At 54.5% G+C, this 56,679-nt stretch carries 55 protein-coding genes and 3 tRNA genes (2 of these 58 cut by a window edge); 17 read left to right on the top strand and 41 right to left on the bottom strand.

From position 1 onward, the window contains the following. The 6 genes from CWR52_RS09315 to CWR52_RS09290 form a co-directional block, all read left to right on the top strand. Nucleotides 1–45: the 3' end of an antibiotic biosynthesis monooxygenase family protein gene (locus CWR52_RS09315; RefSeq protein WP_023618387.1), read on the top strand. 279 nt of this gene lie to the left of the window's left edge; only the last 45 of its 324 coding nucleotides appear in the window; the start codon falls outside the window, past its left edge; its stop codon occupies nt 43–45. After that, nucleotides 38–415: an amino acid-binding protein gene (locus tag CWR52_RS09310; RefSeq protein ID WP_104949483.1), complete on the top strand. Its 378-nt coding sequence runs from the start codon at nt 38–40 to the stop codon at nt 413–415. The genes CWR52_RS09315 and CWR52_RS09310 overlap by 8 nt, the downstream gene beginning before the upstream one ends. Continuing rightward, complete coding sequence (locus tag CWR52_RS09305; RefSeq protein ID WP_104949482.1) at nt 408–1,103, top strand: ArsR/SmtB family transcription factor; 696 nt, start codon at nt 408–410, stop codon at nt 1,101–1,103. Before CWR52_RS09310 ends, CWR52_RS09305 begins: the two co-directional genes overlap by 8 nt. A gap of 585 nt (nt 1,104–1,688) precedes the next feature. Continuing rightward, nucleotides 1,689–2,159 (top strand): MarR family winged helix-turn-helix transcriptional regulator, encoded by a 471-nt coding sequence (locus CWR52_RS09300; protein ID WP_090419208.1) that lies wholly within the window; start codon nt 1,689–1,691, stop codon nt 2,157–2,159. Continuing rightward, nucleotides 2,156–3,223, top strand: a complete 1,068-nt coding sequence (locus CWR52_RS09295) for an HlyD family secretion protein (protein WP_104949480.1) — start codon at nt 2,156–2,158, stop codon at nt 3,221–3,223. The genes CWR52_RS09300 and CWR52_RS09295 overlap by 4 nt, the downstream gene beginning before the upstream one ends. Beyond that, on the top strand, nt 3,213–4,289 hold the full coding sequence (locus CWR52_RS09290) for a DUF2955 domain-containing protein (protein WP_048028649.1): 1,077 nt from the start codon (nt 3,213–3,215) through the stop codon (nt 4,287–4,289). Before CWR52_RS09295 ends, CWR52_RS09290 begins: the two co-directional genes overlap by 11 nt. On the opposite strand, the gene CWR52_RS09285 is transcribed toward CWR52_RS09290, so the two are convergent. Further along, nucleotides 4,286–5,557, bottom strand: coding sequence for a DUF445 domain-containing protein (locus CWR52_RS09285; RefSeq protein WP_104949479.1), 1,272 nt, complete (start codon nt 5,555–5,557; stop codon nt 4,286–4,288). The genes CWR52_RS09290 and CWR52_RS09285 overlap by 4 nt on opposite strands. Nucleotides 5,558–5,799: 242 nt before the next feature. Between CWR52_RS09285 and CWR52_RS09280 the strand changes: the two genes are divergently transcribed. The 3 genes from CWR52_RS09280 to tssD are packed head-to-tail and all read left to right on the top strand — an operon-like array spanning nt 5,800 to nt 7,166. Continuing rightward, nucleotides 5,800–6,162: a tlde1 domain-containing protein gene (locus CWR52_RS09280; protein WP_104949478.1), complete on the top strand. Its 363-nt coding sequence runs from the start codon at nt 5,800–5,802 to the stop codon at nt 6,160–6,162. Further along, nucleotides 6,162–6,674, top strand: a complete 513-nt coding sequence (locus tag CWR52_RS09275; RefSeq protein WP_104949477.1) for a hypothetical protein — start codon at nt 6,162–6,164, stop codon at nt 6,672–6,674. The genes CWR52_RS09280 and CWR52_RS09275 overlap by 1 nt, the downstream gene beginning before the upstream one ends. Further along, nucleotides 6,675–7,166: a type VI secretion system tube protein TssD gene (tssD, locus tag CWR52_RS09270; RefSeq protein WP_047072552.1), complete on the top strand. Its 492-nt coding sequence runs from the start codon at nt 6,675–6,677 to the stop codon at nt 7,164–7,166. 59 nt (nt 7,167–7,225) lie between these two features. On the opposite strand, the gene CWR52_RS09265 is transcribed toward tssD, so the two are convergent. From CWR52_RS09265 to CWR52_RS09235, 7 genes are all read right to left on the bottom strand, one after another. Next, nucleotides 7,226–8,158: a hypothetical protein gene (locus CWR52_RS09265; protein WP_104949476.1), complete on the bottom strand. Its 933-nt coding sequence runs from the start codon at nt 8,156–8,158 to the stop codon at nt 7,226–7,228. A 63-nt stretch (nt 8,159–8,221) separates the two neighbouring features. After that, nucleotides 8,222–11,485: a type I restriction endonuclease subunit R gene (locus tag CWR52_RS09260; protein WP_104949475.1), complete on the bottom strand. Its 3,264-nt coding sequence runs from the start codon at nt 11,483–11,485 to the stop codon at nt 8,222–8,224. A gap of 96 nt (nt 11,486–11,581) precedes the next feature. Beyond that, nucleotides 11,582–12,988 (bottom strand): restriction endonuclease subunit S, encoded by a 1,407-nt coding sequence (locus CWR52_RS09255; protein WP_104949474.1) that lies wholly within the window; start codon nt 12,986–12,988, stop codon nt 11,582–11,584. Then, on the bottom strand, nt 12,978–14,600 hold the full coding sequence (locus CWR52_RS09250; RefSeq protein WP_104949473.1) for a type I restriction-modification system subunit M: 1,623 nt from the start codon (nt 14,598–14,600) through the stop codon (nt 12,978–12,980). Before CWR52_RS09250 ends, CWR52_RS09255 begins: the two co-directional genes overlap by 11 nt. A 49-nt stretch (nt 14,601–14,649) precedes the next feature. Next, nucleotides 14,650–15,831, bottom strand: a complete 1,182-nt coding sequence (locus CWR52_RS09245) for a restriction endonuclease (protein WP_104949472.1) — start codon at nt 15,829–15,831, stop codon at nt 14,650–14,652. Between the two features lie 101 nt (nt 15,832–15,932). Then, a complete protein-coding gene (locus CWR52_RS09240; RefSeq protein WP_104949471.1) occupies nt 15,933–16,580 on the bottom strand; it encodes a LysE family translocator in 648 nt (215 codons plus the stop codon). 47 nt (nt 16,581–16,627) lie between these two features. Then, the gene (locus tag CWR52_RS09235) at nt 16,628–17,371 is read right to left on the bottom strand and encodes a helix-turn-helix domain-containing protein (protein ID WP_104949470.1); all 744 of its coding nucleotides are present in this window, start codon (nt 17,369–17,371) and stop codon (nt 16,628–16,630) included. A gap of 151 nt (nt 17,372–17,522) precedes the next feature. Here CWR52_RS09235 and CWR52_RS09230 point away from each other — a divergent pair, with 151 nt between their 5' ends. Continuing rightward, nucleotides 17,523–18,893, top strand: a complete 1,371-nt coding sequence (locus tag CWR52_RS09230) for an NAD-dependent succinate-semialdehyde dehydrogenase (protein WP_104949469.1) — start codon at nt 17,523–17,525, stop codon at nt 18,891–18,893. 55 nt (nt 18,894–18,948) lie between these two features. On the opposite strand, the gene CWR52_RS09225 is transcribed toward CWR52_RS09230, so the two are convergent. Next, entirely contained in the window at nt 18,949–19,494 is a 546-nt protein-coding gene (locus tag CWR52_RS09225; RefSeq protein WP_104949468.1) for a YfaZ family outer membrane protein, read from the bottom strand. A 412-nt stretch (nt 19,495–19,906) separates the two neighbouring features. Between CWR52_RS09225 and CWR52_RS09220 the strand changes: the two genes are divergently transcribed. After that, complete coding sequence (locus tag CWR52_RS09220) at nt 19,907–21,265, top strand: esterase-like activity of phytase family protein (protein WP_129546953.1); 1,359 nt, start codon at nt 19,907–19,909, stop codon at nt 21,263–21,265. Between the two features lie 77 nt (nt 21,266–21,342). Here CWR52_RS09220 and CWR52_RS09215 read toward each other — a convergent pair whose 3' ends face one another. The 15 genes from CWR52_RS09215 to hpaG form a co-directional block, all read right to left on the bottom strand. Then, nucleotides 21,343–23,190 (bottom strand): 3'-5' exonuclease, encoded by a 1,848-nt coding sequence (locus CWR52_RS09215; protein WP_104949466.1) that lies wholly within the window; start codon nt 23,188–23,190, stop codon nt 21,343–21,345. Between the two features lie 185 nt (nt 23,191–23,375). Further along, the gene (yjiA, locus tag CWR52_RS09210; protein ID WP_104949465.1) at nt 23,376–24,329 is read right to left on the bottom strand and encodes a GTPase; all 954 of its coding nucleotides are present in this window, start codon (nt 24,327–24,329) and stop codon (nt 23,376–23,378) included. A 10-nt stretch (nt 24,330–24,339) separates the two neighbouring features. Beyond that, on the bottom strand, nt 24,340–24,543 hold the full coding sequence (locus tag CWR52_RS09205; RefSeq protein WP_003856610.1) for a YbdD/YjiX family protein: 204 nt from the start codon (nt 24,541–24,543) through the stop codon (nt 24,340–24,342). 65 nt (nt 24,544–24,608) lie between these two features. Beyond that, nucleotides 24,609–26,762 (bottom strand): carbon starvation CstA family protein, encoded by a 2,154-nt coding sequence (locus tag CWR52_RS09200; protein WP_104949464.1) that lies wholly within the window; start codon nt 26,760–26,762, stop codon nt 24,609–24,611. 191 nt (nt 26,763–26,953) lie between these two features. After that, nucleotides 26,954–27,871, bottom strand: a complete 918-nt coding sequence (locus CWR52_RS09195; protein WP_104949463.1) for a helix-turn-helix transcriptional regulator — start codon at nt 27,869–27,871, stop codon at nt 26,954–26,956. Nucleotides 27,872–28,048: 177 nt separating this feature from the next. Then, on the bottom strand, nt 28,049–28,558 hold the full coding sequence (locus CWR52_RS09190) for a 4-hydroxyphenylacetate 3-monooxygenase reductase subunit (RefSeq protein ID WP_104949462.1): 510 nt from the start codon (nt 28,556–28,558) through the stop codon (nt 28,049–28,051). A 17-nt stretch (nt 28,559–28,575) separates the two neighbouring features. Continuing rightward, complete coding sequence (hpaB, locus tag CWR52_RS09185) at nt 28,576–30,138, bottom strand: 4-hydroxyphenylacetate 3-monooxygenase, oxygenase component (protein ID WP_045335599.1); 1,563 nt, start codon at nt 30,136–30,138, stop codon at nt 28,576–28,578. Between the two features lie 177 nt (nt 30,139–30,315). Next, on the bottom strand, nt 30,316–31,248 hold the full coding sequence (gene hpaA / locus CWR52_RS09180) for a 4-hydroxyphenylacetate catabolism regulatory protein HpaA (protein ID WP_104949461.1): 933 nt from the start codon (nt 31,246–31,248) through the stop codon (nt 30,316–30,318). Continuing rightward, entirely contained in the window at nt 31,220–32,572 is a 1,353-nt protein-coding gene (gene hpaX / locus CWR52_RS09175; protein WP_104949460.1) for a 4-hydroxyphenylacetate permease, read from the bottom strand. The genes hpaA and hpaX overlap by 29 nt, the downstream gene beginning before the upstream one ends. Before the next feature lie 21 nt (nt 32,573–32,593). Then, nucleotides 32,594–33,391 (bottom strand): 4-hydroxy-2-oxoheptanedioate aldolase, encoded by a 798-nt coding sequence (gene hpaI / locus CWR52_RS09170; RefSeq protein ID WP_104949459.1) that lies wholly within the window; start codon nt 33,389–33,391, stop codon nt 32,594–32,596. Nucleotides 33,392–33,400: 9 nt separating this feature from the next. Further along, nucleotides 33,401–34,204, bottom strand: coding sequence for a 2-oxo-hept-4-ene-1,7-dioate hydratase (hpaH, locus tag CWR52_RS09165; protein WP_104949458.1), 804 nt, complete (start codon nt 34,202–34,204; stop codon nt 33,401–33,403). A 100-nt stretch (nt 34,205–34,304) separates the two neighbouring features. After that, a complete protein-coding gene (locus tag CWR52_RS09160; protein WP_104949457.1) occupies nt 34,305–34,685 on the bottom strand; it encodes a 5-carboxymethyl-2-hydroxymuconate Delta-isomerase in 381 nt (126 codons plus the stop codon). Between the two features lie 9 nt (nt 34,686–34,694). Then, nucleotides 34,695–35,546, bottom strand: a complete 852-nt coding sequence (hpaD, locus tag CWR52_RS09155; protein ID WP_104949456.1) for a 3,4-dihydroxyphenylacetate 2,3-dioxygenase — start codon at nt 35,544–35,546, stop codon at nt 34,695–34,697. Between the two features lie 2 nt (nt 35,547–35,548). Then, nucleotides 35,549–37,015: a 5-carboxymethyl-2-hydroxymuconate semialdehyde dehydrogenase gene (gene hpaE / locus CWR52_RS09150; protein ID WP_104949455.1), complete on the bottom strand. Its 1,467-nt coding sequence runs from the start codon at nt 37,013–37,015 to the stop codon at nt 35,549–35,551. Next, nucleotides 37,012–38,289 carry a 4-hydroxyphenylacetate degradation bifunctional isomerase/decarboxylase gene (hpaG, locus tag CWR52_RS09145; protein ID WP_104949454.1) on the bottom strand — a complete coding sequence of 426 codons (1,278 nt, stop codon included), beginning with the start codon at nt 38,287–38,289 and terminating at the stop codon, nt 37,012–37,014. The genes hpaE and hpaG overlap by 4 nt, the downstream gene beginning before the upstream one ends. A 270-nt stretch (nt 38,290–38,559) precedes the next feature. Here hpaG and hpaR point away from each other — a divergent pair, with 270 nt between their 5' ends. Both hpaR and tsr read left to right on the top strand, forming a co-directional pair. Continuing rightward, entirely contained in the window at nt 38,560–39,000 is a 441-nt protein-coding gene (hpaR, locus tag CWR52_RS09140) for a homoprotocatechuate degradation operon regulator HpaR (protein ID WP_104949453.1), read from the top strand. 83 nt (nt 39,001–39,083) lie between these two features. Next, on the top strand, nt 39,084–40,748 hold the full coding sequence (gene tsr, locus CWR52_RS09135) for a methyl-accepting chemotaxis protein (RefSeq protein ID WP_104949452.1): 1,665 nt from the start codon (nt 39,084–39,086) through the stop codon (nt 40,746–40,748). 230 nt (nt 40,749–40,978) lie between these two features. Here the strand turns inward: tsr and CWR52_RS09130 are convergent, their stop codons facing one another. The 10 genes from CWR52_RS09130 to CWR52_RS09085 all read right to left on the bottom strand — a co-directional run bounded on the left by CWR52_RS09130 (nt 40,979) and on the right by CWR52_RS09085 (nt 48,988). Further along, nucleotides 40,979–41,494, bottom strand: coding sequence for a GNAT family N-acetyltransferase (locus CWR52_RS09130; RefSeq protein WP_104949451.1), 516 nt, complete (start codon nt 41,492–41,494; stop codon nt 40,979–40,981). Continuing rightward, the gene (gene opgB, locus CWR52_RS09125) at nt 41,494–43,785 is read right to left on the bottom strand and encodes a phosphatidylglycerol--membrane-oligosaccharide glycerophosphotransferase (RefSeq protein WP_114149328.1); all 2,292 of its coding nucleotides are present in this window, start codon (nt 43,783–43,785) and stop codon (nt 41,494–41,496) included. Before opgB ends, CWR52_RS09130 begins: the two co-directional genes overlap by 1 nt. Before the next feature lie 270 nt (nt 43,786–44,055). After that, nucleotides 44,056–44,535 carry a DUF2501 domain-containing protein gene (locus CWR52_RS09120; RefSeq protein WP_104949449.1) on the bottom strand — a complete coding sequence of 160 codons (480 nt, stop codon included), beginning with the start codon at nt 44,533–44,535 and terminating at the stop codon, nt 44,056–44,058. An 83-nt stretch (nt 44,536–44,618) separates the two neighbouring features. Further along, nucleotides 44,619–45,356, bottom strand: coding sequence for a DNA replication protein DnaC (dnaC, locus tag CWR52_RS09115; protein ID WP_104949448.1), 738 nt, complete (start codon nt 45,354–45,356; stop codon nt 44,619–44,621). 1 nt (nt 45,357) lies between these two features. Continuing rightward, nucleotides 45,358–45,897, bottom strand: coding sequence for a primosomal protein DnaT (gene dnaT / locus CWR52_RS09110; protein WP_104949447.1), 540 nt, complete (start codon nt 45,895–45,897; stop codon nt 45,358–45,360). A gap of 135 nt (nt 45,898–46,032) precedes the next feature. Further along, entirely contained in the window at nt 46,033–46,461 is a 429-nt protein-coding gene (locus CWR52_RS09105; protein WP_023310299.1) for an organic hydroperoxide resistance protein, read from the bottom strand. An 83-nt stretch (nt 46,462–46,544) separates the two neighbouring features. Then, the gene (locus tag CWR52_RS09100) at nt 46,545–46,997 is read right to left on the bottom strand and encodes a MarR family winged helix-turn-helix transcriptional regulator (RefSeq protein WP_104950904.1); all 453 of its coding nucleotides are present in this window, start codon (nt 46,995–46,997) and stop codon (nt 46,545–46,547) included. A 41-nt stretch (nt 46,998–47,038) separates the two neighbouring features. Further along, the gene (locus tag CWR52_RS09095) at nt 47,039–47,680 is read right to left on the bottom strand and encodes a TetR family transcriptional regulator (protein ID WP_008502090.1); all 642 of its coding nucleotides are present in this window, start codon (nt 47,678–47,680) and stop codon (nt 47,039–47,041) included. 67 nt (nt 47,681–47,747) lie between these two features. Beyond that, on the bottom strand, nt 47,748–48,221 hold the full coding sequence (locus CWR52_RS09090; protein ID WP_045907727.1) for a threonine/serine exporter: 474 nt from the start codon (nt 48,219–48,221) through the stop codon (nt 47,748–47,750). Then, nucleotides 48,212–48,988 carry a threonine/serine ThrE exporter family protein gene (locus tag CWR52_RS09085; protein WP_048028601.1) on the bottom strand — a complete coding sequence of 259 codons (777 nt, stop codon included), beginning with the start codon at nt 48,986–48,988 and terminating at the stop codon, nt 48,212–48,214. The genes CWR52_RS09090 and CWR52_RS09085 overlap by 10 nt, the downstream gene beginning before the upstream one ends. Nucleotides 48,989–49,396: 408 nt before the next feature. On the opposite strand from CWR52_RS09085, the gene CWR52_RS09080 reads away from it, so the two are divergent. Together CWR52_RS09080 and bglJ are read left to right on the top strand one after the other, a co-directional pair. Continuing rightward, nucleotides 49,397–50,134 carry a helix-turn-helix transcriptional regulator gene (locus tag CWR52_RS09080; protein ID WP_104949446.1) on the top strand — a complete coding sequence of 246 codons (738 nt, stop codon included), beginning with the start codon at nt 49,397–49,399 and terminating at the stop codon, nt 50,132–50,134. After that, nucleotides 50,131–50,766, top strand: a complete 636-nt coding sequence (gene bglJ, locus CWR52_RS09075) for a DNA-binding transcriptional activator BglJ (RefSeq protein ID WP_104949445.1) — start codon at nt 50,131–50,133, stop codon at nt 50,764–50,766. Before CWR52_RS09080 ends, bglJ begins: the two co-directional genes overlap by 4 nt. A 38-nt stretch (nt 50,767–50,804) precedes the next feature. Here bglJ and CWR52_RS09070 read toward each other — a convergent pair whose 3' ends face one another. Beyond that, entirely contained in the window at nt 50,805–51,263 is a 459-nt protein-coding gene (locus CWR52_RS09070; RefSeq protein ID WP_008502085.1) for a YbaK/EbsC family protein, read from the bottom strand. A gap of 328 nt (nt 51,264–51,591) precedes the next feature. On the opposite strand from CWR52_RS09070, the gene CWR52_RS09065 reads away from it, so the two are divergent. Next, a complete protein-coding gene (locus tag CWR52_RS09065; protein ID WP_045907731.1) occupies nt 51,592–52,938 on the top strand; it encodes a PTS sugar transporter subunit IIC in 1,347 nt (448 codons plus the stop codon). An 83-nt stretch (nt 52,939–53,021) separates the two neighbouring features. On the opposite strand, the gene fhuF is transcribed toward CWR52_RS09065, so the two are convergent. Next, a complete protein-coding gene (gene fhuF / locus CWR52_RS09060; RefSeq protein WP_104949444.1) occupies nt 53,022–53,810 on the bottom strand; it encodes a siderophore-iron reductase FhuF in 789 nt (262 codons plus the stop codon). 95 nt (nt 53,811–53,905) lie between these two features. Continuing rightward, nucleotides 53,906–54,970: a GGDEF domain-containing protein gene (locus CWR52_RS09055; protein ID WP_104949443.1), complete on the bottom strand. Its 1,065-nt coding sequence runs from the start codon at nt 54,968–54,970 to the stop codon at nt 53,906–53,908. Nucleotides 54,971–55,224: 254 nt separating this feature from the next. Between CWR52_RS09055 and CWR52_RS09050 the strand changes: the two genes are divergently transcribed. Further along, on the top strand, nt 55,225–55,455 hold the full coding sequence (locus CWR52_RS09050; protein WP_104950903.1) for a DUF1435 domain-containing protein: 231 nt from the start codon (nt 55,225–55,227) through the stop codon (nt 55,453–55,455). Between the two features lie 38 nt (nt 55,456–55,493). Here the strand turns inward: CWR52_RS09050 and CWR52_RS09045 are convergent. The 4 genes from CWR52_RS09045 to rsmC all read right to left on the bottom strand — a co-directional run. Next, nucleotides 55,494–55,579, bottom strand: a tRNA-Leu gene (locus tag CWR52_RS09045). A 42-nt stretch (nt 55,580–55,621) separates the two neighbouring features. Then, nucleotides 55,622–55,708 (bottom strand) — tRNA-Leu (locus CWR52_RS09040). Between the two features lie 28 nt (nt 55,709–55,736). Next, nucleotides 55,737–55,823: transfer RNA gene (locus tag CWR52_RS09035), tRNA-Leu, on the bottom strand. Nucleotides 55,824–55,997: 174 nt separating this feature from the next. Beyond that, a protein-coding gene (gene rsmC, locus CWR52_RS09030) for a 16S rRNA (guanine(1207)-N(2))-methyltransferase RsmC (protein WP_104949442.1) crosses the window boundary here: on the bottom strand, nt 55,998–56,679 show its 3' portion. The gene runs 347 nt beyond the window's last position; the window shows 682 of its 1,029 coding nt (coding positions 348–1,029); its start codon lies off the right edge, out of view; the stop codon is at nt 55,998–56,000.

Here is a 56,679-nt window from a genome sequence, read left to right as displayed (position 1 = left end):
GTGCGGGAATATACCTCTGAAACCGGAGGGCATGCCGATGTATGACGTTCATGTCATTTTTCGCGATATCCCGGGTGAACTGGCGCGCTTTGGACAGCTGCTGGGCCGCAGCGGCGTGGGGCTGGAGGGCGGTGGCGTATTTGGTACACATGCCCATTTCCTGGTGGAAGACGGGGAAAAAGCGCGACGCGTGCTGCTCGACGCCGGGTTTACCGTGCAGGCGGTGCGACAGCCGGTGATCAGAAAGCTTAAGCAGGAACGCCCTGGCGAGCTGGGCGAGATCGCAGCGGCGCTGGCGGCACGCGGTGTGTCTATCCTGACTCAGTACAGCGACCATGCGAATCACCTTATTCTGCTGACGGATGATGATAAGCTGGCCGCAGAGATCACCGAACCCTGGGCGGCCCATGCTTAAGACGAGTTTACCCCCTGATAACAGCGCGATGCTGGAAAAGGCGATTGCCGCGGTGGCGGCAGCAATGGCCGATCCGTCGCGCGTGAAGATGCTCTGTGCGCTAATGGACGGACGGGCGTGGACGGCCACCGAACTGAGCGCGGCGGCAGATGTCGCACCGTCGACCGCCAGCGGGCATCTCGCCCGACTGCTTGAAGGGCAACTGATAACCTGCCTGTCGCAAGGGCGGCATCGCTATTATCGCCTTGCCGGGCACGACGTGGCGGCGCTGGTGGAGCAGATGATGGGGCTTTCGTGGAGCCGCATTACCCCGCCGGAAACCACCGCACCGCAAGCCATGCGTGAAGCCCGGACCTGCTACGACCATCTCGCAGGCGCGGTGGCGGTGCAGATCTATGATTTCATGCAGACGGAAGGCTGGCTGGAGGCTGACGGTTCAGCGTTGACACTCTATGGCCGGGAGCAGTTCCTGACGCTCGGCATTTCGTTAAGCGCGCATCCGCGCCGGAAGGCCTGCTGCGCCTGCCTGGACTGGAGCGAGCGGCGGTTTCACCTCGGAGGCGAAGCTGGCGCGGCGCTGCTTATTCATCTGGAAAGCAAAGGGTGGATCCAGCGGGTGGCGGGGTACAGGGAGGTGGTTGTGACGACATCGGGAAAAAGTGCCGTCAGGAGACATTTTAGCCGCTAAACTTCACTGCGGGCTGGGGCCCTCACCCCGACCCTCTCCCACAGGGCTGAGGGATCCCCAGTAATTTTTTTCCTGAAGCGATGAACATTGCTTCAGAGAAATGAATAACTTACAGCGATGTCCAGGTCCGGCTGTAAATCGCTGAGGCGTTTCCTGTAGGCCGGGGCGAGGCGCATGGATGCGCCGAGAGGGCGGGCTTTACAGGGACGTTACCTCCGCCCGTCCCCGAAAAGCCGGAAGGAATAAGCCGAAGGCACCGCGAAGCGGCGATTTACCGCCGGGAGCCCGGGTCGCCAGGGCGGTGGCGATTGAGCCGCCCTGGCACGTTCACCGGCCATGTCCTTACAGAGTAGCAAGGAACATAAAGTGAACGGAATGACCACCAGAGCCGTATGTTCCCCCTCACCCCAGCCCTCTCCCTCAAGGGAGAGGGGGTCGTCCGTGCTGGTATTATTTTGTGGGGATCCCTCAGCCCACAGGGAGAGGGAGAACACCCTTTTCGCAATTCCTGCGCTTTCGCCTCTCGTTTCTTGATAGTTACCCTGATAACTATTATCTTGACCGTGTGTGACGAGAGGTTTCCCCATGAGTGAAGAAGAACTGTTCTGCCGCAGACCGATGGGCATGCGGATGGCGATGATTGTGCGCCAGTGGCGTGCCGTCATCGACGAGGCCATTCTCGATACCGGGCTAACCCAGTCGAGCTGGACGGTGATGATGCAGCTTCATCAGCTCGGGGATAACGTCTCAATGAGTGAGCTGGCGGAGGTGCAGGGCATTGAACTGCCGCCGCTGATGCGCACCCTGACACAGCTGGAAAAGCAGGGATACCTGCTGCGCGCCGTATCGCCTTATGACAAGCGCATCCGGCTTCTGACGCTGACGTCTGAGGGAAAAGCCCTGTTACAAAGGCTCACTCAGGTGATTGAGACGTATCAGGCGCGCGTATCGCAAAACATCGCGCCGGAACATCTCGACATTTTCAGCGCCACGTTGAATCAAATCGCCTGCAATTTGCGGACAATCCGCGAAGAAGATAACAAGACCGAAAAATAATGACCCCTGAACAAAAGTTTGCCCGCTGGGTAAGGGTGAGTATTGCCTCTTTCCTGCTGATGTTTGTCTACTTTATCGTCGCGGATATCTGGATCCCGCTGACGCCGGACTCCACCGTGATGCGCGTGGTGACGCCGGTGTCTCCGCGCGTCTCCGGCTACGTGGCGGCGGTGCATGTGCACAACAACAGCCTGGTGAAGAGAGGCGATCTGCTGTTTGAGCTCGATGACACGCCGTTTCGCAATAAGGTGGAAGCGGCGCAAATCGCGCTCGAGCAGGCACGCCTGTCCAACGAACAGCTGGATGCGCAGATCGCCGCCGCGCAGGCCAGTCTGAAAACCGCCGTGCTGACCGCACGTAACGACAAAGTGACCTTTGACCGCTACCAGAAGCTGAGCACGCTGCAGAACGTCTCGCAGGCGGATCTGGATAAAGTCCGCACCACCTGGCAGAGCAGCGAACAGTCCGTCAGTTCCATTCAGGCCAACATCCAGAACCTGCGTATCCAGCGCGGCGAGCGGGACGAGCACCGCAACGTGACGCTGCAAAAATACCGTAACGCGCTGGATGAAGCAGAGCTGAATCTCGGCTGGACGAAGGTCTACGCCCAGGCGGACGGTACGATCAGTAACCTGCAGTTGAGCCCCGGCTTCTATGCTTCATCCGGTTCCGCCGCGCTGGCGCTGGTGAACAACCAGACCGATATCGTGGCCGATTTCCGTGAGAAGAGCCTGCGCCATACCCATCAGGGCACTGATGCGGCCGTGGTGTTTGACGCCTTCCCGGGACACGTTTTCCGCGCCCACGTCACCAGCAGCGACGCGGGGATCCTGGCAGGTCAGGAGGCCGTTAACGGCCAGCTCTCCGAGCCGGAAACCTCTAACCGCTGGGTGCGCGACGCTCAGCGCATGCGCATTCACGTGACGTTGGACGAGGCGCTGCCGAAGCATCTGCCGACCGGCGCCCGCGCGACCGTGCAGCTCTACAACAGCGAAGGGCCGTTTGCGCGCTTCTTCTCCGGGATGCAGATCCACCTGGTAAGCCTGCTTCACTATGTCTATTAGTACCCTGGCGCGGGTCTTTACCCCGCACGGCAACATCGTCTACACGGCAAACGACTTTCGCCAGACCCTGCGCATCGTCTTTGCCGGGATGATTGCGCTCAGCATCTCCAGTTTCTACAACACCAGCTACGGCGTCTTTTTCGTGGTCTATCCGATCATGCTGCTCTCGCTGGTGCCGGTGTTTAACCGCCACGTGGCGAAGCAGTTTATCTTCAGCGCATCGCTCAACTGCGTTGAAATGGTGATTATCATCGGCTATCTGTCGCAATGGCCGATCATCATGACGCTGGTGGTGTTTGCCCTGTACGTGATGCGCTTTCGCTTTATGAGTAAAGGCCCGCTGTTTCTGTTCGGTTCGATGGGCGTGGTGTGCCAGAGCGTGATGCTCAACTTTATGAGCTACCCCACCACCAACTGGCACACGCTGCTGTTTTCCAACATCGAAGCGAGCGTAATGGCGGTGTGCCTGAGTGCGCTGATGAACTATCTTCTGCCGGACGTGGAGCCCCGCAAGCCGCCCCCGCTGATTGAGAAAGACGACGCCCGTGTGCGCCACGAGTCGCTGCTCTCCGGCACCGTCGCGACGCTGATATTCGTCGTTTTTCAGATCAGCGACTTAAGCGATTCGCTTTCGGCGCTGATGGCAGGGATTTTGATCCTGTTCCCGATGCACTATCGCGGCGCGGTGATGAGCTCCATCTGGCGCGTGGTCGGCGTGGTGCTGGGCTGTCTCTATATTCTGGTGGTGCAGCTGATCCTCTACGATCACAGCAGCCATATGCTGCTGATGATGCCGCTGATCGGCCTTGGGCTGGCGTTTGGTGCGCGACTCCACGTGATGGAGAAGGTGGGGGCGGGCGTGGGCTTCTCCAGCATTACCACCATCGGGATAATGTTCGGGCAGAACATGCACCCGGACACTGACCTGGTGTTCAGCGATCTCTACCGCATCACCTCCGTGACCTTTTCGCTGGTCGCAACGCTGACGATGGTCTTTCTGGTGCACCTGATTCTGAACCGTTTCGAGGCGACGCGCTACGTCATCGCGCCGCCCAAAGCGGATTAATGTCCCAGCACGGCAGGCAGCTGCGAGAGTAAAAACAGGATCAGGCCAATCGTCCCGCCCACCAGCGTACCGTTGACGCGGATGAACTGCAGGTCTTTGCCGATGTTCAGCTCAATCTGGCGGGACATGTCTTTGGCGTCCCAGCTTTTGACCGTGTCGCTGATGTGGCGCGTCAGGAACGCGGCAAAATCCGGCGCGAGGCGGTGCGCGGCCTGCTCCAGATGCTCGTTCAGCGAGGCCTGCAGGTTCGCGTCGTTCGTCAGCGTTTCACCGAACCACAGCCCGGCGTTGGCGATGCGCTGCTTCACGCGCGAGTCCTCACTCTGCATATCCGCCTTCAGCCACTGGCGCAGGTCAGCCCACATCTCGCCCAGATAGCGATTAAACGCCTCATCGTTTTTCAGGTAATGCTTGATGTTGTCGGCTTTGGCGGCCATCTCCGGATCGTTTTTCAGGTTGTCGATAAGCTTCAGCGTGGCGCGGTCAAACGCCTGGCGGATCTGGTGCGTGCGGTCATGGCTGATATCGTCCAGCAGCGTGTTCACCGCGTTTGACACCATCTCCGCGCTTTGATCGCCCAGCCACTCGGTGGGCAGCACCATCGCCTTGCGGGGATGCTCGGTTTTGAGCCAGTGGACGATCTGGTCGGCGATAAAGTCCCGCGTGCTTTCCCGCTGAATCAGGGTAATCAGTCGGTTGATGATGGTGTCCAGCAGCACCTGATGGCGGTTGTTTTTGGTCATGCTCTCCAGCATCGCGGCGCTGGTTTCAGTGAAGTCGACCTTGTCGATGGCCTTATGCACAGCGCGTTTGAGCAGGCGCTGAATGCGCCCGTCGTCGGTGAGTTCGAGAAAACCGCTCATCACCTGCATCAGATGCAGCCCGACGCGCTGGGCGTTGTCGGGCTTGCTGAACCAGGCGCCAATCATCTGTGCGGGCTCATAGCGGCGGATCAACGCCACCAGCGACTGGGTATCCAGAAATTTTTCCTGCACGAACTGGCCGAGATTGTCGCCGATCCGGTCTTTATTTCGCGGGATGATCGCCGTATGGCGGGAGATAAAGGGAATCGGCACCCGGCGGAACAGCGCGACGACCGCAAACCAGTCCGCCAGCGCGCCGACCATTGCCGCCTCGGCAATGGCCTTGACGCCGCGCACCCAGAAGGTCTGCGGCAGGAACAGGGTGGTGATAAAGGCCGCGGCGGCAACCAGCAGCAGCGACAGCGCCAGCAGCTTGGCGCGTTTGAGTTCAGCTATTTTTTCCATGGGTTAAGGATAGAGGCAAGTGAACCAAAAGTGCAAAACTGGTGTAAGGGGAGAGACGCATTTTCTGCCTGACACTTGGCTTTTATATAAAAATTATATAAATCAAAATTATCTATTATTAATTTTTCTATATTTTTTGTGCTTATTTATTTTCGGGCGTAATGTTTTGTGACCGTCGTAGTCATTTTAACGCTCCTGTTAGCCATAAGATAAAGGACTATTTATGAAAGGAGACGGTATCGATGACATGGGAGTATAAAGTTTCGACGGGGGTATTGAGCCATAATGGTGTGTTTTTCGCTAGTTGCTACAGCGGTGCGGGTGAATCGAAAGATAAGCCAGAGTGTGAAAGTCAACGAAACAGAGGCCCCATTCCCAGAGGTATTTATTTTATTGCCGGGTGGAATAATCATAAAAGTGCTGAGGCCATTATTCTTGAGCCTATAGCGGGGACCAATACCTTTGGTAGAGAGCATTTTCAAATTCATGGTGATAAAAAAGGCCAGCCGCCAGGTTCTGCATCAGCAGGTTGCATCATTATGAACGGTCAGGACAAACGTCATATGATTTATGATTCGGGTGATACAATTCTGGTGGTGCGATAATGAAGTACATTATTGCGCTATTCTTCTTGTGTTTACCGATGGGTTTGTTTGCCAAAAACCACACTCCTGAACAGCTCTTGCAGATGATAAACGGCAAAGGCGCCATGTCTGTTGTAGCGGAGCTGGATTCAAATGATACGGGTGAGTCGGAATGGTGGAATCATGTCATACCAGAGATAAGTAAAGGAGCTCAGGCATGGTTAGCCGTGGCGAGTGCCCTTGAACCCGGAGTGGACGCCAGTACGGCTGAAGATTTAAAGGCGGCGCTTTCTGAAGCCATCCCACATAACCCTGAAGGTGTCTTAGCAATCTTAAAAGACGATAAACCGTTACTCACTGTTGAACAAATTTGCGCGTTTGCGAATTTCCCCGAAACCGAGGCAGAGAGTAATAAACTTGTTGTGGATTCTATCAGGGAGATGTTCAAAATAAAAAGCCCGCAGGGTAAAAGATGTCTCGCCGTTATGATCTCAACTGTTGAACACTCTGTTCCATTCGATAAGGATATGTAAATGGCCATTCCGGGATATATGTCATTAACTGACGATGCGGGTAATAGCATAAAAGGCAGCGTGAAAGTTAAAGACCGTGAAAACCAGATTGAGGTTTTAGGGCTCTATCATAACGTAAGCTATAATTCTGACCTGCATAATGGCAGAGCATTGAGCAAACGCCAGCATCGTCCCTTTCTGATTGAGAAGGAAATTGATGCCTCCAGCGTTTTTCTCTATAAAGCACTCAGCACGGGCGGTACGTTCAGGAAAGCGACTATCGACCTGTACAGAATCAATGATGCCGGTCAGGAAGAGATCTATTTCACAATAACGCTGGAAGCGGTGAAGGTCGTCACGGTGTTTTCATTAATGCATGACGTGAAAGAGACTTACCATGAAAAACAGGGTCATCTTGAGCTTGTTTTGCTTCGTTATGAAAAGATTACCTGGCATTACCGTGACGGTAACGTTATTCACTCGGATGACTGGGATTATCGGTTAGGGGCCTGATTAACTGGCAACGGGAGATTCATTATTTCCCGTTGCCAGAGTGCAATATCTACTGTATTTCAATCTGTTAACCGTGTAATTTGTTTTTTGTTAAATATAATAAAGTTTAAATTCTTATAAATTTTCCCTTCACCCCAGGGGTTTGTTGTTGGGCGTACTTTACCGACAACAATAATCTCGTCTTTTGGTTCGAGGTTTTCAAAAAAGGTAGCATCGTTACAAGTTAAACCAGGTGCGAAAAACTCTTTGCTTTTATCCTCATGCTCCAGTGTGCATACCTCTCCTTTGAGGGAGAAGAAATTATTCCTTTCATTATTAATGTATTCTCGCGCTTTTTTAACCGTTATAAGAATTGCGACAGGATGAGTGATTTTTGCGGCCTTTTTAAAAAGAGTGGGATAACGGTCTTCATCATAGAAAAAGTCATTCCAGCTAATTTTCTTGCCGTTATAATCTATCTTTACCAGGTCAGATAGTGTTTTCTTATCGCTGCTTTCCTCTATTTTTGCTCTGATTTTAGCAATGCCTGCAGCCGTGTTAAAGTAATCAGCGAGACGCTTTTCTGTTTTCTTATATCTAATTCGTTTGCGTGCTTTCTCTTCCGGATCGGCTTCTTCCTCTGGTGTAAAACTGACTTTTCTTAGTTCGGCACTGGCTTCAATAAGGACGTTCATTCGGAATATAAATGCTGAATCCTGCGCTTCGAGGAGAAGTTTTCCGTCTTCAACATTTTGTGAATGAGCGACAAGAGAAGTGATTGCTGATTTGACGCTGTTTTTACAATTGAAACTATGTTCCTCATTCTTCTGTAAACGTAAAAACGCTGAAATATTCTTGCCGTTACGCTTGTGCGGCTTAACCCAACTGATTTTAGCGGGGCAGAACTCACATATCAGCCTGTCTCTTTCACTCTCTTTAATATCTGCTACAGGAATATGAGAGTGTATATTGCGCGCATCACGCGCGTAAAACATTTTTAATCCTTCGGCCATGATATGCTCCTCATAATCCTTGTTGCACCGGAAGAACAGTCTTTGCCAAAATCAGTTGATATATTAAATTTTTATCGAGCCCATATTTTGTTTGAAATTTTCTGCCTGCATCAATACGCCCAGATAGACCTCGTCGTTTGCTACAGGAGGGAACTTATGTTTATGCAGTAAAAGAATTAACTCAACTTTAAGTTTGGCTTTAATATCATCACGTTTACTCCAGTCTGGATACTTTGACGTGTTATCAACTACTGCTTTCATCTCTTTTGCCAGCGCCAGCATCTTGTCGTCTTCATAGGTAAACTGATACTTGTCACGCATATGTGCCAGGATGTCATAAAACGCTTTCTCTTCGATATCAATTCCCAAATCTGCATAAGTGCCCATTTCGGTTTTAATATCATAGATAATGTCGGTCATTTCCTGACTGAAATGATCAAACTCTTCACCGTTCAGTACGTCGTCTTCCCGGCGCTCGTTATATCTGTCCATGATGGACTGGAAGCGGCGAGTGAAGTTGATTCCCTGAAGCTGGTTAATCTTTTTAAAGTCGCTGATGGCTTTCTCCAGCAGTTTCTGCAGAAGCTGGATCTTTGTTGCGGGCAGCTTGATCTTATTAATACGCGCCAGATAATCCTCGTCGAAAATATCGATCGATTCCGCTTTCTTATCGCCCAGGAAAAATAGCTCTTCCACGCCATCTGCCTTTAATGCGTCAGAAATCATCTCTCGCACACGGGCGTTCATCTGGGTAACGTCAGGAGCATCACCCTTGGTCAGCTTAAAGACGATGGAACGCACGGCAAGATAGAAATGGATACGATCTCGCTCTGACTGCGATAGCGCCTCGCTGCCGCAGCAGACATCGTATGCCGCCTTCAGGCGCTTCACTAGCCCCATAAATCGACGTTCAATTTTCTGGGTACGCAAGACAAATTCTGCCGCCAGATTCAAACATGCCAGCTGAGCCTGAGGCTCTCCTGTGAAGTAAGCGCGGCTGTCGAAATCGTGGAAAACTTGCGACAGAAGGTCGAGATGATTCTTTACCTCAATGACCGACTGCTGAATGTCTTCAAAGTTGGTGGCGTCAATTCGGGAATACATCGCCAGTGCCTGGTTCATCTGGCGCTTGATGCCGATATAGTCCACCACCAGACCTTTACTTTTCCCTTCCAGCTTGCGGTTAACACGGGAGATGGTCTGAATCAGGTTATGTTTTTGCAGAGGCTTATCGATGTAAATGGTGTCCAGTTCCGGCACGTCGAAACCTGTCAGCCACATATCGACCACAATAGCGATTTTGAAATTCGACTTTGCGTTTTTGAACTGTTTATCGAGCTGTTTACGGTACTCTTTACCGCCCAGCAGGTCGTACAGTTTGGCGTCATCGTCTTTACCTCGCGTCATCACCATCTTGACCATTTCGGACGGTGGCAGCTCTTTCTGCTCCTGCTCGGTAAGCTCAACCCCTTCAGGGGCCTGTTTAACCTCAAACCACGCCGGTCGACAGTCCTTCAACTGACGATATAAATCCCAGGCAATTTCCCGGCTGGCGCAGACAAACATGGCCTTACCTTTCACCGTTGAGCCTTCAGCGACGCGTTTTTCATAGTGTTTAGCAAAGTCTTCCGCCAGCGACTTCAGGCGATCCTCATCTCCGAGGATTGCGTTCATGGTGGCGCTGGCTTTTTTGCTTTCGTCGATCTGCCACTCATTAGTGCCCGCGTTAGCGCACTCTTCGTAATATTTCTCTACCTCTTCCAGCTTGCTGGCATCCAGGATCACTTTTGCTGCGCGACCTTCATAGACGATGCGTACCGTAATCTCATCCTGAACGGATTCGGTCATGGTGTAGCTGTCCACTACCGCGCCGAAGACATCCAGCGTGGCGTCTACAGGCGTTCCGGTGAAACCGACATAGGTGGCCGCTGGCAGCGAGTCGTGCAGATATTTGGCGAACCCCCAGGTCTTGCGTACCTTGCCGCTCTCTTTATCGACGATCACTTTCTGATCCAGGTTGACCTGGCTGCGGTGCGCTTCGTCAGAGATACAAATGACGTTGTTTCGCTCGGAGAGCAATTCGGTGTCTTCAGTAAATTTATGGATGGTGGTCAGGAATACGCCGCCGCTATTACGACCGGCAAGCTTTTCCCGCAGATCGTCGCGGCTGGTGACGGGCTCCACGGTATCGTCACCGATATAATTTTTGGCATTACTCATCTGCGTGGAGAGCTGATCGTCCAGATCGGTACGGTCAGTGATCAGCACGATGGTCGGGCTGGCAAACTCGACACTTTTCATCAGCAGGCGGGTTAAGAACTGCATGGTGTAGCTCTTACCGCAGCCCGTGGCGCCAAAGTAGGTGCCGCCTTTACCGTTACCGTAAGGTTTACGCGCTCGCTCAATGCTGTAGTAGAGCTTGCGCGCGGCATAGTACTGCGGATAGCGGCAGCAGATTTTCACTTCGTGTTTGGCTTTATCCGGGAAGCAGATAAAGTTTTTAATCACGTCCAGCAGGCGTACCGGATGAAATAGCCCCTGAATCATTGAGTGCAGGGAAGGGATACCGTCCTGCTCTCGGTTTTCGTTACCGGTGACTTTGCGCCAGGAGTAGAAATACTCATACGGCGCGAACAGATTGCCCATGCGGTTATTGACGCCGTCGCTGATAATACACAGCGCGTTATAGACAAACAGCTGAGGAATATCGCGACGATAGCGGATACAGAGCTGTTTATACGCGTCGCCAATATTGGCTTCCTGCTCTCGCACCGCGCTTTTAAATTCAAACACCACTAACGGTAGGCCGTTGATATACAGGATGGCATCCGGAATGCGCGGCTGGTTTTCTTTGCCGGTGATGGTCAGCTGATTAACGATCTTAATGTGGTTCAACGGCTGGATAAGATAGCTTGCTGGCGTTTCAGCAGCCTGTTGCAGTTGTACCTCTTCGCTATCGAATAGCTCACGCAGCGCGGCGGGCAGGTGCCGGGTATCGAGCAGTTCGATATAGAGATCTTTTTGCTGACGATCGTCGCGTTTAAACAGGAAGCCATTGGCCAGCCAGGTACAAAAGGTCTTATTACTTTCGTAGAGATCGGAGGCGGGCAGGGTAGTGAACTGTTTGATCAGCCGCTGGATTTCGTCTTCAGTTATACAGTCGGCCTGATAGCGGGATGCGAGATAGTGGCGAAGATCGTCTTCAATAATCACCTGATCGAGGCTGGAACGCGGCATATTGTCGCCTGTCAGGTGCTGGTAACCCTGCTCCTGTAACAATTCAATTATTGCCTGTTCTAACTTCGCTTCACTGAATGAAAGATGCATATCCCGCTCCGGCCCTGGCTGGTTTTCTGGTAAGGGTTCCTGTAATAAGAGAAAACCTTACCAGAAAGCCCCTGATTTTACAGGGGCAAAAATGCATTATGCGGCTTCGGTTTGCTTGATTATGTCTGGGAGATCCTCCAGGGATAGCTCGCCGGAAATTAGTTTGGGGAGCAGGGTGTCGCGGAGGTTTGTTAATGCAGTTATTTGCCGTGTATTGCTTACTACTTTTTCAAAATGTTGGTGAGCTAATCGTGTAAATTCAGCTATTATATTTTTAGATGGGATAACTAAATTAATAGTTTTAAAGGCGCTTTTGCTAATTTCTGCAAATGTCGTTCCTCCAGCCATTCCCTTGATATCATCCATAATATTTTCAAGCCAGTAGATAATATATTCTGGCGATAAATTTTTAGATGAAGGAATGGCTATATATCCCTGGTTTATAGCCATAGGTGTTTTAGCCAGGGCTAAATATCCTATTGGTGCTCGTGATGACATCAAAACTGTATCAGTTGGTAATAAACCAGAGGAAATTTTTATCAAACCTAACTCTGTTATTTTTTTGCTGGTATCCAATAATACCTTACTATCATTACCTGCTAGGTCTTTAGGTGATGTCCAATGAATAGTGCCGTTTTCCCAAAAATCTGCATTTGAAGTGCTTGGCGTTGAACCACCTTTCACAACTAATTCATCGCCAGCAGTGGATATTTTCCAACCTTTCGGTACGCAACCCAACTCGGTTTCTTCAAATTCAGCCGGAAACAATGCACGAATATCCGCCGGAAGTGGTTTGAAATCTACACTCTTGCGTACTTTTTGACGCAGTTCAGCGCGAGATTGCAGTGCTTCCGGGATTGGATTTCCCTCATCCAGCGCGTTATCAATCACTGGGTCGAAATCTACAAACCAAGATTTAAAAATAGATTGAGATATTTTCTCAAATATTTTATTAATGTTCTTATTGATAGTTATTTTTTTATCAAGACAAGCAAGATAACTAGCAATTAATCTTTGCACCTCAAACGGTGGTTTGTTGAAAGTGAAAGACAATATTTTGCTTGGTGATGTATGCTTAACGGTTGTTCCCGTAATACCAGATAAAACATGATTTCGATACTCTGCCCCACAGAGCAAGTAGAAAAGGAAATCTTTATAAATATGGTTATTTTTGAATTCAATTAACCCTATGCGTTGATTATGAAGGAATTTTTTTCCTTGTAAAGATGGAATGAGTGCAGGATATCCTAATGTATCCGCATCTTTACTTAGATCAGTCATCGTGACTATTAGGTTCCCTTCCTTCAAAAGATATTCTTTTTGAATGGGGCCAAGATAATATTTCAATCTTTCGATTTTGAAACCGCCGCCAATACAAAAATTTCCTGGAGTGACCAAGATGTTTTCTGTTTCTGAACTATGGAAGTACTCACCTTTAAAAGCATAACCATGTTTGATAGTGATATATTCCGATAATGTAACAACAGGCCACTTATTCCCCATAACCCAGCACCTCCAGATTCTGACGAATCGCCTTATCCAGTTCTTCCGCCTGCTTCATCTGTGCAAACAACGTCTTCGTCAGCTCGCTCATTTTAGTTTCAAACGCCACGCCGTCATCTTCCTGCTCAGCAGCACCGACATAGCGGCCCGGGGTCAACACATAGTCGTTAGCCTTGATCTCTTCAATAGTCGCGACCTTGCAGAACCCGGCCTGATCGTCGTATTGCGCCAGCCTGCTGTCGCCGCGCTTAACGCGCTCGGCCAGCTCTTCTGGCGTACTGCGCCAGGCGTGGTAAGTATCTGCGATGGTAGCGATATCTTCTGCCGTAAGCTCTTTGGTGGTGCGGTTCATCATGGTGCCGAGGTTACGCGCATCGATAAACAGGGTTTCGCCCTGACGGTTACGATAGCCTTTGGCCGGATCGGCCGCCTTCGATTTGGTCATAAACCACAGGCAGACCGGGATCTGGGTGGTGTAGAACAGTTGGCCGGGCAGGGCGATCATGCAGTCGATCAGATCGTTTTCGATCATCTGCGCGCGAATCTCGCCTTCGCCGCTGGTATTGGAACTCATCGAGCCGTTTGCCAGTACAAAACCAGCGGTGCCGTTAGCCGACAGCTTGGAGAGCATATGCAAAATCCAGCCGTAGTTGGCGTTACCGGTTGGTGGTGTGCGGTAGCCAGCAAAGCGCGGATCGTTGGTCAGCTCGGCGTCGTTGCGCCAGTCTTTCAGGTTAAACGGCGGGTTTGCCAGAATGTAGTCGGCTTTTAAATCCGGGTGTTGGTCGCTGAAGAAGGTGTCCGCCGGGCGCTCGCCAAGGTTGGCGGAAAGACCGCGAATCGCGAGGTTCATCTTCGCCAGCTTATAGGTGGTGGCTGTCAGTTCCTGACCGTACAGGGCGATATCGCGGCTTTTACCCTGGTGGCTTTCGACGAACTTCACCGACTGGACAAACATCCCCGCCGAGCCGCAGCATGGGTCATAAATTTTGCCCTGGAACGGTTCGAGCATTTCGGTCAGCAGCGTAACCAAGCATTTTGGCGTATAGAACTCACCGCCGCCTTTGCCTTCGGTGGCGGCAAACTTGCCAAGGAAGTATTCGTACACGCGGCCGACCAGATCTTCTTTCGACAGCGCTTCAACGTCGGTTTCGTGTGCCAGCGTTTCGATGTTGTCGATAGTGTCGATCAGCGATGCAAGCTTCTTGGTCTCCAGATCCTGACGGCTGAAGTAGTTATCCGGCAGCGCGCCTTTCAGCGTCGGGTTGTTCTTCTCAATGGTGGAGAGGGCGGTATCAATCAGAACGGCGATGTTGCCTTGCTTGGCATTATTTTTGATAAATGACCAGCGGGCCTCTTCCGGCAAATAAAAGATGTTGTCCTGCTGATAGAACACTTCCATATCAACAAACATTTTTTGCTCTTCATCGGCGAGCATTTTCTTACGATGAGACTCAAATTTATCGCTAATAAATTTCAGGAATACGAGGCTCAGCACCACGTGCTTGTACTCGGAGGATTCAACGCTACCGCGAAGCTGGTTCGCGGTATCCCATAATGTGTCTTCAAAGCCTTTCTTTGCTTTGGCTTTTTTTGTTGTTGCTTTGGCCATGATGAACTCAATCAGGAAAAATTTGGCGTCTATTGTAGCGATTAAGACGTTAAATTTCGCCTTTTAATCCCTCTTCCAGCTCATCAAAAAGCTGTAAATCTACGTCCAGCAGCTCGACCGCGTTGCTGCGTCGAATGCCAACATTATTCTCAATCAGCAGTTCAAGCAGTCGGTCACCATCTATCAAGGTAATAGGAGCCGCACCGGGATGCAGCGCCGCTTTTTCACAGTTCCCGGCAAAACGACCCGTGGTGATGAGCGTGCCCCGGATCGCGCTGTGATAAGGCAACGCACCGCGTAACTGGTCGATAACAGGACGGGTAATATTGCTCTGCATACGCTTAACCTGCACCACTTCCGTGATGGTGGTAATGCCCACCTGTACTCTGCCGACAACGTCGACGCCCTTATCGCCCGACGCTTTGGTCACTTCCACCTGTTCATAACCCATCGCCTCCAGAAGTTGACCAATCAGATGCTCAAATTTGTAGGGATTCATGGTGCTGATTTGTTCGCGTAGCTGTTCTTTTTGCTGCTGGTTGTAGCGCTTAACCGCATCCAGAAGTTCTTTTCGTGGATCGGCTTTGCGGGCCGGTAAGGCATTTGCCAGCCATGCCCGGCCTTTATCGGTGATGTAGTAACTCATCCCTTCGCGGGCGACCATATCGCGATCGATCAGGTTATAGAGTCGCGAGTAGAGGGTGCTTTTAATAGAACTGGTAGAAGCGAATTTTGAATGCTGGTGTAAAAAAGCCTGCCATTCCGGGAGTAAGTCAGCACGACGGGACATTTCACGTCCCGCCAGCAGTTCAAGAAGTTGCAGTAACCCTTCTTTATCGTCCAGCGCGCGGAGCGTGGCGTCATCATTATTCAGAAATTGCTGCCCGCGCTGGGTGGGGACCCAGATATCTTTCGGCGTCGTTTCCATCAGTTCGAAAACAGAGGAGTTAAGAAACAAATAGCTACCGTAGCTATGGCGGGGATTTAGGATGTGGTTATCCTGATTCCATATCCGCAGGGCGATTTCAGCGTCTTCGCCTTTCAGGCGTTCGTTGATCCACATATCAGGTTCGGACCAGTCGACCGGGTTTTGCGGCGTGCCGGTTTGTTCCTGAATCGCACTGATCATGTTACGTACCGAATTCACTGAATAGCCGGAGACGGCTTTCATCATTGCCTGAGCCTGCGCATAGGTTGGAAAAAGTGGCGTAATGACTTTGTAATTTTTCACGTTGTTCCCTTAACGATTGCTATGGCATTAGCTTGCCACGTCAGGGAATAAATACTAATAGCTAAGTCACTTATTTTGTAAGGTAATAAAGGCGTTGCTTTCTATAGGGGCAATACACTATTTTCCAGCACCCGCCACAGCACCCACCCGCCAAACCCCATCAGCACCACCCCCGCCGTGCGCTCTATCAGCCACAGCGCAAGGCTGAGCTTCTGTTGCACCGACGATAGCCCCATCAGCGACACCAGCGCCAGATCCCATACCAGCACCACCATCACCATCCAGACGCCGCAGGTTGCCTGCTGAAGCAGCGTCACGTCCGGTCCCAGCAGCGCCGTCATCAGCGCCAGATAGAACAACGCGTTCTTCGGATTAAGCAGCGCAGAGCCGAGCCCCAGCAGGATCTGCTTGCGCAGCGAGGGGCAGCGCTGATGGGGTTCATTCAGCGCCAGTACCTGCGGTTGGTTGCGCACCAGATGCGAGCCGATCCACAGCAGGTACAGCGCCCCGCAAAGCTCTATCAGCGTAAACAGCCACGTAAACTGGCGCAGCGCGCTCCAGCCGATAATCACCAGAACAATATAAAGCGCGTTACCCGCGGCGATGCCGACGCACAATCCGGCGCTGCCGCGCAGTCGGTAGCGCGCCGCGTAGCCCACCAGCAGGAAAAAGTCCGGACCCGGACTTAACAGGGCGACAAAATGCGCCAGCGCCAGGGCGACAAAAGCAGAAGGGAAGAACAGTTCCATAGCGACCTCAGCTAACAATCTGAGGTCAGACTACGGTGATGAAAAACCTATTTATTGTCTGATATTGATCGGCCCGTCGCGTACTGGCGCGGCGTGGCGGCGGTATAGCTGACGAAAGTCTTATGAAAATGGCTCTGGTCGGCAAAGCCGCTCTGGTAGCCGACGTCGGCGATGTCGTCTCCGGCACGTAGCCGCGCTTTGGCGAACTCCACGCGGGAGATGTTGAGGAAGCTGCCCGGCGTCAGGCCGGTGTCCTGCCGGAAGGTGCGGATCAGCGTCTCCTTGCGCAGCGAGAATCGCTGGGCAAGTTCGTCAAGCGAAGGCGGTGCGGCCAGGTCGGCAAGAAACGCCTGCCGCACGTGCTGACTGGTTGAGCGAAGCGCCTCTGCGTTTTCCACGCGGCGGGGCAGGGCTGAAAGCAGCGTGTCCACGGATACAGGCGACATCGTCTCAACGATATCAAGGTAGCGTTTGAACAGCGTAGGGTCGCGAATCACCTGTAACGCCAGAGGAATATCGGTGTCGATATAGAGCATATGGTAGCTGCGCGGCTGCCCGTCGACGGGGTTGCAGCTGTGCGGCACATAAGCTGGGATCGCAATGAGGTCCCCGGGATGAAGAATGTACTCTTGGTCATGGCACACGCAGCAGGTCTGGCCCTCAACAATCGCGCCGATGGAGAGTTGAGGGTGACAGTGGCGTTTATACGCCTGCGTGCTCTGCCAGGTGCTGCGCAGCTCAATGCCCCTGGCGCGGTGAAAAGTCTGGCGAACGTGTCGGGTATAGGTCATGGAAACTCCTTCTGGACGTTTTTTATACCACGTCAGCGAACTGTCCGGCACTGCTTAACTCAGAACCTTCCGGATATACCCAACTTTACGTCCACAGCCAGTTATGTTGACTACCCTTAATACCCTAAGCGGTAAAACAAGGAGATTCGATATGGCTTATCAGACAGTAAATCCTGCCACTAACCAGCTCATCAAAGAATACCCCTCGCATACCGACGCGGATATCGAAGCGGCGCTGAAGGCGGCCGATGCGCTTTACCATTCGGACTGGGCGAAAGGCGACATCAGCCAGCGCCTGCCGGTGCTGCATAAGCTTGCCGACCTGATCGACGAGCGCACCGAGGATCTGGCGAAAATCGCCAGCCAGGAGATGGGCAAGCTCATCGAACAGAGCCGTGGCGAGGTGAAGCTGTGCGCGCAGATCGCCCGCTATTACGCTGACAACGCGAAGCAGTTCCTGGCTCCGGTGAAATATCAATCCGAACTCGGGGAAGCGTGGGTGGAGCATCATCCCATCGGCGTGCTGATGGCCGTTGAGCCGTGGAACTTCCCGTATTACCAGCTGATGCGCGTCCTGGCACCAAACCTGGCGGCAGGCAACCCGGTGATCGCCAAGCATGCCAGCATCGTGCCGCACTGCGCCGAGACCTTTGCCCACCTGGTCCGCGAGGCGGGCGCGCCGGAAGGTGCATGGACTAACCTGTTTATTTCGTCCGAGCAGGTGGCAAACATCATTGCCGACGATCGCGTGCAGGGTGCCGCATTAACCGGCTCCGAAAAAGCCGGTAGCGTGGTGGCCGCACAGGCGGCGAAGCACATTAAGAAATCTACCCTGGAGCTGGGCGGTAACGACGTGTTCGTGGTGCTGGACGACGCGGACCTGGATAAAGCCGTGAAGATTGGTGTGAATGCGCGGCTCAACAACGCCGGACAGGTCTGCACCGCGGCGAAGCGCTTTATTCTGCACGAGAAGATCGCCGATGCTTTCCTGAGCAAATTCACCGAGGCATTTAAGCAGGTGAAGATTGGCGACCCGCTGGACGAGAGCACCACGCTGGGGCCGCTCTCTTCCAAAGATGCGCTGGAAACGCTGACCAAACAGGTTAACGAGGCGGTGAAAAACGGTGCCACGCTGCACTTTGGCGGCAAGCCCGTGCAGCGCGATGGGAGCTTCTTCGAACCGACGATCCTGACGAATATCTCCCGCGATAACCCGGCATACTTTGAAGAGTTCTTCGGCCCGGTTGCGCAGATGTACGTGGTGAAAAACGACGACGAGGCGGTCGCGCTGGCGAACGACTCCCACTACGGCCTGGGCGGGGCGGTGTTCAGCCAGGACATCGAGCGCGCGAAGAAAATGGCGTCGCGGATCGAGACCGGGATGGTGTACATCAACTGGCTCACCGATACCGCGCCGGAGCTGCCGTTCGGCGGCGTGAAGCGTTCCGGCTACGGACGCGAGCTGTCGGATCTGGGGATCAAAGAGTTTGTGAACCAGAAGCTGGTGGTGGTACACAAGTAATACCCGAGACAAAAAAAACCTGCCGCATGGCAGGTTTTTTTGTTTGTTCGTTGGCTTAGAAGCTCACGCCGCCGCCCACGTATGCGCCGTCAATCAGCGTGTGGTTTGGACGGCCGTCTTTGCCGTCAACACTCACGTGGCGGTAACCCACTTTCAGCGTAACCGGTTTGATTGGGGTCCAGCTAACGCCGCCGTTCGCTTCCACGTAGTTTTTCACGCTGTTGTTCAGCCCGTCTGGCGCCACATAGCCTTCTCCGAAGACGTTGATGCTGTCGGTCAGGGCAACCTTCACGCCGCCACCGATGGGGAACGCTACGCCGTTATCGCCTTTTTTTGGGCCAACGTAGAGGGCCTTAGCGCCTGCGTTCAACATTACCGGACCGACTTCGAAGTTGTATCCTGCACCTACGCCACCGGTTGTGGTGCCGTCATCGGTATTTTTAAGCCAGCTACCTTCGGTGTACAGACCGGAGGTCGATTTACCCATTTCCACATTGAGGTTGGTAAAGTTTTTACCCTGTTCAATGCTTCCGCCCATAGCCAGTGCGGAGCCGGAGACGGCGGTCAGAGCAGACAGGATGAGAATGTTCAGCTTTTTCATGAGTATTTCCTCGTCGTCAAAGTAATCTGAGCGCACCTTAACAAGAGATGTTTATGACTGCAAATGTGAGTCATGTCGCGTTTTTATGCTGATTTTGTTGGTTTTTTGATTTTTAAATGTTGGGTGAATGTTTGCAAGGCAAGGTGTCAATGCGTAATGAGGTCGCGTTTAGGAAAGGTTCAGCGTTTTGATTAAACATTAGCTGAACGAGCCGGGAAAATTGCTTTGAAATGCATTAACAGAATTTCTAATAATTTCCAAAAGTGTTTCAGTTGTCATAGATAAAGACACAGGTTTACATTTCTGGGGAGGAATATACACCGCGTTGTGGTGCGCCGCTTCCCTCTCCATGTCATTTTTCTGACACGTTTATTCATTACGTTGTTGGCTTCACTTACTGGATGCTAACAATATGAAAAGAAAAATTATTCCTGTGCTTATCGGTTGTGCGCTCTCTTTCTCTGGCCTGGCGGCACAGCCTACCGCTGAGCGCTATGTCGTCAGCTTCCCTGACGGCTCCCATGTGAAATACAGCGGCGCGTTTGCCGATGCGTTTCCGAACGGGCTCCCGGTGGGGATTGGTTCTGGCCTGCTGTTTACGGGCAAGCAGGGCGATGCCCTGACGTTTGCGACCGTGACCGATCGCGGTCCCAACGCCGATGCGCCAAAAATGGGTAAAAACGAGGCCAAAATATTTGTCACGCCAGATTTCGCGCCGCTGCTGATGACCATCCGCGTCCAGAACGGCAAAGCAGAGGCGGTTGATGCCCGTCCGCTGCATGACGATAAAGGCGAGATTAATGGTCTGCCGCTGCAAAGCGGCGTGATTGGCTCCACCAATGAAGTGGCGTTCAGCGATACCTTAAAGACGCTCAAGGGTGACAACCGCGGGCTGGACACGGAAGGCATCACGCCGGACGGCAAAGGCGGCTACTGGCTGTGCGACGAGTACGGCCCGTTCCTGATTAACGTCGACAGCAAAGGCAAGATCCTCGCGATCCACGGGCCGCAGGCCGCGGAAGGGGAAAAATCCATCGCGGGCGGTCTGCCAAACATCATCAAATGGCGCCAGCCCAATCGGGGCTTTGAAGGCCTGACCCGAATGCCGGACGGGCGGATTATCGCCGCCGTGCAAAGCACGCTGGATATCGATGGGAAGAGCAAAAAGCAGGCGCTGTTTACCCGTCTGGTGAGCTTTGACCCGGCGACCGGCAAAACTGCGATGTACGGTTACCCCATCGACAGCGCGGCCTACGACAAAAACAGCGATGCCAAAATCGGCGACATCGTGGCGCTCGATAACCAGCACATCCTGCTGATTGAGCAGGGAAGCGATAAAAACGACGGGATGCGTAATCTGATTTACAAGGTGGATCTCAGCAAGGCGAGCGATCTTTCCGCCTTCGACAAGCCGGGCGAGTACCCGGAATTTGATGATGAGAAAACCCTGGCGCAGCGCGGCATTACCCTTGCGTCAAAAACGCAGGTGGTCGATCTCCGCGCGCTGGGCTGGCAGCAGGAGAAGGCTGAAGGGCTGGCGCTGATCGACAGCAAAACGCTTGCGGTGGCGAACGATAACGACTTTGGCGTGAAGGTGTCGATGCAAAACCCGGTCGAGGGCAAGAAGCTCAAGGATTATCGGGTGAACGCGGAAGGCAAGTTGACGCTGGATGATAAGCCGGTGGAAACCACGCTCAGCGTGAAGCCGCTGGAGAAGCCGGAGTCCGACAGCGAGTTGTGGATTGTGACGCTGCCGGAGGCGGTGAAATAATTTTATCCCTCATCCTAACCCTCTCCCCACAGGGGAGAGGGGATTGTTCGGTGCAGATATTTATCAACGCGGAGCAGCTAGATAGTTTTAACGCTCTTTTCCCAGGTCTCGACCAGATGATCTCGCAAGTTTCCGGTTCCGTGCATTGTCACCAGAAGATTCTGTCGTGCGCGGGTAAAACCGACGTAAAGGCGCTTGATATCGTCACTCAGATCTTCACTATCCCTTTCCTTTGCCGCATCCATAATGGCGACTGAGTGAAATTCAAGACCTTTACTGCTTGGCAGCGGCATGATGCAGAGGAAATCATTCTGCGGTGACCAGTGCTTTTTATCATCGCTGGAGACAATCATCTGGTAGGGGATCTTGCGGGCTTCGAGCCGTGGTCCGAGCATACCTGAAATGCTGTAGGTGGAGGGGCACAGTATGGCGATTTCCGACCATGCAACCCCCTGCTGACGCTGCTCTGTGACCCAATCAAGGACGCGTGTAATCTCCTCGTCCTGATTATCAAAGCTGTCCAGCGCCGGATACTGCCCTGACAGTCCTCCTGCGGCAGGCTGCTGGTATTTGAGAGAGGCCTCTATGTGATTATTGAGATAATTAAATGCTACGCTGCTAGCAAAATGGAGTATTTGCCGGGTATTGCGATAATTGGTATCCAGAATCGTTGTGCGGCCCTGAGCCTTTATATCGACGCTGGAGAGGGTAAAATCGAGCGCTTTCTTTTTCTGATAAATTGACTGAGCGTCATCATACAGGAAAAGCAGGGAGCTATCTTTATTGTCCGGCATCTTAGCGAGGATTCTTAGCCATTCCGGCTTAAAATCGTGTCCTTCATCGATCAAAACGGCGCTGTACTGCTCCGGTTTTATCACGCCATCGTCAAATGCCACCGTCAGCGCATTTTCCATGAGCTCAATGAAGTTTTTGCTCTTGGGTGGAAGACGCCGATTCGCGTTTAACTGCTGATAACACCAGGCATGAAAATGGATAACTTCGACTGGAAGTCTGAGGCTATATTGTTCGAGCTGCGCTTTAAGTTTTTTGGCCAGCGTAATGTTGTAGCAAATCACGAGTATCGGTTTGGTATTTTCAATGTTGTTGGCAAGCTCAATACATCGGTGGTGCAAAATGAGCGTTTTGCCTGATCCTGCCACGCCGTGAATGACCCTGTGTCCTGCCCCCATACTTCTGGCGAGTTGTTCCTGATTCCTGTCCATCATGCAGACTACATCAGGGGTGTGGAACGTAAAATTATCCAGATCGACCCGCGTCACGGACGCGTTAATACGTACGTCGGGATAAAGATGCCAGCGAATGCGGTCGAGCTGTTGTGGGGTCGCGTGATGAACGAAGCGATGTCTGAGAAGGGATTCGAGCCGGGCGGAGATCTGTTCCCGGGTCATAAATTCGGTGAGCTCGTTTTTGCAAATTACCTGGCTGGTGGGCAATATCTCATTCAGCTCGTCGGGTGTAAAATTCCTTTCCAGCTGCGCCCGGGTGATATTACTCAAGTACACCCCATATCCATACGGCATAATAAAGCTGCCCTCATAATCGCCCTGCTGCTGGCGAAGCAGAGGATCTTTTTTCAGGCTGTCAATGATGTGGAAGGTATATTGTCGAACCTGTTCGAGCGGGTTTTTTAGGGGCTCAATGCCGTTTTTGGTCTCATAATCAATATGCGTTTTATTCGCGGCTTTTATTTTCGTGATAAACCAGTCTTTCACCTCAACAAACAACAAACCTTTTTCGGGTGCCAGAATCACAAAATCAGGATGCTCTTGCCTGTCTCCCATTCGGGTGTCGTACCAGCAGGTACACTGTTCGCTGAGCCCACCCTCAAGAAGCCTTGCCAGCCTTTTTTCTCCGGCCGTTATCTTCTCGCTACAGCTGCTGATTGTGGGAATAATGATTGCCATATTACGCCTACCAATTCATGAAAATTATATAATTCCGTTCAATTAATATTTCAGAGAATATTAATTGAGACATGATTTTTATTATTAAGGACATTAACAGACAATATGGCAAACAGAAAGCGTGATACGAGGAAATCTGCCTCAGAAAAATACGCTCCCTTTCCCGCGGACAAGGGAGCGGCTATTTACTTTTTCAGCCCCGCAAATGCCGCCCGAATCTCCTCTTCCGGCAGCTGGATACCAATAAACACCATCACGCTGTGCGGCGGTTCATCGCCCCACGGTCGGTCCCAGTCGGCGCTGTACAGGCGCTGAACGCCCTGGAACAGCAGACGGTTGGGCTCGCCGTCAATCCACAGCATCCCTTTGTAGCGCAGCAGCTTGTCGGCAAACGACAGCAGCAGGTTCTCCATCACGCGGGAGACTTCGCTGATATCCACCGGATAATCCAGCTCCACCACAATCGACGCCACGTCGTTTTGCTTGTCGGACATAAAGTGGAAGCGCGGTTTTGCGGTGACGTTCTCCTCCAGCATAAAGCCGTTGGTGTTGAACAGCTGGGACAGGTCGATATCGCCGTGCGTCACCGTGTAAATCGGCGCGCGGGAGTTGATGCGCGTCAGGCGCTCGCGAAGCTTAACGCTTTCGCCCGCCACGTCGGTTTTGGTCAGCAGGATGCGGTCGGCGTAGCCCACCTGAGACTGGGCGATGGTGAACTGGTTCATCTGCTCATCGGCGTGGACCGCATCGACCAGGGCAATGACGCCGTCCAGCAGGTAGCGCTGGCAGAGGATTTCGTGAGAGAAAAAGGTCTGAATAATCGGGCCGGGGTCGGCCATGCCGGTGCACTCGATCACCAGACGGTCAAAGTCGATTTCACCGCGATCGCGGCTGTCGAGCAGGTCCAGCAGGGCGTCTTCCAGCTCGTTAGAGCGGGTGCAGCAGATGCAGCCGTTGGTCAGGGTTTTGATCTGCGTGGCGCGATCGCCAATCAGCTGGTCGTCTACGGAGACTTCGCCAAATTCGTTTTCGATGACGGCGATTTTAAAACCGTGCTGTTCATTCAGGATGTGGCGCAGCAGGGTGGTTTTACCGGCGCCAAGGAAACCGGTCAGCAGGGTAACGGCAATCGGGGTCATGGTCTCTCCTTTAGCAGCAGCGGACGCCGCCTTCTCCACTTCCGCCGTAGCGCGCTTCCTGACGCTCGCGGAAGAATTCGGTGTAGGTCATGTATGGCTTATCCGGATGGTTGGTCTTCATATGCTCAACGTAGTTGTCATAGTCCGGAATGCCAATCAGCATTTTCGCCGCCTGACCGAGGTATTTTTTTGCTTCGCCTAAGTTACCAAACATAACGTGTCCTGATAAGAAAAAGCCCGGTGGCGCGCAGCGATCCGGGCCTACAGTTACATGCTGGATTAATGGTGTGAAGAGGTCTTCACGCCGCCTTCCGGCACCGGGACGTACGGGGTTTCTTTATCCGTACGGCCTTCAGCGTTACGCACGTTCAACCAGGTTTTGATGCCGTAGAAGATGATGCTGTACACCACCACCAGGAACAGAATGCTCAGACCCGCGTTGGTGTAGTTGTTCACCACGATATGGTTCATGTTGGCAATCTGCTGGGCCGTAAGGTCTGCGCCGCTTGCGGCAATCTTCTCTTTGTACTGGTTAGCCATGAAGAAGAAGCCTTCCAGCTGCGGATTGGCGCTGAACAGCTTCAGGCCAAGCGCCCAGGTGGTGCAGAGCAGCAGCCACAGCGCAGGAACCACGGTGACCCAGATGTATTTGGTGCGCTTCATCTTCACCAGTACCACGGTGCCGAGCACCAGCGCCACGGCAGCCAGCATCTGGTTAGAGATACCGAACAGCGGCCACAGGCTCTTCACGCCGCCGAGCGGGTCGACAACGCCCTGATACAGCAGGTAGCCCCACAGACCGACGCAGCCCGCCGTACCCAGAATGCCCGCCACCAGAGAGTCGGTTTTCTTCAGGAACGGCACGAAGTTACCGAGCAGGTCCTGCAGCATGAAGCGGCCCGCACGGGTACCGGCGTCCAGCGCGGTGAGGATGAACAGCGCTTCGAACAGAATACCGAAGTGGTACCAGAAGCCCATGTCCGCCCACGGCAGCACTTTGTGGAACACGTGTGCGATACCGACAGCCAGCGTCGGTGCGCCACCGGCGCGGTTCAGCACGGACGGTTCGCCGATGTCCTTCGCGGTCTGCATGATCTGCTCTGGCGAAATCACGAAGCCCCAGGAGCTGACGGTCGCCGCCGCGTGTGCGCTGGCGTCTTTCAGTTGCGCCATAATCAGCGCCGCGTTGTCGCCGCCCATCTCGTGCAGGTTTGGCATGGTAATGCCAAGACCCGCCGGTGGGGTGTTCATCGCAAAGTACAGACCCGGTTCGATGATGGACGCGGCAACCAGCGCCATGATCGCCACGAAGGACTCCATCAGCATCGCGCCGTAGCCGATCAGGCGTGCATCTTTCTCGTTCGCCAGCAGCTTAGGCGTGGTACCGGAGGAGATCAGGGCGTGGAAGCCGGAGACCGCACCGCAGGCAATGGTGATGAACAGGAACGGGAACAGGGCGCCTTTCCACAGCGGGCCGGTACCGTCGATGTACTGCGTTACCGCAGGCATTTTCAGATCCGGGTTGATCAGCAGGATGCCGATCGCCAGACCGACGATAACGCCGATTTTAAGGAAGGTGGCCAGGTAGTCACGCGGGGCCAGAATCAGCCAGACCGGCAGCAGCGCGGAGATAAACGCATAGCCAATCAGCGCGAAGGTGATGGTGGTGTCCTTGAAGGTCAGCGCCGGGCCCCAGTACGGGTCGTGCGCAATCACGCCGCCGAAGTAGATGGAGGCGACCAGCAGCACGATACCAATTACCGACACTTCACCCACGCGTCCCGGACGCAGGAATCGCATGTAGATCCCCATGAACAGCGCAATCGGCACGGTAGAGCAAACGGTGAAGACACCCCACGGGCTTTCAGCCAGCGCTTTCACCACGATCAGGGCCAGCACCGCAAGGATGATGATCATGATCAGGAAGCAGCCGAACAGGGCGATAGTCCCCGGCACGCGACCCATCTCCTCTTTGACCATCTCACCCAGAGAGGCGCCGTTACGGCGAGAAGAGATAAACAGCACCATAAAGTCCTGCACCGCACCCGCCAGCACCACGCCCGCCAGCAGCCAGAGCGTACCCGGCAGGTAACCCATCTGCGCAGCCAGTACCGGGCCGACCAGCGGGCCCGCACCGGCGATTGCGGCAAAGTGGTGACCAAACAGCACGTAGCGGTTGGTTGGCACGTAGTTCAGGCCGTCATTGTTAATGACCGCCGGGGTGGCACGCGTCGGGTCGAGCTTCATGACCTTCTGCGCGATGTATAAGCTGTAGTAGCGATAAGCCACAAGATAGACGGAAACCGACGCGACCACGATCCACAGGGCGCTTACGTGTTCGCCCCGGCGTAATGCGACAACCGCCAGACAAAAAGCGCCGAGGATCCCGAGTAAGGCCCAGGGCACGTGCTTCAGTAGTTTTTTAGTATCCATAGTAAGACCTGGTTTTTTATGTAAAGAAAAAAGGGTCAGGGTTCGTTGTGAGGAGGTATTGATTAATGCTGGAGCGATCGTGCCAGATCAACGCGCGCGTAAAGGACGGTAAATGAATGAGTGGTTGAAAGTGCCGGGTGAGCGGTCAAAGGCGGCGACGAGCGGTTTCGGCTCGCCGCCAGTGGGCGAAATTATGTGATTGAGATCACTTGATTATTCGGGGCACGCTCCACGGCCAGGTAGCTTTCCAGCGTCCTGATGAGCTTCTCCTTCAGCCAGCTCGGTTCCAGTATCTGAATATGGGGGAGCCAGTAGAACAGCAGCGGCAGGATCTGGTTCTCGTGGGCCGCCTGGCAGCGCAGCGTGACGCCGCCCTGTTGCTCCTCCAGCAGCTCCTGTTCCGGCAGAAGATCGCGGCGCAGGAAGTAATGTGAAATATTATCTTTAATGAATATTTTCACTGCGAAAGTATCTTCGGACACCCAGGGGTCAAGGCTTTTTTCCAGCAGCGCAAGGACATTTTCTTCGGGAGTGAAGGTCGTTTTCTGAATATCAAACCAGCTAATCTGGCTCAATGAGAAGGATTTCAGCCGGCTATTTTCGGTGGCTTGTAAATACCATATATTTTTTTTGTTAATGAGTTTATAGGGATTAATCAGGCGGGTTTTGCCCTTATAAACGATCTGGCAAACATTATGGTTTTTAATCGATTTCTCGACTTTCGTTAAATGACGGCGAATATCGCGTTCTAACGTGTGTTCCGCTTCATTACCAAGAATAAGAATATGGTTTTCGTCTACGCGCGTTTCAAGCTTTTGCCAGAATTCCGTATTTCTTTCAGGGAAAAAGCTGTCGGCATTCAGAAAGTTAGCCAGAGTGTGGTGCAATCCTTGTCCGCCGGGCGATTGTGCAGAATGAATCAGACGATATAGCCCGTTACCGGTATGTTCAACAATGGGAGAGAGTGCATTTAAATCCCGATAGACGGTGCGCTCGGTAATTTTAAATTTCTCCATTAACGCACTGCGGTTTACCACACCGTTTAAATGTAGCTCAAGGAGAATATCGACCAGACGTTCAGCCGAGCGGCTCCGCGTCGTTTTAGCCATAAGGTCATCCTGTATATATAGGCATGCGCTGAATGATGCGGGTGCACTGACACAACCTGTCAGTATTCAGGCACAGAAAATTTCTCTTATGGGTATATAACGGCGTGATTTAGCGGAAACCTTAGGAGTTTTTGCAGAAAGCGGCGCTGGCCGGAAAAAAGGCCAGCGCGAGGGAGATCACACGGCGGCTTCCGCCTCCAGCATGACCGGGTGGAAACGGCGCCTGAAGTAGATCAGGCCGTGGCCCGCATCACTCAGAATGATGTTTTTAATTTCTACCAGATAGACCAGATGCGTGCCGATGGTTTGCACCTGGCTTATTTCGCCTTCAAGGCTGGCCAGCGCGCCCTTGAGTACCGGCTGCGCCAGCGGGCCTTTCTGCCAGCAGGAGAGGGCAAAGCGATCCTCCATCGTCATACCGGTCATCCCGGCGAAATGGCGCGCCATGATCTCCTGCTCGTGGTTCAGCACGTTAACGCACAGCCTGCCGTTGCCCTGGAATACCGGGTTCATGGCGCTGTTAGCGTTGATGCAGACCATGACCGACGGCGGGGTATCCGTCACCGAGCAGACGGCGGTAGCGGTGATGCCGCAGCGTCCGGCCTCACCCTCGGTGGTGATCACATTGACCGCCGCCGACAGGCTACTCATTGCGTCGCGAAAACGCAGGCGTTGTTCTGATTGCATGAAAACCTCCCGCTGCGCTATTTCAGCAGCTTGTCGAGCATGTTGATATCGCTGTTGTTGTGCAGGTGCGGCACGGTCCAGCCATGCTGGTCGTACTCGGACATGCAACGGTCGACCATTGCCATCATCTTGTCCATATTCCCGGAGCTTTGCGCCTGACGCAGGCATTGCAGGCGGATCTCATCCTGGCTGCCGGAGTAGTTGATTTCGTACAGCTCGTGACGACCGCCAAACTCGCTGCCGATGGCATCCCACATCAGTTTCAAAATCTTGATGCGTTCGACGTGATCCATGCCGTTGGAGCCGCGCACGTATTTCGCCAGATACTGGTCGATCTGCGGGTTGTTCAGATCCCGGGCGCTGGACGGCAGATAGATCAGCCCGGAGGTGACGTTACGCTCAATGATGTTCTTGATCTTGGCGTAGGCCATTGGGGCCATCACGCGGTAGGTCTGCAGCGCGGCATGATCCGGCAAATATGCGCCGTTGACCCACGGGGTGGCTTCGGAGCACATGGAGTCGCTCAGCGCCCAGAACATGTTGCGCCAGGCCACCACTTCGCCGAGATCCGCCTGCACGCCGCGGAACTCCAGGGTGCCGGTACACTCCAGGGATTTCTTCAGCAGGGCGGTGATGAAGTCGAGCTTCACCGCCAGACGCACGCAGGCCTGCAGCGGGTACATGCGGGCGAAACCGCCTTCCATCGTCCAGCGGCGGCAGCGGTCGAAATCGCGGTAGATCAGCACGTTTTCCCACGGGATCAGCACGTGATCCATCACCAGGATCGCATCGTTTTCATCAAAGCGGCTGGAGAGCGGATAGTCGTACGGGGATCCGGTTGCGCCTGCCACCATCTCGTAGGAGGCGCGGGAGATCAGCTTCACGCCCTCGGCATCCATCGGCGCGACGAACATCAGCGCGAAGTCCGGGTTTTCGCCCATCACCTGCGCGGAGCCGAAGCCGATCATGTTGTAGTGGGTCAGGGCGGAGTTGGTTGCCACCACTTTCGCACCGCTGACGATAATCCCGGCGTCGGTCTCCTTCTCCAGCTTGATGTAGACGTCTTTTACCTCGTCTGCTGGCTTGTGGCGGTCGATCGGCGGGTTAACGATGGCGTGGTTAAAGTACAGGCCGGTTTCCTGAATACGGGTGTACCAGCTCCGGGCGTTTTGCTCGAACTGGCCGTAGAAGGCCGGGTTGGCGCCGAGCGCGCAGCCGAACGCGGCTTTGTAGTCCGGCGTGCGGCCCATCCAGCCGTAGCTCAGGCGCGACCACTCGGCAATAGCGTCGCGCTGCTGGCGCAGGTCGTCGGCACTTTTCGCCACGCGGAAGAACTTGTGGGTATAGCCGCCGCTGCCGGTGTCGGTGCCCCAGCACAGCGTGTCCTGCATGTCCGGCTTGTGCAGCGCGTCGTACATCTGCGCGATGGAGGCTGCCGCATTGCGAAACGCCGGATGGGTGGTGACGTCTTTGACGCGCTCGCCGTAGATATAAATCTCACGACCGTCCTGCAGACTTTTTAAATATTCTTCACCGGTTAACGGACGTTTGGCATCAGCGCGGAACTCTTCAGGTTTCATAGGGACCTCGTATCGGAATAGGTTTGTTAAATTTATGTTTTGTTTTTGTTGTTTAATTGAAGCCTGAGAGGGGCGTAACGTGAAGGGACGTTTGGGACAACGACGGGTACTTTTCGCGAGAGATCGCAGAGTGTGATTTCCCTCACCCTAACCCTCTCCCAAAGGGAGAGGGGATGGTTACTCCCTCTCCCTATGGGAGAGGGTAGGGGTGAGGGGAACAGGGGAAACCGGTACTTTCTGCGCCCGATACGCGCTGGGCGAGCACCCCACTAAGCGGTTAAAAAACCGGGCAAAATAGGCCGGGTCCTTAAACCCCAGCTGCCAGGCAATCTCGCTGACGGTGCTGTCGGAGAAGAGCAGCAGGCGTCTGGCCTCCCGCAGCTGGCGGTCGAAGATCAGGCGTTTTGGCGGGCGGTTGGCGAAGCGGCGGCAGATATCGGTCAGGCGAGATTCGGTCAGGTGCAGCTCGCTGGCGTATTCCGGCACCGTCCAGTGCTGGTGGTAGTGGGTGTCGATCAGCTGGGTAAACCGCTGGAACAGCTTCAGCTCGCCGCGCATGCCGCCTGACGCGTGGTCGTCGAGCTTCGCGTTGCGCAGCAGGAGGGTAAACACTGCCTGCGCCAGCAGGACCAGGGTATGCTCGCGCCCCGGTAGCTGTTCCGTCGATTCCCGGGCTATCAGCTGCCAGTAGTGCTTCAGCGCCGCCAGCTCGTTCGGCTTGTCGGCAAGCGAGAGGCAGATCCCCGGCAGGCCAAACGCCTCCCGCGTGCCGGGGTAGAGCACCTCCAGCAGCGGCCAGATCAGGTCCTCGCGCACCGTCAGCACGTGTCCGTCGCTGTCGGATTCGGTGATAAACGCGTGCGGCACCGACGGCGGCGTGAGGACAAACAGCGGGGCCTGCACCGAATAGCGGTGATCGTCGAGCTGGAGCTCTATCTGCCCGGTATCGAGAAAGTGCATCTGAAAGTACTGGTCGTGACGATGCGCCTGCATGTCGCGGCCAAAAAAGGCCGCCATGCGGGCGAACGACTGGTAGTGCACATCGTCGGTGCCCAGACTTTCGTCGTACTCCTTGCTGATATCAATGTTGGCGATAGGGTTCTGGCACATGATCGTTCCTCTGTTGATCCCGCTGCGTCATCGGAATACGTGTCAGCACCAGCGCGCCGACCACCAGCAGTCCGGCCACGAACCACAGTCCGGAGCTGAAGCTGCCGGTCGCGTCGCGCAGGATCCCAATCAGCAATGGGCTGACGGCGGAGCCGACGTTGCCGATGGCGTTGATCACCGCCAGCGCCACCGCGCGGGACTGCAGGCTAATAACCCGATCCGGCGTGGTCCAGAATATCGCCATGGCGGTAAACGATCCGGTTGAGGCCATGATGATGCCAAGCAGTTGGATCAGGCTGTGATCTGTCGCGGAGGCCAGCATCCATCCCGCCGCGGCGAACAGGTACGGCAGGATGGTGTGCTTTTTTCGCTCTTTCAGTCTGTCGGAGCGGCGGCTCCACCAGATCATCCCGAGGATGGTGCAGAACTGCGGGATCGCCGCCAGCAGGCCGATGACGATATTGCTGCTGCCGGTGTTGAAGCTTTGCAGGATCTGCGGCGTCCAGATGTTGATCGCGCTCAGTGTATTGGTCAGACAGAAGTAGGCCAGCGTGTAGAGCAGCACCGCCGGGGTCAGCACCTCGCGCAGCGTCGAACGCGGCGTGACGGATTGGGCAATGGCGACCTCCTGCTCGCGGGCGATCATCGTTTTGAGCGCCTGCTTTTCGTCCTCATCCAGCCAGGTGGCCTGGTCCGGCGTGTCGTTGAGGTAAAACCAGGTCACCACGCCGAGCACCACCGACGGCAGCCCTTCCAGCAGGAACAGCCACTGCCAGCCCTTGAGGTTCCACAGTCCGTCCATCGCCAGAATGTACCCGGAGAGGATCGAGCCGAGCATCATGGTGACCGGCATGGCAATCATAAACAGCGCGTTGGCGCGGGCGCGGTGATAGGCCGGAAACCACCAGGTGAGATAGACCAGAATACCCGGCAGGAAACCGGCTTCGGCAATGCCCACCAGCATGCGAAGGACGTAAAGGGTTTCGGGGCTGGTGGCGAACATGGTGCAGGTGGAGGCAATACCCCATACCACCATGATCCCGGCGATCCAGCGGCGTGCGCCGATCTTCGCCAGCATGATGTTGCTCGGGATGCCGCACAGCACGTAGGTGACGTAAAAGAGCGTCGCGGCCAGGCCAAACATGGTTGAGGTGAGGCCCAGATCTTTGCCCATCGTCAGCCCGGCGAAGCCGATGTTGATGCGATCGAGGAACGAGAAGACAAACAGGATAAAGAGAAAGACGATCAGGCGTCGGAACAGCTTATTAATGGCGCGATGTTCAACAGCTTTATTATCATGCGTTTGCAGGGTAGAGGTCGTCATGGTGCGCTCCAGATCTTACGTTTAGTAGACGGATTTATTGTTATGAACTGACGTAACCGGTTGTTCGATAAAACGTGCCGCCAGCGCTTCCGCGCTGCGGGCGAGCAGGGTAGTGTCGACCCCGACGGCAACAAACAGTGCGCCGAGCTCAAGATAGCGTTTTGCCAGCTGTTCATTCGCCATCAGGATGCCGGGGGCTTTACCGGCAGCGCGTATCTGCGCGATCGCCTGCTCAATGGCGGCCTGCACCTCCGGGTGCTGCGGATTGCCGGCAAAGCCCATGTCGGCGCTCAGATCCGCCGGGCCGATAAACACGCCGTCGACGCCTTCTACGTCCAGGATCTGTGGCAGGTTTTTCAGCGCCTCGCGGGTTTCGATCTGCACCAGCACGCACATGGCGTCGTTAGCCTGCTGCAGGTAGTCCGGAATGCGGTTCCAGCGCGAGGCGCGCGCCAGGGCGCTGCCGACGCCGCGAATGCCCGCAGGCGGGTAGCGGGTGGCACGTACCGCCTGCCGCGCTTCGTCGGCGTTTTGTACCATCGGCACCAGCAGAGTTTGTGCGCCCACGTCCAGCAGCTGTTTGATCTGCACCGGGTCGTTCCACGACGGGCGGACCACCGGCTGGCTGGGATAAGAGGCGATAGTCTGCAGCTGGGTTAAAACGGTCTGGACGCTGTTCGGCGCGTGCTCGCCGTCGATCAGCAGCCAGTCGAAGCCTGCTCCGGCCAGCAGTTCGGCGCTGTAGCTGCTGGTCAGCCCCAGCCATAACCCAATTTGCGGACGGCCTGCTTGCAGCGCCGCTTTAAATGCGTTTTGCATCGTTTTCTCCTAGACAAAGCGGCAGCTGATGGAGCCCATGTTGCCGTAGTCGACGTGGAAGGTGTCGCCTCTGCTGGCGGGCACCGGGCGGGTAAACGAGCCGCCGAGGATGATCTGGCCAGGCTCAAGCTGCACGTCGTACGGCGCAAGCTTGTTGGCCAGCCACGCCACGCCGTTGGCCGGGTGGTTAAGGACGCCTGCGGCCACGCCGGTCTCTTCGATCACGCCGTTGCGGTAGAGCAGGGCGGAGATCCAGCGCAGGTCCAGCGCGTCGGGCTTAATCGGACGACCGCCGAGGATCACGCCCGCGTTGGCGGCGTTATCAGAGATGGTGTCGAACACCTTGCGCGGGCGCTGGGTCTCCGGGTCGACGTTGTGGCAGCGGGCGTCGATCAGCTCCAGGGCGGGGATGACGTAATCCGTGGCGTTATAGACGTCGAAGATCGTGCAGTTCGGGCCGCGCAGCGGTTTTGCCAGCACGAACGCCAGCTCCACTTCGATGCGCGGGACGATAAAGCGATCGACGGGAATGTCGCTGCCGTCATGGAAGAACATGTCGTCCAGCAGCGCGCCGTAGTCCGGCTCGCTGATCTGCGAGCTGGCCTGCATCGCTTTAGAGGTGAGGCCGATCTTGTGGCCCTTCAGCACGCGGCCTTCGGCGATCTTCAGGCTCACCCATTCGCGCTGAACGGCGTAGGCGTCTTCAATCGTAATCTCCGGATAGTCCAGCGAGATCGCGCGGATCTGCTCCCGGGACTGCTCCGCCTGATGCAGACGATGGGCGATCAGGGTATGGGTATGTTTGTCGAGCATGGCGATATCCTGTTTTTGCCGGGTGGCGCTGCGCTTACCCGGCCTACGTTCGAGCCGTTGTAGGCCCGGTAAGCGAAGCGCCACCGGGCGGAAAAGAGGTCTACTTAAACAACGCGTGCACGTTGTTTTGTTTGTAATTGAGCGTCGCATCGAGTTCTTCCATGGCGAACGACAGCGCCAGATAGCGCTCCGCCATCAGCGCCGCGAAGTGCGTTTTGATCAACGCAAACAGCATTTCACCGACCTCTTCCCGGCTCTCCAGACTGCGCCCCGCGCCAATCTTCAGCGTCATATGGACAAAGGCGTAATCGTGCCTGCCGTCGGCCATCTGCCAGGTGTCCAGCCAGTGGGCGCGGCTGCGGATACCGCCGATAGGGAAGATGTCCGTGGCGGCGAGCGCCTCGTTCACTTTGGCGAACAGCGCCGGCAGGTCGGCCTGCTCGCGGATGTTGTCGGTACATTCAGCAATAAAGTGCGGCATGGTGGCTCCTTAGGCGGGCAGCGGGAAAACGGCGTTGACCTGGCCGGTGCCGGAGCTGGCGAACAGCTCGGTGAGAAACTCCACCTTGCCGTCGTACTGGTCCCAGCCGAGCATGCCCAGCAGCATCACCGTGTCGTGCATATTGCCTTCGCCGTAGCAGTAGTCGGCGTACTCCGGCAGCATGCTGCAGAATTCTTTGAACTGACCCTCTCGCCACAGCTTCACCACGCGCTCGTCCATCTGGTGGTCGAACTCGCGGGTGTAGCTGTTCATCCCTTCCTCGGCGCGCTGGTCGTCGATAAAGCGGTGCGACAGCGAGCCGCTGGCGAGCACCGCCACGGTGCCGTCGTATTTTTCAATGGCGCTGACGATGGCCTCGCCCAGCCTGCGGCTGTCGGCGAAGTCGTGAACCGTGCAGAACGCCGAGATGGAGACCACTTTGAAGTGCTTATCCGCGTTCATGTAGCGCATCGGCACCAGCGTGCCGTACTCGAGCTTCAGGCTCGGAATGTTGTGCGCTTTGGCGCGCACGCCAAGCTTCACCGCCTCGTCGGCAATCAGCTGGCCGAGTTCCGGGTTGCCGTCGTAGTCGTAAGTCATGTCGCGAATAAAGTGCGGCAGCTCGTTGCTGGTGTAGACGCCCGAAAAATGGTCCGCACAGTTGATGTGGTAGGCGCTGTTCACCAGCCAGTGGGTGTCGAAGACGATAATGGTATCGACGCCCAGCTCCCGGCAGCGCTTGCTGATCTCTTTGTGTCCGTCGATAGCGCCCTGGCGGCAGCCGTGATTTTTACCCGGCAGCTCGGAGAGATACATCGACGGCACGTGGGTGATTTTTGCCGCTAACGCTAATTTACCCATGGTCAGATCCCCCACTTTGGAATCGGATGGTCGCCCATGGAGATGCAGACGTTCTTCATCTCCGCGAACACCTCGAAGCTGTACTCGCCCCCCTCGCGGCCGGTGCCGGAGGCCTTCACGCCGCCAAACGGCTGGCGCAGGTCGCGCACGTTCTGGGTGTTGACGAACACCATGCCCGCTTCGATATTGCGCGCCAGGCGCAGCACCTTGCTGACATCCTGGGTCCAGATGTATGACGCCAGGCCGTACTCCACGTCGTTGGCCAGGCGCAGCCCTTCCGCTTCGTCCTTGAACGGCAGAAGACAGGCCACCGGCCCGAAGATCTCCTCCTGCGCCACGCGCATGCGGTTATCAACATCCGCCAGCACGGTCGGGCGCAGGAAGTTGCCGCCCTTCAGGTGCGCAGGCAGATCGCCTGGCTTGTCCGGGCTGCCCGCCAGCAGGGTGGCGCCTTCCTCGATGCCGAGGCGGATATAGCCGGAGACTTTCTCCCAGTGCTGTTGGCTGATGAGCGCGCCAATCTGGGTGTTCGGATCGGTCGGGTCACCCACGCGCAGGCGGTTGGCGCGCTCGGCAAAGCGCTTGACGAATTCCGGGTAGATGCTCTGCTGGATGAAGATGCGCGAGCCCGCGGTGCAGCGCTCGCCGTTGATGGAGAAGATGGTGAACAGGGCGGCGTCCAGCGCGCGATCGATGTCGGCATCTTCAAAAATCAGCACCGGGGATTTGCCGCCCAGCTCCATGGAATACTTCTTCAGCCCGGCGTTTTTCATGATGTTGCGGCCGGTAGCGGTGCCGCCGGTGAAAGAGACGGCGCGCACGTCGTGATGACGCACCAGCGCGTCGCCTGCCGTGGCGCCGTAGCCCTGCACCACGTTCAGCACGCCCGCCGGAATACCCGCTTCGAGGGCCAGTTCGCCCAGACGGTCGGCGGTTAGCGGGGAGAGCTCGGACATCTTCAGCACCGCGGTATTACCTAAGGCCAGACAGGGCGCGACCTTCCAGGTGGCGGTCATAAACGGCACGTTCCACGGCGACACCAGCGCGCAGACGCCCACCGGCTGCACCAGGGTGTAGTTGAGCATCTTGTCGTCAACCGGGTAGGTCTTGCCGTTCATTTGCTGGCACACCTCGGCGAAAAATTCGAAGTTGTGCGAGGCGCGCGGGATCAGCACGTTTTTGGTCTGGTGGATCGGCAGCCCGGTATCGGCGGTTTCCATGGCGGCGATCTCCGGCACGTTCTGGTCGATCAGATCGCCCAGACGACGCATCAGGCGCGCGCGCTCCTTCATCGGCAGGTTGGCCCACTTCGGAAACGCCTCTTTGGCGGCGGCAACGGCCTGATGGATTTCGGCTTCGCCGCCGGCGGCCACTTCAGCCAGGACCTCGCCGGAGGCCGGGTTAGTGGTGTGGAAGTAGTCGCTGCCCGCGACGTTTTTACCGTTGATCCAGTGGTTAATCTTTTTCATTTTGCCGTCTCCTCACTCACAATTCGGTTCACCAGGCGTCCCACGCCTTCCACTTCCACCACCACCTCATCGCCCGGCACCACGTCGGAGAGCCCCTTCGGCGTGCCGGTGGCAATCATGTCGCCCGGCTGCAGGGTCATAAAATCGCTCAGGTAGGCGATCAGGTACGGGATGCTGAAGATCAGATCCGCCGTGGTGCCTTCCTGACGCAGCTCGCCGTTGACGAAGGTGCGCAGGGCGAGGTTGTGCGGGTCGGGAATGGCCGCTTTTGGCACGATGTTGGGGGAAATGGGGGTCAGCCCGTCGCGGCTTTTCACCCGCAGGTTCGGGCGGTAGTAGTTTTCGAGATAGTCGCGGATGGCGTAGTCGTTGCAGACCGTATAGCCCGCAACATAGTCCATCGCCTCGGCTTCGCTCACCTTGCGGGCCGTTTTGCCGATGACCACCACCAGCTCCGCTTCATAGTGCATGTACTCGACGTTGTTCGGGCGCACCGAGGTCTGGTTGTCACCGTTGAAGGTGTTCGGCGCTTTGATAAACACCAGCGGCTCGGTGGGCGGCTTGAAGTCCAGCTCGCTGGCGTGATCGGCATAATTCAGACCGAGGGCAAACAGCGTGGCGTGCGGCGGCGTGCGGTGTGTGTTAGCGACGTCGCGCTCATCCACCACCGGGTTTTCCAGCGGCGGAAACCCCTCCGCCAGAATACGCACGCGGTCGCCCGGGCGGATCTCAACGCGGCTGTGCGGGGTACCGAGCAGGATCGCATCGCCGGGATTAAGGGTGGCGAACTCGCTCAGGGCGCTCAGCAGTTCGGCAGCGTTACGCTGCAGATCGGCGGTGTTCCAGTGGTCCGCTTCGCGGCCGTTGATCTCGGTGATGATGGTCAGGTTATCCACGTTATCAACGGCGACCGGTTCGCCGAGCGGGCAGAATCCGTCACGACATTTGGCCTTGATGGCCGGGCGATAGAAGCTCTCTTCCGGCAGGCTCACCTCGTTGGCCAGCGCATACCCCGCGATGTGCTCCGCAGCGTCCTCCACGCGTACCTTGCTGGCGGTTTTACCGATCACCAGCGCCACCGTCGCGCCGCTCAGCACCGTTTCCCCCTGCGGGAACGGAATGGGTTCGCCCGCACGAATCACGGTGTTATGGGGTTTGATAAACCACACGGCTGTTTTCGGCGGCGTGTTGTAGGGGGCTTTTTCAAATGCCTCACGCCAGGCTTCGCGCTGGCTCTGATGGTTGAGGGCGACGGCAAAGACGGTACCTTTCATTCACATACTCCTCAGGCCGGATGTCCGGTTTGGATTTCATTAATATGTTAATGATCTGGTTTTATGCTTTTGCTGTTTATTTCGCAATCAGAAGTGAAAAATTTGTGATATGAATAACAATAAATTTACATATTCTTTTTTATGCATAGTAAAATCAGTTTGTTAATAAAATTAATGGGTTTCTGTTAGACTTTTTGGCAGAAAACGTGTTGTTTATAAAAACATCTTTTCGTGTTTGTTTACTTGTTAATGATGTGAAGGGAACAGGCTATGCATGATTCATTAACCATCGCGCTGCTGCAGGCGCGGGAAGCGGCGATGTCCTACTTCCGCCCGATTGTGAAGCGCCATAATCTGACCGAGCAGCAGTGGCGCATTGTGCGCGTGCTGGCTGAACATCCGTCGATGGATTTTCACGATCTGGCGTTTCGCACCTGCATTTTGCGCCCGAGCCTGACCGGCATTCTGACGCGCATGGAGCGCGACGGTCTGGTGCTGCGCTTAAAGCCGCTGAACGACCAGCGCAAGCTGTACGTCTCGCTGACCAAAGAGGGCAATGCGTTGTATGAACACGCCCAGGCGCAGGTGGAGGAGGCGTATCAGCAGATTGAGGCGGAATATACGCCGGAGAAGATGAAACAGCTGACGGCGCTGCTGGAAGAGTTTATTGAACTCGGAAACCGTCATAACGCAGCGCGGGATGAAGAGTAAAAACCACAAATTCCAGGATGAATTTCGTAAAGTTTTCCCTTTCCAGGCCGAAAATTCTGTATCTGTCTGAGGAAAGAGAAAACATGTTAAACCGTATCAAGATTGTCACCAGCTTAATGCTGGTTTTAGCGATATTTGGCCTTTTACAACTCACATCCGGTGGTCTTTTCTTTAATGCTCTGAAGAATGACAAAGAGAATTTCACCGTCCTGCAAACCATTCGCCAGCAACAGTCCACGCTTAACGGGAGCTGGGTTGCGCTGCTGCAAACCCGTAATACCCTGAACCGTGCGGGTATCCGCTACATGATGGATCAGAGCAATATCGGCAGCGGCGCGACCGTTAACGATCTGATGCAGATTGCGTCTGCCTCGCTGAAACAGGCGGAAAAAAACTGGGCTGACTATGAAGCCCTGCCGCGCGACCCGCGTCAGAGCGACGCCGCTGCGCTGGAAATTAAACGTAACTACGATATCTACCACGGTGCGCTGGCTGAGCTGATTCAACTGCTGGGGGCGGGTAAAATCAACGCCTTCTTCGACCAGCCGACCCAGAGCTACCAGGATGGATTCGAGAAGCAGTACGTGAGCTACCTGCAGCAGAACGACAAGCTGTACCAGATGGCGGTTGAAGACAGCAACAGCTCTTACACTCAGGCTATCTGGGTGCTGATCAGCGTGCTGGTTGCCGTGCTGGTGGTGATTGTGGCCGTTTGGCTGGGTATCAAGCAGGCGCTGATCTCCCCGCTGAATCGTCTGATCGACAACATTCGCCATATCGCCAGCGGTGACCTGGTGAAGCGTATTGAAGTTCAGGGCACCAACGAGATGGGTGAACTGGCCGACTCGCTGCGCCATATGCAGGGCGAGCTGGTGCGTACCGTGGGCGACGTGCGTAACGGCGCGAATGCGATCTACAGCGGCGCGAGTGAAATCGCGATGGGCAACAATGACCTTTCCTCCCGTACTGAACAGCAGGCCGCTTCCCTGGAAGAGACCGCTGCCAGCATGGAGCAGCTGACGGCGACCGTTAAGCAGAACGCCGAGAATGCCCGTCAGGCGAGCCATCTTGCGCTGAGCGCCTCTGAAACCGCGCAGAAAGGCGGCAAAGTGGTGGATAACGTGGTGCAGACCATGCGTGATATCGCCGGAAGTTCGCAGAAAATCGCCGATATCATCAGCGTGATCGACGGCATTGCATTCCAGACCAACATCCTGGCACTGAACGCGGCGGTTGAAGCGGCGCGTGCGGGCGAGCAGGGCCGTGGTTTTGCGGTGGTGGCGGGTGAAGTACGTAACCTGGCCCAGCGCAGCGCCCAGGCGGCACGCGAGATCAAGAGCCTGATTGAAGACTCCGTGGGCCGCGTGGAAGTGGGTTCAACGCTGGTAGAAAGTGCCGGTGAAACCATGGGTGAGATCGTGAATGCGGTCACCCGCGTCACGGACATCATGGGTGAAATCGCCTCTGCGTCTGACGAGCAGAGCCGCGGTATCGACCAGGTCGGTCTGGCGGTGGCGGAGATGGATCGCGTGACCCAGCAGAACGCCTCGCTGGTGGAAGAGTCTGCCGCAGCGGCAGCCGCACTGGAAGAGCAGGCAAGCCGTCTGACCCAGGCCGTGGCGGTGTTCCGCATTCAGCAGGAGCAGATGAAGGCGCGTGAATTCGCTGCGGCTAAAGCGGTTTCCACGCCGGTGATGGCGCGTAAAACCGCGACGGTCGATTCAGGCGATAACTGGGAAACCTTCTAACGCCGTGTGTTGTGCCGGGTGGCGGCTGCGCCTTACCCGGCCTACGGATCGTGGTTTTTGCCGGGTGGCGGCTGTGCCTTACCCGGCCTACGGATCGTGGTTTTTGCCGGGTGGCGGCTGCGCCTTACCCGGCCTACGGATCGTGGTTTTTGCCGGGTGGCGGCTACGCTTTACCCGGCCTACGGTTTGTGGTTTTGTAGGCCCGGTAAGCGCAGCGCCACCGGGCGATATTACAGAGGCAGGCGCATGGCGCAGCGCGTTTCATACGCGAAACCGTGCGCTGTCTCTTCTTCCCTTTTCTGACGCAGTTCAGGCGTCAGGGTCGTCATTTTTTCAAACCCCAGCCGGGCATAGAACGGCGCATTCCACGGGACGTTCCTGAACGTCGTCAGCGTCAGCGCTGTCAGCCCCCTGTTACGGGCATGGTCTGCCACGCAGGCGATGAGCTGCCTGCCGATCCCTTTTCCCTGCCAGTCCAGATCAACCGAGAGTTCGACAATAAAAAGTGATGAAGTATGGGCTTCGGCAAGGATAAACCCGACGGGGTGGTCGTTTGCCAGCGCCAGCCAGCTTAGCCCGCGTTCGACATAGCCGAGGTGTTGCTCTGCGGAAATGACCTCGCCATCGGCAAGCCAGGCGAGTGCCGGGAAGTCACGGAAGCGCCCGGCCGCCGCGCGCTCAATGGCGGGCAGGGCGGCAACGTCGTCGGAATGTGTGGGCCGAACGGTGAGGTTAAGGGTGACCATTAGCCTGCGCGACTCACGATTTTAATTTCAACCATGCCGATCCCGAGCTGGCGCGGTGAATGGCCGAGAATATTTCCCTCATTGGTGGACTGCGGGTCTGGCGGCACAATCACCAGGGTACTGCTGCGCGATGGATTCTCGAAATGCAGGGTGTGAGTGCTTACGTCATTTCCAAGCGTCAGCGTCTGCTCTTGATCGCCCACACGCACCGGTACGGGTTTATTCGCGTTAGGCCCGTACGCCCTGGCCGTGATCACCAGATCAAATTGCTCCGGCAGCGGATGGGTGTACTCAATTTTCACCTCATTGCCCAGCTGCGCGTTAGACCAGCGTCCCCAGGACTCCGGCCGCGAGATGCCGCTAAACTGCTTCACTTCTTCCGGCGCGCCGGCCACGTTAAAGATAAAGCTGTCCGCTTTGTAGCGAATATCGTTGTCGCTGATTTTCAGCATGTCGACGTTACGCTGATAGCGCGCGGTATCAATCACCGTATCGTTGAACGCGGTTTTGCCCTTCCACTGCGCCTTATCCACGTGCTGCACGGTTTGCTCGCCGCCGAGCTGGCCCTGAGAAACGCACCAGTCGGTAGAGAGCGCCAGCGGCTGCGACCAGAGCTGGCCCATTTTGTAGCACCTGTCGACCCAGACGAAGTTATCGCGTGGCGCAAAATCGGCCAGCTGATAGCGCAGCGGCGCGGAATACTCGCTTTCTGGCAGCGGCTCAACGCGACCCTCAGACACGCGTACCAGCAGCGGCAGGCGGAAGTTACTGCCTGAGAAGGCAATGGTGTTTTTATCCCGATCGACGGTGAAGTCCTTCATCTCCTTCGGGAAGTTCCACAGGCGGATGATGTCGGGCTTCCAGGCGAGGATTTTTTCCTTCATGTTGAGGAACACTTCCGACAGGGATTGCCCCGACAGCGTGCTGCGGCCCAGGCCAATAAAGTTGTCGCCGCCCAGGATGTCCAGCACGGTGGCGCCGTTATCCATGGAGTTGCGTTTGGTGGCGATCTCCTCCTGCTGCGGCTGGTCGCCGCGCAGGACGAAGAACAGATTGCTGCGATCCTGCTTGTTGAGCTGGTCCCACGCGCTGTTTTTCATCGCCAGGTGATCGGACGAGACGACGATGACGGTGTTTTTAAACCAGGGCGAGGCTTTGATTTTCTCGACCAGCGCGGCAATGTGCTCCTGACTGCAGGTGACGGCGCTGAACGATTTGTTGTTTTTACCATCAATGTCATAGCTTTTGCGCTTGCAGGTGCGCGAGACAAACCCGTCCGGATGGTGGGTGTCCACCGTCAGCGCAAAGAGAGAGAAACGCTTGCCCGTGCGGGACAGCTCTTCGAATTTCTTCCAGGTTTCGTCGAGTACCGTATCGTCATAGAAGCCCCAGTCGTTGCGGTAGCTCGGATCGGCAACCGTCGTTTTTAACTCTTCTGAGCCGTACAGGTGGTCAAAACCGTGGGATTTCAGGAACACATCTTTTCCGGCAAAGCGCAGGTTTGCTCCCTGCATAAAGTAGTTTTCATAGCCGGAGTTTTTCAGGATATCGCCCAGGCAAATATTCTGCGGAAAGAACGTCGACATCGAGGCGGAGGCGTTGCCTTCAAAAGGTGCGAACAGCGGGATACCGCACTGGGAGGCCACCATCCCGGCGATAGTGTAATCCGTGCCGGGTAACTGCATGGTGTGGCTGAAATCGAGGCCTTCGTTTTTCAGCGCGCCCAGTTCCGGCGTGAGGTTCGGGAAGGCATCGTTATCAAAGTAGGTGCGCTCCAGACTTTCACCGTAGATATAGACCAAGTTGAGCGTCGGGTTGGCGATCGTTTTCGACGGCTCTTTGTAGTAAGCCGCGAAATCCGGATCGCCATCGCGCGACTGGGATTTCACCAGTTCGGTGATCTGATGGAACGCCGGGCTGGCGTCGACGGAGGCCAGCGCCAGGAATAACGCCAGCAGGCTGTAGCCATGATGGTGCGGAAGATGGCGACGGCGGCGCAGCACCCAGGCCAGCGCGCCAAAAATGGTGACCAGTGCGACGACAAGGCCGAGCCCCGGCAGAATGTACTTGCTTACACCCGCGCCCGTCAGGCTGTTTGTCAGCGTGTAGAGCACCGCATCGTTAATGCCGTCACCGGTAAAGTAATCGCTGGCGTATAAGGTAATGTTTAAAATAATAAAAATGCCGAGCACCACCAGCGTGGCGATAAACCACCAGGTGTGACGGCCAGCTTTCCAGGCGTAAACGCCGACAGAAGCCAGAAAAAGGATAAGAGACATGAATTCAGACAACAGCATATCCTCGTGACGCCAGATGCTTCGCTGGCTAACTGTTTATTTTTTGGGTCATACAATGTAATTGCGATGTCGTTAAGCTGCAATTTTAGTGTCACGAAAGTGTGCTGTTGTTAGGATTTGGTTTAGAAAATCGTTTTTATGAAGACGTGCACATCCTGACAAACGGACGCTGAGACGGTGGCAGGTGGGAAAAACGCTCATTTAGCGCCGCGCTGCAAGGCTATCGCATTAAACGCGGCGTGTTGTGGCAGAAAATGGGGTGGATCAGGAGATGAAATTAACGCCTTGTTTCAGCACCAGATCGCAGGCTTTGGTTTTCACCTGTTTGGCCAGAGAAGAGTTGCCGAGGGTGCTCAGGTTAAGCTGCTGACCGTTCTGCGCGTTAAGCAGGCCCTGAATGCCGTCCATATAATTGGTATCCGCTTTTTGCTCCTGGGTATCCAGACCCAGTTTACCCAGCACCTGGTTTTTCACGTTTTGCGCGTCGGTCACGGAGGCCAGTTTTTGCTTCGCGCAATATTCCAGAATCCCCGCCGCGTTGTTCATCGTGCCCGCGCTCAGGCTCTGACCGCTGTTGCCCAGCAGGCTGGTGAGGGAAGAGGCGGAGAGTCCGCCCTGCGTGCTGCTCTCTTTGGTCAGCTCGTTTGCTGCGCTTGAAAGGGACTCCTGCCAGGACGCCGCCTGCGCTGCACCGGTTACCAGCAGCGCGCCTAAAAAGGTGCTGATTAGAATCTGTTTTTTCATCATGGCTCTCTCAAAAAGGTCCGTTTTGGGCCGAAGGGGTTCCAGTATATACCTACGACCTGTCGGCGATTCCTGGAACTGTCTTAATACTCTTTCCCGGTGACGCGGCTGCGGTAACTGTCCCAATTGAAGTTTACCCATAAACTTGCTCCTAAACGCATCCTGTCCATTACGCGCTCACCGAGAAGCTTAGTCATATCTTCAATATTATAATTTGTTAACATACCTGTAGGCCGTTTGGATGAGGATCTTCGATCAACTAGTTGATTTATGATTACTTTTTCGTATTTAGATTCAGTTTGCACGCCAATTTCATCAATCACAAGGAGATCAACATTGCTTAAATCGGTAAGCAATTGCTCTTCACTTGTTTCTTTATTAGTGAAGGTATCTTTCATTGCAGTCATGATGTCTGCAACGGTAATGATTAAAACGGACTTTCCTTGAATTAACAAAGCATTACATATTGCTGCGGCAAGATGATTCTTTCCGGTTCCTGGTTTGCCAGTAAAGATGAAACTAGCAATATTCCCTTCAAAATTATCGACATACTGCCTAGCTTTGTTAAGTGCATTAAGTTGTCCATCGCTCTCGACAATATAATTATCGAATGAACAATTTTGGTGTAACGGGCGAATGCCAGAACGGTTAAATGTTCTCTGCATTTTCATGGCCCTATTTTCACGTGCGAGTGCAGCAGCTCGGATTTTCCCCTGCTCTTTTTGCCAGGCTAACAGTTCTTCACCTGTCGTAAAGGCGGGTTTTACATTAGCTGGCATCATTTTCTGCAGTCGTTTCATCAGATCGCCGACGTTTTTCATATCATCCTCTGAAGCCTGGTGGGATAGTATTGTCTGGTTCTGAAATGGTGTTGATATCGCGTTTTGGCTGGCCGTTGTTGCCGGCGCGGGTAATCTGGAGATGACGCGCGAGCTTTTGCTGCCACTGAATATGGGTGAACACTTTCCCTTCCGCCTGCCACCAGGCGGTAAACGCGGCAAGCTCTTCCGCGGTGGCGGGTTGGGTTAACGCAATGCCCCACAGCGCGGCCTGCCGCTGAAAATCCGCATCCGGTTGCCAGCCTGCATAGAGGGCAAATTTACCCATCGGAACGGTCACGGGAACGTTAACCGGTTCATTAAAGAACTGGTTATCCAGCGTGACATCGCTTGCCGGGCGTGACAATTGCGCTTCGATCTCCAGAAGCTGTGCCAGACGTTCCGGTGTGATTGCGTAAAACGCCGGCGCGTTGTCGGCAAAAACCGCAACCGTGCCGCCTTCGGCGTGGGTCAACACACCGCGAGGGTCGCGCATAAAGGCATCAATACCAGCAATGCTGGTGGTCAGAATTCTGGAGGACATAACGCTTACTCTACTGATGACTACGGGCGTGATATGGGCTTATGGTAGCACAGAGAGGGGAAAGGGAAGGAGGGGTAAAGTGCGGGCTGATGCCCTCACCCTGACCCTCTCCCACAGGGAGAGGGAACAAAGGGATTACGCGATGATGTTCAGCGTCACGTCAATGTTGCCGCGGGTCGCGTTAGAGTACGGGCAAACAATGTGTGCCGCGTCGACCAGCTTTTTGGCTTCTGCGGGATCCATACCCTCAACGTGGATGTTCAGTTTCGCTTCGATACCAAAACCGGTTGGCAGCGGGCCAATACCCACTTCACCTTCAATAAAGGCATCTTTTGGCAGGGTGAATTTGTCGCGCGCCGCTACAAACTTCATCGCGCCCAGGAAGCAGGCAGAGTAGCCGGCAGCAAACAACTGCTCAGGGTTCGTTACTTCTCCCCCCATGCCGCCCATCTCTTTTGGCACGCCCAGTTTTACGTCCAGTACGCCATCGGAAGAGGTGGCACGACCGTCACGGCCACCGGTTGCTTTGGCTTTGGCGGTATAAACAACTTTTTCTAAAGACATGGCAGGTTCCTCATCTTGCTTAAGTGTGTGCTATTAAATAGCGTGCGATATATATGGGTAATAATAACGCGTAAAGTATAGCCTTACGCGCGGTGTAGCTGTTGTCGCAAAAGTTCGAGCTGCTGTTTGAGCGCCAGCAGGGTGTCGGTATCACACTGCGCTGCGCAACTCACCGCATGGGGGATACCCAGTGCCTGCTGCTGGAGCTCACGTCCCGCTTCACTCAGGGTGACGGCGACCTGACGTTCGTCTTTGCGTGAACGGTGGCGGTTGATGAGCCCGGCACTTTCCAGACGCTTCAACAGCGGCGTCAGGGTCGCAGAGTCAAGAAACAGCCGTTCACCGATGTCCGACACCGTCATATCATCCTGCTCCCACAGCACCAGCATCACCAGATATTGTGGATAGGTCAGGTTCAGCGGTGCCAGCAGCTGCCGGTACAGCTTGTTAAGCGCCAGGTTTGCCGAATAGAGGGCAAAGCAGAGCTGGTTATCCAGCTTGAGCGCAGCGGTTGCATCGTTTGTTTTCGCGTTCATGAGATGAATATAGATAGTGTGCGATTTAATTGCAAGCAATTTTATGGGCAGGTATAGCGGAGCGCCACCTGAACGGCCATTTTGCGGTAGTGCTGACGCTGAGCCTGCTCGTCTGCGCCTTCTTCAAACAACAGCGTAAAGGTGTAGCTGTTGGCAACGTAGTGAAAGCTGAAGCTGCTTATCAGACGATGAAGATCGCGGGCGTCTACCGTCTCACTGAAGAGCTGTTTTTCTTTCCCCCGGCGCAGGATCTCCTCCAGCAGGTCGAGCGCGCTTCGGTTGACCTGGCGGAGATAGCTCGACTGCTGCATAAAGCGGCCGCGCTGCATGTTTTCCATGCAGATAATCCGGATGTAGTCAGGGTGGTCGGCATGGTAGTCAAAGGTGGCTTCAACCAGATTGACCAGCGCTTCGACCGGGGGCATTCCCGTCAGGCTTAGCGCTTTTTCACTGGCGCGAATCTGGGTGTAAACATGTTCCAGAACCAGGAGATAGAGGTTCTCTTTATTCTTGAAATGGTAAACCACCATGCGTTTGGTGGTGCCCGCTTTCTCTGCGATCTGCTCCATCCGTGCACCGTTCAATCCGTACTCGGCAAAAAGCGCGATGGCGCTCTGAAAGATTTTCTCTTTCAGGCTGGATTCTTCACTGTGTTCGGGGTGTTCGCTGCCTGGGTTAGCCACATCCTTTCCTTATTTTCACCAAACGGACCTGAAGGATTATCTCCACGGCAGCGAAATAACACAAATATCAAACGCGTGGGCGTTTACGGTACAGCCACAGGCCGGGGATCGACAGCCCGATGGAGAGCGCACCGACGATGGAGGACGCCTTAAGAAAATTGCTGAGAAGAAGGATCATCTGAGGCTCGGTATAGCCGAAATGGCTGATTTTCACCGCGGAAATCATTGCGGTATAGGCTGATATGCCCGGGAACATCGGGATCACTGCGGCAACGGTGAACACTTTGGGATGTGCCAGGTACCAGCGTGACCACTGAATGCCGATACTGCCGACCAGCATCGAGGCCATAAATGTCGACCATTCGATATTAAAACCCGCCGTCATCATGACCATGCGTGAGCCATGGCCAATCGCGCCCAGCAGGGCACACCACGGCAGAGCGCGTTGCGGGACGTTAAATACCATCGCGAAGCCGATGGCCGGAATCGCGGCCAGAAGCATGTCCTGCGCCAGTGCCAGCAGAAAATCGATCACGCCCATCCGCGTAGCCCCCAGAGTGTCATAGCCATGACCACGCCGATGCAGGTCGCCAGCGTCAGCAGGCTGGCGATCGCCCAGCGTGCCAGACCGGTATTGATGTGCCCTTTAAACATGTCGGCGACGGCGTTGATCAACGGAAAGCCCGGAACCAGCAGAAGCACGCTGGCGGCCATGGCAACGGTCGGAGTGTTGGCAAACTGCGGCAGACGCAGCAGCAGGCCAGAAACCGTGGTGGCGACAAAGGCGGTAATGCAGAAGTTAATTTGCGGGTGCAGCTGCCGATGCGTCAGCAGCTGGCGAACATACATGGCGATACTGCTGGCGAAAAAGGTGATGATTGCTCCGTCCCATCCGCCTTTGTTGAGCTTACAAAAGCAGGCGCACGAGAGCCCTACCATCAACACGACGAGCCAGCGCGGATAACGTAATGGCTTGATCTGGTTGAACCGTTTTTCAATCTCCCTGAGATCGAGAAGCTTATGTTCAGCGAGGATGACAATGTGCTGCACTTCGGTCACGACGTGCATGTTTATACCGCGGTCATGGTTTTTGCGCGTGGAGGTCAGGCACTGACCGTCTTTGATCGTGGTCAGCACGATGGCATTGGATGAGATGGCACTTTCGACGCTGTCCATCCCTAGCGCCAGCCCCAGCCGGGTGGAAAGCTCCTCAACCAGCGCGCTTTCCGCGCCGTGCTGGAGCAGAAAAAGACCGCACTGAATACATAGCCGCGTGATAGCACGCTGCGTTGACCGCTCTGCCTGCATGTCGTGTCCTGAAAAAGATGGAGAGGTTGCCGGTTAGCCCATAATGAGTACTTTTAGCACAAAGTGCAGTCCCTCTTGCTGTGGGCCAGATCAAGGTTTGTGCAAACAGTGGCAGGCGGTGCCGTGAAAGGGGCCGGGATTAATTTATTAATGCCGTGAATTATTAATATCAAAATATAAAATATTTGTATTTAGTTATTCTAATTTTAAATTGTCGTTATTTTAATGACTCCACAATTAAATTTTATTTCGCTTTGTGAGATATTACTGCTGTTTAGGCATTTCTTAAACTAAGCATACATCTCATCTTCTGCTTGTATTAACCAGTCTTACACTCAGGGACGAAAGAGTCATACGTTGATGTGTTTTAACGTTACTCATCAAATGAAAAATGGACACGGAGGGTCTATGTTGTCATTGCATGGTAAGCATGGCGTTGTCATTAGCCGGATGCCCGTGATGCAAAACGGGTTAGGGGGCGTGATGGCACGTCATTTCCCCGATTTTGAATTGAGCTATTGCCGCTCATTGCAGGAATTAACGCTGCTCCAGTTACGCCGCGCGGACGTCATTATTGCCGATATTTCAGGCGAATACAGGAATCCTCGGGGGGCGCTTGAAGAATATTACAGTTTATTGAATCAATACCGGGACATTCACTGGATCTTTTTAGTCTCGCGTCCGCTTTACCCTATTGCGGTTGAGTTACTTATGCGCCCGGAAAGTACGTTGCTTTCTGATATGGAGCCCATTGAAGGCGTGGTTAACGCGATTCGGGCAGGGAGTGAGCGGGCAGAGCGGATAAGCCAGACGTTATTAACCCCGGAGCCTCAGGGCACGGAGGATGAAAACGAATACGTTATCGCGCTTACGCACTCCGAACGTAAGGTCCTGCGTCTGTTAGGGAAAGGATGGGGAATTAACCAAATCGCCACATTGCTTAAGAAGAGCAATAAAACCATCAGTGCGCAGAAAAACAGTGCGATGCGACGGCTTTCATTACGCAGCAATGCGGATATGTACGCCTGGATCAACAGTGCACAGGGAATGAGAGAGCTGAGTTTGTTGTCAGCCTATGGAGAGTTCGAGGAATGGAAAAAACCGATTCCACAAGACATATCGCCATCATCGAAAGTTGCACGATGACGGCTGTCGGGCTACAGCATCTTTTTGCGATGCCCGGCCTGAGCCATTATCAGCTACACCTGTTTAGTGAATTTGACAGCTTTAAGACTGCACTTCGTCACGTTAATTTTTTCTCGCTGATCTATTCCCTTTCCGATGCGCGAGAGGAGCGTCGCAACTGTCTGGCGCACCTGCGGGATCTTGCGTTTACGCACGGTCATATCCAGCGCATCATTTTGGTTGCTGACGAAATGGAAGCACGGCTAATTAGCCATCTTTCGCCATCGCGCCTGCACGGTGTCGTCAGTAAAGCGGTGACGCTTGAGCATCTGCAGAAGGAACTCGTGGAGTTGCTGAGTGAAACGCTGCGCATCAATGACAATATGCTGAATCACTGGTACCGGAGTCAAAACAGGATGCTAAGCCCCACAGAACGGGCAATATTGCGTTATATGTCCTGCGGGTATTCCATCCCTGAAATCGCGGCACATCTTGAACGGAATATTAAGACCATCCGGGCACATAAGTTTAATGCGATGGTGAAACTGGGCGTGAATTCAGACGTAGGGTTACTCGATGCGGCAGATATTATTACGCATCTTCCTGCAAGAGAGCCGCAATGTTTGACTCTCCTCACGCCCACCTTTTTATAAACCGTTTTTTGCGCGCCAGATACGCTCTGGCGCGTCAATCAGATACAGACATCCACCCATTTTGCGGAAGTCAGCTCTGCCATTCTGTCAGGTGAAATGCGCACAGCGCTGTGAATTGCGCCTGCGGCAGGCAGCACTTCGGCGTACTGCTTTAAAGAGATATCGCAATATACCGCGAGCGGGTTTTCCAGCCCGAACGGGCATACGCCGCCAACGGGATGACCGGTGATGGTCACCACTTCATCACTGCTGAGCATGCGCGCTTTCGCACCAAATGTGTCTTTCAGTTTTTTGTTATCCAGACGCGCATCGCCTTTCGCCACGACCAGAATCACCTCATTTTTAACCTTGAGTGACAGGGTTTTGGCGATTTGTCCCGGCTCGACACGATGGGCGGCAGCAGCCAACGCAACGGTAGCAGTACTTTGACTAAGCTCAATAACGTCTATATCCGGCGCGTTGTCGGCAAAAAACTGCTGTACAGACTGCAAACTCATTGTTTCCTCCTGACAAATATCCTGCGTAATCTGTCATAAGAAATTATGCTCTGTAAATATCTCTTAAGTAACAAATATCCCAAACGGCTGATTTCTGGATCCTCTTCACAATCACAGAAACCGGTTACAGTAACCGGTTGCAGAGCGGGAAGCGTAGATTAATACTGAGTACGTAACGTCCCCTGTATCCAATAATAAGAGCCAAATATGAAACCATTTCGTCTGAGCAGTACCGCTGGTTGGCAAGCCAGCAAGGTTGTGAAGCTGATGTATGGAACAACGTGCGGCGCGTATGTGCCCGTAACAAACATCTGACAGGAGATCTGCCATGTCTGCCAACCATGCTGCGTTTAACCTGATATTCCGTTTCGTCGAAAATTACGTCAGCCCGATAGCCGGGCGGATCTCGTCCCAGCGTCATGTTATGGCTATTCGTGACGGGTTCATCTCCGCGATGCCATTTATGATTGTGGGTTCGTTTTTGTTAGTGTTCGCTTACCCACCTTTTTCGCCTGATACCACCTGGGGTTTCGCCCGCGCCTGGCTGGATATGGCGAAGCAGTTTGAAGGCCAAATCCTGACGCCGTTTGATATGACAATGGGCATTATGTCCATTTATATCTGTGCGGCTATTGCCTATAACCTTGGCAAACACTACGTCAAATCTCATCAGCTGGACCCGTTTATGTGCGCCATGCTGTCGCTGATGGCGTTTCTGCTGGTCGCGGCACCCAAAACCAAAGGCACGCTCCCTGTCGACAGTCTGGGGGGGACGGGCATTTTTACCGCGATTCTGGTAGCGATTTACTGCGTTGAGATGATGCGTTTCCTCAAAGCGCATAACATCGGCATTCGCCTGCCGGACCAGGTCCCGCCGATGATCAAAAACTCTTTTGATCTGCTGATCCCGGTGCTGGTAGTGGTGGTGACCCTCTATCCTCTGAGCCTGGTGATTCAGTCTCAGTTCGGCATGCTGATCCCGCAGGCCATTATGTCGGTCTTTAAACCTCTGGTTTCCGCGGCGGATTCCCTGCCTGCGATCCTGCTGGCCGTGTTGATTGGTCATCTGCTGTGGTTCGCCGGGATCCACGGCGCTGCCATCGTCTCCGGAATGTTGCAGATGTTCTGGCTGACTAACCTGGGCGCTAACCAGACCGCACTGGCCGCCAGCCAGCCTCTGCCGCATATCTTCATGGAGGCGTTCTGGACGTTCTTTATCGTGATTGGCGGGTCGGGAGCCACGATGGGGCTGGTGATTTGCTATCTGCGCAGTCGTTCAGCGCATTTACGCTCTATTGGCCGTTTGAGCGTGGTGCCCAGCTTCTTTAACATCAACGAGCCGGTCATTTTCGGTACGCCAATCGTGATGAACCCGGTGTTCTTTATTCCGTTCCTGCTGGCACCGATGGTTAACGCCGTGCTGGCGTGGGCGGCAATGACGTTTGATTTGATTGGGCGCGTCATCTCGGTCGTTCCCTGGACGGCACCGGCGCCGATTGGGGCAGCGTGGGCCCTGGGCTGGGACTTCCGCGCGGCTATTCTGGTTGTGGTTCTGGCCTGCGTATCGGCGATCATCTACTTCCCGTTCTTCAAAGTGTATGAGAAGCAGCTGCTGGAGCAGGAAGCGGAAGAAGCGCAGCGTAGCGCGGAAGAGGACAATCAACAGGTGGCATAGGTAAAAACGAAACGGCAACGCAGGTTGCCGTTTTCTGTTTTTGTAGGCCCGGTAAGCGAAGCGCCACCGGGCAATTCACTGCTCTACTTCAGCGTGCAATCCCCACACTGCTTAACGTCCGGCAGGCGATAGCGCTGGCAGCAGGTGCGACGAACCAGAAGCCCATCACGGAGCACGACGGTTCGGAACAACGGGTTGTCACGGCCATCGGAAAGCTGTTTTGCAAAGAAACAGGACTGACGCAGGGCGTCAACGTTCTCATCACCGAGAAGCGGCTTCATTTCCGTTAAATACCAGTGGATTAAATAGCCCGTATTGCTCCAGATAAGCTTCCCGTTAATCTCTCCCGTCGCTTCCAGCGCTTCCACCACCGGGATCAGAGTCTGGGTGATGAGCTGCTCCATACGTTCCTGAGCCGTCAGGCGTTCAGCGCTATGGTCTTCGTGGAGATCAATCCAGAAGCAGGCTGCACGTCCGGTTTCGTGAAACTCAACATGGAAATTATCCGGCGAGAGTTCCAGCATGCTCTTCTGTGTTAACAGCGCCAGCATGAACGGCGGCACCATCAACCCGATATACCACTGCGCCCAGAGAGAGAGCAGGGGTTTATTTTCCCGCGTAAGGGTGGGTTGATTGCGATAGATATGGTCGGAATAGGTGGCCAGCAGCGATTGCAGCTTTGACGGCTGTCGCCACTCTGAGAGTGTCATCGCATGGGACGGGGGCGCTTCATCAAGCCGGATAAAGTCCAGCAGGTGGGCGCGCGTTTCCGCAATTTTGTCCCGTATCGCATCTGCAAGCGAAGCATTCCCGCTGGTGAGCGGCGCTCGCCAGAGGAGAGGTTCGACGATGTGTGCAGTATGCGTGGCCATAGTATAGATAGAAATCTAAATGATAATGATTGCCAATCCTAACTATTGCTCATACCAATGGCAAGACTTTTGTCCGGGTGACATCGCCGTTATGTCTACGCCGTCTGAATCTCTTCACTTAACAGAATGTTATTGCGTCCCATATGCTTTGCTTCATAGAGGGCTTTGTCCGCTTTTTCCAGCGCGCCTTCCACGTCTTCATCCTCGAAAATGGCGATACCAATGCTGATGGTGACGTTTGTCGCGACGCTTTCGTTAAACAGATGCGGGATTTTCAAATCATAGACTTTCTGACGGATCCGCTCGGCCGTCTGGCGGGCGTGTTCGAGTGAAATGTTGGTCAGCAGCACCATAAACTCTTCCCCACCAAAACGCGCCACAATATCGCGAGAACGCACGGCATCGCGGATTGCTGCAGAGACGCGCTTCAGCGCCTGATCGCCCATCATATGGCCGTAATGGTCGTTATAGGCTTTGAAGTGGTCGATATCCATCAGCAGAACAAAGTGCTCGCCATTTTCTACCGTGGGCAGATTCTCCAGACGGCTTTGCAGACCGCGACGATTATAGAGCCCGGTAAGGGGGTCCATCATGCTGAGATCGGTAAGGGTTTCTCGTTCTTCCAGAAGGCGAGAGAGCAGCTCCTGAGCGAAACGGTCGTTGCGTCTTTGCAATATGTTATGAATAGCAATTGCCACCACAGGAAGTGCGAAAGAATAGGTCATTCTCAGCCATATATCGTGATCGCTTAACCACAGGCAGACAATAAAGGTGGGCAGTGAATGCAGCGTAAAGGCTTTGATATTACTGGCGAACGCCAGCGTGCCGATAAAAAGCACTGTTAAAAGGGCGATTAACAAATACGTCGCATGATCGTGGGTAATTAAGGCGAATTTGGAGACAATTTGCCAGGCCCACAAAATACCGAAGATCCCTGAAACGACAGGAATATTTATCTTCCGCGCGCGCTTTTTCCAGTGCCAGATGAACAGGCCGGTACTGATGGAGAAAATAGCAATCAGAGGGGCGGAAAACAGGCGTACAGAATTGAGCGGGTTTGTTACCGAGAACACTGCCGAGGTTGCGTTCAGAAATAAAAATAAACGTAACGATAATTGATATTTTCTGTGAACCAAAGACCGCCAGGATTGTGATGTCATAGTCGTGTGTTTTTATTAAAATTTAATTAAAACAAATAAATAGATGTCGTTTCGCAATAAAATATGCAAAAAGCGCAAAGAGTAATTATCAGAAAATCTTTAGACGTTGTTAACAGGTGCGCAATTTATCACCTTAGGCAATTCCTGTCATTACGGGAAAGGTAAAGGTCGATGGATTTTGATTCATTCAGCTGACAAATGATAATCTCTGTCATATGATATTGGTTATCATTATCGTTGATGGAGGGCAGATCATGTTGAACAGGGCGCTGGGCAGCGGTTGGGGGGTATTGCTACCGGGAGCCATTCTCGGCGTTTTGACGTTTGCCGATCTCTCTCTTGATACCTGGAAAGCCATCATTGTGTCAGGACTGTTAGTTACGTCAGGCATGATCTGGCATAAGCAACTGCGTCACTTTGTTTTACTGCCATCGTGTGTCGCGCTGGTCAGCGAAATTCTGGTGATACTGATGAGTTTGAAATAACAGGGAAAAGAAGATATTCAGAGGGGTTGTAAGATTATTGGTGCGAGGGGGGGGACTCGAACCCCCACATCCTAAGGACACTAACACCTGAAGCTAGCGCGTCTACCAATTCCGCCACCTTCGCACAGTCATCTTACTCTTTATTGCTATGTTGATATCGCCTCGTTGGTGCGAGGGGGGGGACTCGAACCCCCACATCCGTAAGGACACTAACACCTGAAGCTAGCGCGTCTACCAATTCCGCCACCTTCGCCCAGTGCGAGCAATATCATCGTGATTTATGGTGCGAGGGGGGGGACTCGAACCCCCACATCCGTAAGGACACTAACACCTGAAGCTAGCGCGTCTACCAATTCCGCCACCTTCGCATACCATCGATACTGTAAAAGTATCGTAACCACGGAGGCGCATTCTAGATGTTTTCAGCTTTACGTCAACAGAAAAGTGCGCGCCTTTTATTGATTGCTGCAAAAATGGACGGAATTGCGACACCTGCTTGCCGGATGGCGCTGTCGCTTATCCGGCCTATATTGTATGGCGAATTATTTTTTTGCCTGACGCGTCATCACGGTGCGGTAGACCTTAAAGCGACCCGTCTGGGCGATAACTTCGTGGAAGCCAAAGGTTTCATCCAGCACTTTCGGGTACGCCAGGAAGGCGTTCGCGACGATACGCAGCTCACCGCCGCTGTTGAGGTGACGGACAGCACCACGGATCAGCGTTTGTGCTGCTTCCAGGCTGGTCTCCATACCGTCGTGGAACGGCGGGTTAGAGATGATCATGTCGAAGCGACCGGTGATGTCGGAGAAGACGTTGCTGGCAATCACCTCGCCTTCAATACCGTTTGCGGCAAGCGTTGCGCGGCTGGCTTCAACCGCCGGGGCGCTCACGTCACACAGGGTTAAACGCACCTTTGGCGAATGGCTGGCGAGCACGGTAGAGAGCACGCCCGCGCCGCAGCCCACGTCCAGCACTTTGCCTTTGGTATGCGGCGTCAGAGTGGAAAGCAGCAGCTTGCTGCCCGTATCCAGCGCATCCCGGCTGAACACGCCCGGCAGCGTTTTGATGGTCAGGCCGTCAAGCTGGTACTCGTCCCAGTATGCCTGCGCATCAAACGTTGTCTGTTTTTCCAGACGGCCATGGTACAGACCACAGCGGCGAGCGCTGTCGACTTTGTTCAGCGGCGCGTAGTCTTCCAGCATCTGTTCAGCGCTACGCACGCCG

Origin of the sequence: Enterobacter sp. SGAir0187 (assembly GCF_002952735.2) — a bacterium.
GTDB lineage: Bacteria > Pseudomonadota > Gammaproteobacteria > Enterobacterales > Enterobacteriaceae > Enterobacter > Enterobacter quasiroggenkampii.
The sequence above is the reverse complement of the archived record's forward strand: the minus strand, read 5'-3'. Positions and strand labels throughout refer to the sequence as shown.

Coding starts and splice junctions, on each gene's coding strand:
- CWR52_RS09310 (WP_104949483.1), top strand. CDS start 38: ATGTATGACGTTCATGTCATTTTTCGCGATATCCCGGGTGAACTGGCG.
- CWR52_RS09305 (WP_104949482.1), top strand. CDS start 408: ATGCTTAAGACGAGTTTACCCCCTGATAACAGCGCGATGCTGGAAAAG.
- CWR52_RS09300 (WP_090419208.1), top strand. CDS start 1,689: ATGAGTGAAGAAGAACTGTTCTGCCGCAGACCGATGGGCATGCGGATG.
- CWR52_RS09290 (WP_048028649.1), top strand. CDS start 3,213: ATGTCTATTAGTACCCTGGCGCGGGTCTTTACCCCGCACGGCAACATC.
- CWR52_RS09285 (WP_104949479.1), bottom strand. CDS start 5,557: ATGGAAAAAATAGCTGAACTCAAACGCGCCAAGCTGCTGGCGCTGTCG.
- CWR52_RS09280 (WP_104949478.1), top strand. CDS start 5,800: ATGACATGGGAGTATAAAGTTTCGACGGGGGTATTGAGCCATAATGGT.
- CWR52_RS09275 (WP_104949477.1), top strand. CDS start 6,162: ATGAAGTACATTATTGCGCTATTCTTCTTGTGTTTACCGATGGGTTTG.
- tssD (WP_047072552.1), top strand. CDS start 6,675: ATGGCCATTCCGGGATATATGTCATTAACTGACGATGCGGGTAATAGC.
- CWR52_RS09265 (WP_104949476.1), bottom strand. CDS start 8,158: ATGGCCGAAGGATTAAAAATGTTTTACGCGCGTGATGCGCGCAATATA.
- CWR52_RS09260 (WP_104949475.1), bottom strand. CDS start 11,485: ATGCATCTTTCATTCAGTGAAGCGAAGTTAGAACAGGCAATAATTGAA.
- CWR52_RS09255 (WP_104949474.1), bottom strand. CDS start 12,988: ATGGGGAATAAGTGGCCTGTTGTTACATTATCGGAATATATCACTATC.
- CWR52_RS09250 (WP_104949473.1), bottom strand. CDS start 14,600: ATGGCCAAAGCAACAACAAAAAAAGCCAAAGCAAAGAAAGGCTTTGAA.
- CWR52_RS09240 (WP_104949471.1), bottom strand. CDS start 16,580: ATGGAACTGTTCTTCCCTTCTGCTTTTGTCGCCCTGGCGCTGGCGCAT.
- CWR52_RS09235 (WP_104949470.1), bottom strand. CDS start 17,371: ATGACCTATACCCGACACGTTCGCCAGACTTTTCACCGCGCCAGGGGC.
- CWR52_RS09230 (WP_104949469.1), top strand. CDS start 17,523: ATGGCTTATCAGACAGTAAATCCTGCCACTAACCAGCTCATCAAAGAA.
- CWR52_RS09225 (WP_104949468.1), bottom strand. CDS start 19,494: ATGAAAAAGCTGAACATTCTCATCCTGTCTGCTCTGACCGCCGTCTCC.
- CWR52_RS09220 (WP_129546953.1), top strand. CDS start 19,907: ATGAAAAGAAAAATTATTCCTGTGCTTATCGGTTGTGCGCTCTCTTTC.
- CWR52_RS09215 (WP_104949466.1), bottom strand. CDS start 23,190: ATGGCAATCATTATTCCCACAATCAGCAGCTGTAGCGAGAAGATAACG.
- yjiA (WP_104949465.1), bottom strand. CDS start 24,329: ATGACCCCGATTGCCGTTACCCTGCTGACCGGTTTCCTTGGCGCCGGT.
- CWR52_RS09205 (WP_003856610.1), bottom strand. CDS start 24,543: ATGTTTGGTAACTTAGGCGAAGCAAAAAAATACCTCGGTCAGGCGGCG.
- CWR52_RS09200 (WP_104949464.1), bottom strand. CDS start 26,762: ATGGATACTAAAAAACTACTGAAGCACGTGCCCTGGGCCTTACTCGGG.
- CWR52_RS09195 (WP_104949463.1), bottom strand. CDS start 27,871: ATGGCTAAAACGACGCGGAGCCGCTCGGCTGAACGTCTGGTCGATATT.
- CWR52_RS09190 (WP_104949462.1), bottom strand. CDS start 28,558: ATGCAATCAGAACAACGCCTGCGTTTTCGCGACGCAATGAGTAGCCTG.
- hpaB (WP_045335599.1), bottom strand. CDS start 30,138: ATGAAACCTGAAGAGTTCCGCGCTGATGCCAAACGTCCGTTAACCGGT.
- hpaA (WP_104949461.1), bottom strand. CDS start 31,248: ATGTGCCAGAACCCTATCGCCAACATTGATATCAGCAAGGAGTACGAC.
- hpaX (WP_104949460.1), bottom strand. CDS start 32,572: ATGACGACCTCTACCCTGCAAACGCATGATAATAAAGCTGTTGAACAT.
- hpaI (WP_104949459.1), bottom strand. CDS start 33,391: ATGCAAAACGCATTTAAAGCGGCGCTGCAAGCAGGCCGTCCGCAAATT.
- hpaH (WP_104949458.1), bottom strand. CDS start 34,204: ATGCTCGACAAACATACCCATACCCTGATCGCCCATCGTCTGCATCAG.
- CWR52_RS09160 (WP_104949457.1), bottom strand. CDS start 34,685: ATGCCGCACTTTATTGCTGAATGTACCGACAACATCCGCGAGCAGGCC.
- hpaD (WP_104949456.1), bottom strand. CDS start 35,546: ATGGGTAAATTAGCGTTAGCGGCAAAAATCACCCACGTGCCGTCGATG.
- hpaE (WP_104949455.1), bottom strand. CDS start 37,015: ATGAAAAAGATTAACCACTGGATCAACGGTAAAAACGTCGCGGGCAGC.
- hpaG (WP_104949454.1), bottom strand. CDS start 38,289: ATGAAAGGTACCGTCTTTGCCGTCGCCCTCAACCATCAGAGCCAGCGC.
- hpaR (WP_104949453.1), top strand. CDS start 38,560: ATGCATGATTCATTAACCATCGCGCTGCTGCAGGCGCGGGAAGCGGCG.
- tsr (WP_104949452.1), top strand. CDS start 39,084: ATGTTAAACCGTATCAAGATTGTCACCAGCTTAATGCTGGTTTTAGCG.
- CWR52_RS09130 (WP_104949451.1), bottom strand. CDS start 41,494: ATGGTCACCCTTAACCTCACCGTTCGGCCCACACATTCCGACGACGTT.
- CWR52_RS09120 (WP_104949449.1), bottom strand. CDS start 44,535: ATGAAAAAACAGATTCTAATCAGCACCTTTTTAGGCGCGCTGCTGGTA.
- dnaC (WP_104949448.1), bottom strand. CDS start 45,356: ATGAAAAACGTCGGCGATCTGATGAAACGACTGCAGAAAATGATGCCA.
- dnaT (WP_104949447.1), bottom strand. CDS start 45,897: ATGTCCTCCAGAATTCTGACCACCAGCATTGCTGGTATTGATGCCTTT.
- CWR52_RS09105 (WP_023310299.1), bottom strand. CDS start 46,461: ATGTCTTTAGAAAAAGTTGTTTATACCGCCAAAGCCAAAGCAACCGGT.
- CWR52_RS09100 (WP_104950904.1), bottom strand. CDS start 46,997: ATGAACGCGAAAACAAACGATGCAACCGCTGCGCTCAAGCTGGATAAC.
- CWR52_RS09090 (WP_045907727.1), bottom strand. CDS start 48,221: ATGGGCGTGATCGATTTTCTGCTGGCACTGGCGCAGGACATGCTTCTG.
- CWR52_RS09085 (WP_048028601.1), bottom strand. CDS start 48,988: ATGCAGGCAGAGCGGTCAACGCAGCGTGCTATCACGCGGCTATGTATT.
- CWR52_RS09080 (WP_104949446.1), top strand. CDS start 49,397: ATGTTGTCATTGCATGGTAAGCATGGCGTTGTCATTAGCCGGATGCCC.
- bglJ (WP_104949445.1), top strand. CDS start 50,131: ATGACGGCTGTCGGGCTACAGCATCTTTTTGCGATGCCCGGCCTGAGC.
- CWR52_RS09070 (WP_008502085.1), bottom strand. CDS start 51,263: ATGAGTTTGCAGTCTGTACAGCAGTTTTTTGCCGACAACGCGCCGGAT.
- CWR52_RS09065 (WP_045907731.1), top strand. CDS start 51,592: ATGTCTGCCAACCATGCTGCGTTTAACCTGATATTCCGTTTCGTCGAA.
- fhuF (WP_104949444.1), bottom strand. CDS start 53,810: ATGGCCACGCATACTGCACACATCGTCGAACCTCTCCTCTGGCGAGCG.
- CWR52_RS09055 (WP_104949443.1), bottom strand. CDS start 54,970: ATGACATCACAATCCTGGCGGTCTTTGGTTCACAGAAAATATCAATTA.
- CWR52_RS09050 (WP_104950903.1), top strand. CDS start 55,225: ATGTTGAACAGGGCGCTGGGCAGCGGTTGGGGGGTATTGCTACCGGGA.